Here is a 57272-nt window from a genome sequence, read left to right on the forward strand (position 1 = left end):
GCGTCGGGGAAGTTCGGTGAGGGGTACACGGAGCTGACGACGGGTCTGAAGACGGCGGTCGATGGCATCAATGACATGTCGGAGTCGCTGCTCGGGATGATGCGGGCGATCCAGGATCTGGATCAGCAGCTCGCCGGCAGCTGACACACAGCGCTACCCGCTGGCACAGCGGCGTTTGACGAAGAGGGTCGACCATGACGGTCGGCCCTCTTCGTCGCATGGGGGCGTTTACTCTGGGAGCATGAGTGCGTCTGAGGCTGTCGAGGAGTTCGAACGCGGTGTGCTGGAGGCGAACCCGCCCCTGGCCGCGCTGCATGAGGCGGCGGGAGTTTCGGGTGATGCGCGGATGCGGGAACTCGCGGCCCACATCGCGTTCCCGTCCTGGCCGGGAGCGACGTCGGCGACGGCGTTGAAGCGCGCGGCTCAGGAAGCGGAGATCACCGCGGTGTTGGACGAGTATGCGACCTCCGCCCGCCCGCTGATCCGGCCGGCTGATCAGGAGCGCTGGGAGCTGCTGGTCGCCGACATGCAGCGCAGAAGCGGCGAGGGGTTCCTGGCGGATGAGCTCGGGCGCAGCGCGGTGGGAGCCTCACTCCTGCGGGCGAAGCTCGGCGGACGTCCGCATCGGGCGCAGCAGCGCGGCGGTATCGACTGCGCATGCGGCTATGCGGTCGACGGTGTCATGCCGGAGAAGCTGTGTCCGGAGTGCGGGGAGGTGCTCCTGCGGCGCTGGGTCGCCGAGGAGCGGCGACTGCTGCGGGCGATGCCCGGTTATGCGGAGGAGGTGGCGCAGGTGATCGAGGCGACTGCGCAGCAGCAGACGAAAGTCTTCCAGACCCGCGGTGAGTACCTCGTCTCGGAAGCGTTCGGCAAGCGCAAGGCAGGCGGGCGCCGTATCGGTCGGCTGACGCGTCGGCACCGCGCCGATGTGGAGAAGCTCGACCTGAGTCGATGGAAGAGCTTCGTCGATCCTCTGACGCGCGTCGCGACGACCAGCGTGCGATCCACTGCGCAGAAGGTACACAAGCGCGGTCTCGGTGCGGCGGCGCTCACTGAACTCGGATTGCGAGCAGACGCGGAGGGCATCAAGGCTTTCGTCAAGGACTCCGAGAAGCGCAAGAACAGCAGCTGGAGGGTGTGAGGCGCGGGCGGATGGGGAGTACTCCCCATCGCGTCGTGCGGAGCTTCCCAGTAACGTCGTAGCGTCCGGGAACGAAGGAGGGGGCCATGGCAGGCGAACGCATGCTCGTGCCGATCAGTGATCTGCAGACGACCAGCGAGAAGCTCACGGCGATCGTGGCCGAATTGGAGTCCGCCGCGGCCAAGCAGGATGACGTCGAGGACGCCGTCGGCAGGCCCTACGGCGATGGACGGCTGAAGGACCGCTGCCACGACTTCGAGGGCAGCTGGAACGACAGTCGCGACAAGCTGCTCACCAAGCTCAAAGAGGTCGCCGATCGCGTCAAGGGAACGGTTGACGAGGTCACCAGCCTCGACACCGAGATGGCGACGTCGATGGAGCAGTCGGGTTCGGGTAGCGCGCCGGGCGCCGGACGTCAGCCGGCAGCGGTATAGGGGGAGAGAAGCAGATGCAGACGAACAAGGGGCGTGACGTCGAGGTCGTGGCCGGGGACGCCGCGGCAATCGCCGACCGGGGAACGAAGATCGTCGAACTCGGTGACAGCATGGTCAGTGCCGCCGCGACGCTCAAGGGGATCAAAGACGGCTCCATCGACGGCGAGGGCTATGCGATGGACAAGATCAAGGACGTCGTCGACGACGTCCACAAGGATCTCGACGAGGCGGGCCGCCGCTACAAGCCCGCAGGCACGACGCTGAGCAACTATGCCACGGCGCTCGAGACCGCGCAGAGCCGCATGCGCACCATCGTGGCCGACTGCCAGACCAGCCTCACCGAGCTGCAGACCGCGCAGTCGAACGCTGCCGACGCCGCCGACGCGCTTCAGGCGCACAACACCTCGACGCGGCTGAACCCGCCGGCGGAAGAGGACGCGGCGGCGAACACGACGGCCGGCACGAATCTCGCGAACGCCGCCTCCGGTGCGGCATCGACCCTGAGCACCGCGGAGACGACGCACAACGACAACCTCGATGCGTTCGACGGCGAGTATGACACCTGGCACACCGCTTATGAGACCGCTGTCTCGGGCCTGACCGATGCCAACAAGATCGGCGAGGACTCCACGTGGGAGAACATCGCCGGTGTCCTCGCGGTCGTGGCCGAATGGGTGAGCTGGATCGGGCTCGCGATCGCTGTTCTCGGACTCATCATCGGCGGGCCCTTCTTCGCGATCGCCGCACTCGTGGTCGGCGTCATCGCACTCGCTCTGACCGTGGCGCTGATGTTCGACGGACGCAAGGGCTGGGGCGATCTCGCGATGTCGATCATCGGGGTGCTTCCGATCGGGAAGCTCGGGCAGGGCTTCGGGAAGTTCTTCAAGGCGATTCCGAAGCAGCTCACCGGACCACTCGGCCAGATCCGCAACATCCGTGGGATCGCCGCGACTCCCAAGGGCAGCTGGGGAGTGATGAGCAAGGCGAACTTCGCGAACTTCGTGCAGAACGCCTCGCGGACACGCATGACCGGCCCGTTCACGCTCGCTGGACTCGGCCAGCGTTTCCTCGGCGGAACGAACAGGTCATTCACCGTCGCTTTCCAGGACGCGGTCGCGGCGGGCACAGGTTACGGCAACCGGCTGGTGAATCAGATGCCGGAGGCTCTCTCCAGCCTCGCGACGGGCAAAGCACCCGACCTGTTCGAGCAGGCCTACAACGTGTACAAGTGGGCGGACAAGGGCGTGGCTCTCGCGGGCGGCAGTCCTTCCGGTGGCCTGTCGCCGGCCAGCATGCTCAACGGTCTCACCCGATGACGTCGGTGCCGGTCGCCGACGGCACGTCGCGATGGGACTTCGCCTACGACGCGGAGTGGTTCATCCCGCTGCCCGCGGCTGATCTGGTGCGGCGAGAGCCGGGCATCGGGGAGCACTGGGTATCGGCTGCGGTCGAGCACTACGCCGAACGGTCCCCGCTCACGGACGGGGACCGCGAGGCGCTCGCCTTCACGGCCGAGGGCATGTTGGGCCTTGCCGGCAACGCCGCCGTGCAACTGTGGTTCGTCCCCCGCGGGGTGTACAGCGACGTCCTGATCGAGGTGACGGTCTCCGCCGCAGCCGACCTGGACATCCCTGCCATCCTGACCGAGATCGCCACCCTCCCTGACTCGACGGCATCCGAACTCACGGCTCTGGAGACCGACTCCCACGGCAAGGGCTTCCTCCTGCGGCGCACGTCCGCCGTGCTCCTCGACGACGGGGAGGCGCGCCCCATCGCGAACTGGACGGTGATGCTCAGCGACGGCGAGTCTGCGATCATGATCGAGGCGATGGGGTCCACGCTCGAGCCCTTCGCCCTCATGGAGGAGCAGATCCCGAAGATCATCGCCGGCATCACCCTGCCGAGCGGAGCGCCTGCGTGACTGCCGACCTCACGATCGACACGAGGAGTGCCACCCGATGAACAAGATGAACGACCTCGGCGTGGAGTTCCGCTTCGGCATCCCGGCCTTCCGGCTCGTGCTGCCCCCGGGGTGGAAGACGCACCTCCCGACGAACGCGGGACAGCAGGAGGACGTGCGCAAGGCGAGCGCGATCTTCATGCAGGCGGGGCGCCCCGACCTGGATGCGGAGTTCCGCACGATGATGGCCCAGGCCAACCAGGGCATGCGACGCACCAAGGTGTTCGCCATCTATCGGCAGGAGGACGTGCCGATGGAGGAGCTGCTGCCGCTGTCGATCACGGCATCCGCTCTCGACGCGCCCGATGGTGAGAACCTCGACGCCTGGGTGACGGAGGCGTTCCGCGCACGCGGGGCGGTGTTCCTCGACGAGAACCTCAAGCACATCGTCCGGTGGTCGGCCGAGACGAAGCGTCCGGCCGGCGCACAGGCGATCGACGGGGTGAGCGGGCGCACCCTGACCTACATCATCCCGGTGCCGGGAACGCTGCGTCGCAAGGCGCTCGTGTTCACGTCGACCATCGTGATCCCCGACGGCGACGTGATCCCCGCAGAGGTGCTCGACGGCATCGAGCTGCTCAGCGACGCCATGATCTCGACCTTCGCCTGGGAGCAGCTGGCCGAGGAGCCCGCGGTGCCTGCGACCGCTGAGGAGCAGGCAGACCGCGGCTGATCGAGCTCGTGGATGGGGAGTTGTCCCCATCGACGGGGGCGCGGGGGGTCTCGTAGGGTGGTGTTATTCGGGCCGGAGGGGTCCGGTTCTCTCGATTTGCGGAGGTGTGGACGATGGCCGATTTCGGTGCGTCTTATGCGGAGATGGAGCAGGTGGCGGGTTCGCTGTCGCAGGCTCGTGATGACATTCAGGGTCAGCTGGACACGCTGAAGGGTCAGGTCGACACTCTTCTGGGTGATGACTTCAAGACGCAGCACGCGTCGGGGAAGTTCGGTGAGGGGTACACGGAGCTGACGACGGGTCTGAAGACGGCGGTCGATGGCATCAACGACATGTCGGAGTCGCTGCTCGGGATGATGCGGGCGATCCAGGATCTGGATCAGCAGCTCGCCGGCAGCTGACACACGCTCTCGAGAAGGGGTCGACGGTTCGCCGTCGGCCCCTTCTTCGTGCCCGTGGGCCGGAGGTCACGGGCCGATGGGCAGTTCTCCCCATCGGCGCAGGGCCAGCGTCCGGCTATGGTGGATCACGGCGGAACCGGGGGGTGGCCATGTCAGACGTCGAGATCGACAAGCGCGCACTCGAAGGCGCCGTCCTGCAGATCAGCTTCTCGATCGGCGACTACGTCATGTACGCGAACGACATCGCCGCGCGCGACACGGGTGTCGGCAACCCCGCGGGGCGCACGGGCCTGCGGGTCATGCTCGAGAACGCGCTGGGGCAGGCGATGCTCGAGGCGCGGGCGCAGCATCTCGCGGGGATCGGCATCACCGATCGGCTGACGAGCATCAACGAGTCGTTCGAAGAGCTCGACGTCTCTCTGGGCAGCGGATGGGATGCCGACTATGTCGCTGATCTCTCCTAACCGCGGGTGGACGCTCGAGGAGATCGAGTACGACAGCGGGCAGCTCGAAGGGATCCACGCCGATCTCGGAAAGCTCGCAGACGCCGGAGGGAACGCGCAGATCGTGCTGCGCAACGTCGACGGCGGCCTCGAAGGGCGCGGCCAGAGCATCACTCTGGTGCAGCGTGAATCGGGGCTGCTCGCCGAACGGATGAACCCGACCATCGCCGCACTCGGACGCATCGCCGACGTCGTGCGGGCCTACGGTGAGGCTGTCGCGACGCACGCCAGAACCGCGAACGACCTGATCGACGACATCGAGACCGCGCATGCGGCGAACGAGGCGGCGGTCGCCGATCTCGAGAGTGCACAATCCCAGCAGCAGATGTGCACCCCCGATGACGACGCGAGCACGCGCTCGACCGCGGAACAGGACGTCACCGACGCGCAGAGCTCGCTCGCCACGACCCGTAGCGCCCTCGAGGGCCTCTGGGAGAGCTGGGAAGCCGCATACGCGCTCTGGGACGAGGCATATGGTGCAGCGATCGCCGGACTCGTGCGTTCGGATGGCTCGACCCTCAGCGACTCGACCCTCTCGGCGATCGACGCGCTGGCGAACGCCGATACCCCTGCCGAGGTCACGGAGATCTGGGACGGTCTCACCGATGCACAGCGCGACGCGCTCCGTCTCACGTATCCGGGCTTCATCGGAAACCTCGAAGGCGTGCCCTACCTCGACCGCATGCTCGCCAACAGGACGGCGTATGAACGAGTGATCGACGCCGGACCCTACGGCGAGCCGTTGGACACGCAGTTCGAGAACCTCGGACTAGAGCTGACAGACGGCCAGGGCCAGTTGCTGATGTTCAACCCGTTCGAGCACCCTCAGGCGACAGCGGCGGTGATGTATGGCGTGCGCATCACCGATGAGAACGGCAACCCGGTAGACCCTCTGATGGGGATCACGAACGTGAACGTGCTCGTGGGCGGCATGTTCTCGGGCCTCGGCGATCTCGAAGCCTGGGGGCAGAGCGCGCGCGACCTCAACCTCTTCGCTAATGCCTACGGCGAAGGGACGCAGTCGGCGACGATCGCCTGGTACGGGTACGACTCCCCGAACATGCTCACCGAGCACACGATGGGCAGTGCGACGGAGGGGGCCGCGACACTCAGCTCGACGCTGCGAGGTCTCGACAACGAGGTGTCATCGCGTGTGACCACATCGGTCATCGGTCACTCCTACGGAAGCACCACGGCCTTCCTGGCTGTCGGAGGGTCGGCAAACAATCTCGGAGTGGACAACCTCATCGCCGTCGGGTCAGCCGGAGTGCCGGACGGGTACCACCAGAACTGGACCGGCGACGCGGCCATGGACTACTCCGGCACACAGGTGTACGCCTCGCGAGCGCCCGGCGACTGGATCGCCCGCTACGGCGAGCACAGCTCGTTCGGGCACGGAACGAACCCCGAAGACCTGCCGGGCGCGGTGAGCTTCGAGAGCGATGGCGGAACCGTCCCGAGCCTGAACGGCGCTACCGAGGAAGGACATGGCACTCCCGGCCATGCCTCCCACGATGGCGGCAACACTGCCTGGGGATGGTGGGAGAAGGACAACGGGTATCTCGCACGAGACTCGGAATCGTTCCGTAACATTGCCAACATCGTGGCCAACGGCGAGCCGTTGCCGTGAGCAGGACGGACACGACAGGCAGGGGCAGACGGATGACGAAGCGCTGGCGGATGACCGCAGCGATTGCGGTGCTGGCGCTTGCCCTCACCGGGTGCACGACTGAAGGAGACGGTATGGCGACCCCGACCGGCGACGAACTCGTCGCCCAGGCGAAGGACCATTACTTCGACTACCGCGGCGTGACCAACGACGTGCAGGCGCTGATCTTCGACGGGCCGTGGGCCGTCGGGGACGGCGCGTACGGTATGGAACCCGCGGGCGCGGGCTGCCCCGATGGCTCATTCAAGTTCGACCTCGCCAGGACGACCGCGGTGCCCACGGAAAAGCATGAGGCGCTGAGCGCAGTGGTACAGAAGCACCTCGAGGATGCCGGATACGACATCGACGGACAGGAACTCGGATCGGGAGAGTCGGCGTCGACTGACGTGATCGTGCGGGAGCAGGGAGACTTCTCGCTGCTGATGGTGACGTTCATCGCCAGCGGCAAGGTGCTGGTCACGGCCACCACGAAGTGCTGGCCGGGTGACCGGGCCGAACTCAGCAAGCTCATCTTCGGCGGTGTCTATCTCTCCGAGGGTTACCTGCCGCGCGAGGAGTCGCCGAGCGATCCGCTCTTCTTCGGTGTGACACCGGGCGAGCCGGCCTTCGGGCCGACCCCCACACCGACGCCGTAGCGTCGGAGGGGTGGGCGGATGGTGAAGCGCTGGCGGATCACCGCGGCAATGGCCATGCTGGTCATCGCGCTCACCGGGTGTACGAATCAACGAGACGGCATGGCGACCCCGACTGGCGACGAGCTCGTCGCCCAGGCGAAGCAGCAATACCTCGACTATCGCGAGGTCACGAACGGCGTCCAGGCGCTGATCTTCGAAGGCCCGTGGGAGGCTCCGGGGGGTTCATTCGGCATGGAGCCTTCGGGTGTGGGGTGCCCGGACGGTTCTTACAAGTTCTCTCTCGCCCGATCGACTGAGGTGGACCCTGCGCAGCATGCCGAGCGATCCGTCGCTGTGCAGAAGTACCTCACGGATGCGGGCTACGAGCTCGACGGTATGGACCTGGGGTCGGGCGAGACTCAGTCGAGTGATGTGATCGTGCGCGAGCAGGGTGACTTCTCGTTGTTGACGGTGACGTTCATCACGAACGGCAACGTGCTCGTGACGGCGACGACCAAGTGCTGGCCCGGCGACCGTTACGAGCTCGGGGACCTGCTCTTCGGTGATGCGAACCTCTCCGAGGGTTACCTGCCGCGCGAGGAGTCGCCGAGCGATCCGCTCTTCTTCGGTGTGACACCGGGGGAGCCGGCCTTCGGCCCGACGGCCAAGCCCACGCCGTAGGAATCGTCGCGCGTCAGTGGGCGGCGGCAGCGTCGGCGAGGTGCCGGGCGTCGTGGTTCAGCACCTTGACGATGATGCCGTGCTTGCGAAGTTCGGCGACGGTGCGGGCGCCCTCGTCGGCGTCGAGACCGAGCGCCTTGATGTTCGCGACCACGACGACATCGCCCGTGCGCAGCGTCGAGATGAGGCGGGCGAGGCGGTCGTTCCAGCTCTCCAGGATGTCGGGCGCCGGGTGGCGGAAGCCCTCGATCGGCACGCCGAAGCGGGTGAGGTCGTCGCGCTGCTCCACGACAGACGGCATGCCCTCTCGCGACACGACGAGGCCCACCAGGCGTGAACCGTCGGGCCGTGCCGTCCAGAAGTTGCGGTTCTGCTGCAACTCGGTGAAGCACTTCGGGCACGCTGCGGCGTCGTGCGGCAGATGCAGGGGGCTCGTGAGAGCCGCATCGACCGATGCCGTGGTCTTCGTGGGATCAATCGTCTCGCTCATCGCGCACCTCCGGCATCCATTCTGCCCTGTCGTCGTGCGTCGCGGTGACCGGGTTCACAAGAGGCCGAGCGCCTGAACGGCCTCACGCTCCTCGACCAGCTCCGCGACGGAGGCATCGATCCTGGCACGTGCCCAGTCCGTCGGTTCCAACCCTTCGACGACCTGCCACTCGCCGTCGACCGAACGCACCGGGAACGACGAGATCAGGCCTTCGGGAACCCCGTACTCACCGTGGGAGACGACGCCGGCCGAGGTCCAGTCGTCGGTGCCGCGCACCCAGTCGCGCACGTGGTCGATCGTCGCGTTCGCCGCCGACGCCACGGACGAGGACCCCCGCACCTGGATGATCTCGGCTCCGCGCTTGGCGACGCGAGGGATGAACGTCTCGTCGAGCCAGGTCGGCACGTCGCCCACGATCTGCTCGAGCGGTTCGCGCACGGGGCGCCCGCCCACCGTCGCATGCGAGATGTCGGGGAACTGCGTCGCCGAGTGGTTGCCCCAGATGGGAACCCGCCGAACCGTGTCCACCGGCACGCCGAGGGTCAGCGCGAGCTGGGCCCGCGCGCGGTTCTCGTCGAGGCGCGTCAGAGCCGTGAACCGCTCGGCGGGCACACCGTCGGCGGAGGCTGCGGCGATCAGGGCGTTGGTGTTGGCGGGGTTGCCGACCACCGTGACCCGGACACCGGAGGCCGCGTTCGCGGCGATGGCTGCACCCTGGGGGCCGAAGATGCCGCCATTGGCGGCGAGCAGATCGGCGCGCTCCATGCCGGGACCGCGCGGACGTGCGCCGACGAGCAGCGCGATGTCGGCGCCATCGAAGCCCACCGCCGCGTCATCCGTCACCTCGACGTGCTCGAGCAGCCCGAACGCACCGTCCTGCAACTCCAACGCAGCACCCTCGGCGGCACCGAGTCCCTGCGGGATCTCCAGCAGTCGCAGTCGCACCTTCTCGTCCGGCCCGAGCAGGTCTCCGGCCGCGATGCGGAAGAGGAGTGCGTAGCCGATCTGTCCGCCCGCGCCGGTGATGGTGATCGTGGTCGTCATGCCCCGAGCCTACGTCCGTTCGACATGCTTCTGCTCGGAGTAATCTCGACGCATGACCTTCAATCCCGATGCCGACATCTCGGGCAACACCACGCGCCGACGCGGACGCACGGCGGCCATCGCCGGCGGTTCCGGAGTGGGAGTGCTCGCGCTCATCGCGCTCATCGCCGGGCCTCTGCTCGGCATCGACCTCAGCGGGTTGGTCGGCGGCGGCGCTCCGAGCGGAGGCAGCGAGCCGGCCGGCGGATCGGCCATCGAGAACTGCGACACGGGGGCCGATGCCAACGCGAACGTCGACTGCCGCATGGCGGGGGCGCAGGTCGCCCTCGATGCGTTCTGGAGCGACAACGTCGAGGGCTACCGCGCGCCGGAGATGATCGTCGTCGACGGGGCGACCTCGACGCAGTGCGGCACCGCCTCCAACGCCGTCGGGCCGTTCTACTGCCCGCCGGAGGAGAAGGTGTACGTCGACCCCACGTTCTTCCAGCTCATGCAGCAGCAGTTCGGAGCTTCGGCCGGTGACCTCGCCCAGCTCTACATCGTGGGCCACGAGTGGGGGCACCACATCCAGAACATCACGGGCGACATGGACCGCTACCCGAACAACGGGACCGGTCCCGGCAGCAACGGAGTGCGCATCGAGCTGCAGGCAGACTGCTATGCCGGCGGGTGGCTGGGGCGGATGACGGAGCAGACCGACGCCGACGGCGACCCCTACCTGGAGAAGCCGACGGAGCAGCAGATCGAGGACGCGCTGAACGCGGCGGAGGCCGTGGGCGACGACCACATCCAGGAGCAGTCCGGCTTCTCGAATCCGGAGACCTGGACGCACGGCTCCAGCGATCAGAGAAAGCGCTGGTTCGCCGAGGGCTACCAGAACGGTCTGGGTGTGTGCGCGCAGGTGCTGACCCTGCCCGCCGATCAGCTGGATCCGTGATACCGGACAGGTGCGGAAACGTCCGCTACCGTTGACGATGTAGTCAGCACGACCGGCCGGGGGACCGATGATGAAGAAGACGGATGCTCTGTATCCACCGATCGAACCGTACGAGACCGGGGAGCTGCTCGTCGGCGACGGCCACCGTGTCTACTGGGAGGTCAGCGGCAACCCTGACGGCAAGCCCGTGGTCTTCCTCCACGGCGGCCCCGGCAGCGGGACATCTCCCTGGCAACGCCGGTTCTTCGACCCGAAGCGCTACCGCATCGTGCTGTTCGACCAGCGCGGCTGCGGACGCAGCACCCCGCATGCGAGCGCGCCCGACGCCGACTTCCGCTACATCACGACGGCCCATCTGATCGCCGACATCGAGCTGCTGCGCAAGAACCTCGGCATCGAGAAGTGGCAGGTGTTCGGCGGATCGTGGGGAAGCGCTCTGGCCCTCGCCTACGCGCAGGCGCACCCCGAAGCCGTGACCGAGTTGGTGCTCCGGGGCCTCTTCACGCTGCGTCGCGTCGAGCTCGAGTGGTTCTACGAGGGCGGAGCGGCGGCGCTGTTCCCCGATCTCTGGGAGCAGTTCATCGCGCCCATCCCGGTGCTGGAGCGCTCGCACATGATCGAGGCCTACCACCGCCGTCTGTTCGATCCCGACCCCGCCGTGCACGTCCCGGCGGCGATCGCCTGGTCCACCTGGGAGGCGGCGACCGTCACCCTTGTTCCGAACGAGGCGCAGATCGAGGCGATGGCCGACCCGGAGAAGGCCACGGCGTTCGCCCGCATCGAGAACCACTTCTTCATCCACCGGGGCTGGTGGGAAGAGGGCCAGCTAATCGCCGGTGTGGACGCCATCCGGCACATCCCGACCGTGATCGTGCAGGGGCGCCATGACGTCGCGACACCGATGATGACCGCGTGGGATCTGCACCGTGCCTGGCCGGAGGCGGAGTTCGTCGTGGTCGACGACGCCGGCCACGCGGCCACGGAACCCGGCACGCAGAAGGCGCTCCGGGCGGCGACGGACCGGTTCGCCCGCGCCGAGCACTGAGGGTCAGGCCCGCAGCGCCTTCGTCAGGGTCTTCACGAGTCCGCTGATGCGGCCGTCCACCCGGTAGCGGGTCAGCCCCTCGCTCACGGCCGCGCCGGTTCGCGAGGAGACGAACCACGGCGGCTTCGGCAGGATGGTGAGGCGTCCGCCTCCGTTGGCGATCGGGAGCGACCGCGGGAACGGACGGAAGGGGCCACGCAGCACGGAGCGCTCGACCCCGTCGAGCAGGAGGGCGTTGTGCACCACGCCGATGCCGCTGCCCACGTCGTCGATCGTTCCGCCGGGGAACGCGCCCCAGGTGAGGGTCGGGGTGATGAACCCGAATGCGGTCCAGCTGTTGATCGCGATGGAGCCGTAGTGGAGCGCGGCGACGGCCCGTTCGAAGCCGGTGCCGAGCGACTTCTCGGTCGCGGGATCGATCAGCAGGTTCGCGCCGAGGGTCCCCTGCAGTCTGTCGTTCGCATGGGCGACAGCGGCGTCGAGGAATGCCTGTCCTGTGCCGGGGATGCTGACGACACCCAGCACCGGTGCGAAGTACTCGGTGTTCTCCAGGGCGGTCGGGTCGTCGTCTGCATCGATCTCGACGAGCAGTCTGTCGCCGAGCACGAGGGCGTCGGGGTAGGCATCGGTCGCGAGCTCCATCCGCGACGGCGATCCCGGATACCAGATCGGGCGCTCAGGGGCGTTCGCATACGCTCGTCGCAGGGCGGCGCGGAACGCGTCGGCCTGGTCCCAGTCGGACGACATGATCACGACCTGGCCCGCGATGCAGTTGTGACCGCAGTTCTGCAGGCGCATCGTCACGATGTGCTCGGCCTGGTAGGTGAGGTCGGCGTCGGTCCACGCGCCAGGCACCACGATGATCGGCGAGACTCCGCCCAGCTCTGCCGTGATCGGCTTCTTCAGCAGCGGACGGTTCTCGCGTCGACGTCGTTTCGTCGCCGATGCGCCGTCACCCTTCGACGGGCCCCAGACGATGGTGTCGAACGTCGCCGCCGAGCCGGTGATGTGCACATGCACGAGGCCTGGATGGCCGGTGAGATAGGAGCCGGTGGCGGGCCCGCCACGGACGATGCGCAGGAAGCCGGGTTCGATGAGCGGCGCGAGCGCACGCTTGTACACGGGCACCAGCGCATCTTGCGTGGGGTTCACCTTGAGCAGCGCCGTGCGGTTGTGGGCGAGCAGTTCGTACAGCACGTCGAGCACGGGGATCGAGGTGACGTTCCCCGCGCCGAGCACGAGGCCGACGCCGCCCGACTCGGTGGGCGTGCGCTGCGCGAGACCCGCCGATGCGCGCGCGGCTCCGGGGGTGATGCCCGGTTCCAGCCAGACCTCGCCCGTGAATCCGGACAGCAGGAACCTGTCGATGCCGGTGAGGGGGAAGGCGTGCACGCGGGTGCGCCCGCCCGGCGCGCGATCGATGGAGATCCCGTCGAGGGGATTGGAGCCGTTCGCGAGACGGGACAGCGTCTCGATGTAGGCGTCGAGAGCGCCGAGCACGCTGTAGGGACCGCTCAGCCACTCCTCGCCGCGGAGGGGATGGCGCGCGTCCAGGCCCTTCGATGCCGCAGCCGTGTTCGCCCAGTCCTCCGCCGTCGAGGCCACGCTCGTCCGAACCGCCCGCAGCAGTGTCACCCGCTGGGCGACCGTGAGCGCCGACCAGGTGCGCGCTCCGACCTGGAGGGCTTCGACAGCGGTGTCGAGCCGCTCCCGTTCGCCGTCGCCCAGTCCCGGCGCTTCGTTCTTCGGCGCACTCTTCGACGTGGCAGCGGCGGCTACGGGAGAGGTGGCGGTTGTGCTCGCAGAAGTCATCGATGTCTCCTTCGGACGGGATCCCAGCTTAGGCGTCGGAGCCCTCGAGGGCATCGATGTCCGCGCGGCGCAGTCGGTAGCGGCGGAGCGTCACCAGGCTGCCGGCCATCAGCACGGCGGGCAGGATGCTGAAGCTGAGGACGATGCCCGTCACCGCGGCCGCCGGTTGCTCGACGGTGGTGCCGGCGACCGTCGAGACGTAGCCGGTCGCTGCGAGGGTCAGGGACACCGCCGTCGCGCCCAGGGCGAACCCCACCGTCTCCCCGGCGGTCCAGATACCGGTGAACGTGCCGGCCTGCCCTGCCCCGCTCGTACGCTCGTCGTGCGAGATCACATCGGGAAGCATCGCCATCGGCAGCGACTGGAGCCCCGCGTACGCGATGCCGGCCACGGCGACGGAGGCGTAGATCCAGGGGCCGGGCGACCACACTGCCACGACGAGCGATGCGGCAGCAGCCGTGAACAGCGCGCTCGCCATCGCGAAGGCCCGCTCCTTGCCCACGCGTCGGGCGATGACGGTCCACCCCGGGGTCGCGAGCAGAGCCGGACCCACGAGCGCGACGAACACGAACGTCACCGCGTCCTCCGAGCGCAGCACCCACGTGGCGACGTACTGCGCGCCGGCGAGCATCGTGCCGGTCGCGAGGGCCTGCAGGACGAAGGTGCCGAGCAGCGCGCGGAAGGGCTGGCTGCGTCCGAGTGCCCGGAAGCCCGACATGTACTGATCACGCCAGGTGGATGCGGCGATGGCCGCGCCGGGTGTGACGGCGCCGCGTTCGGCGGCGACGCCCGCGGTGCGGGAGGCGATGATCATCCCGATGCCGATCACGAGCCCGGAGGCGATGCCCATCAGGAGGTACCCCATGACGGGGTCGTCACCGGCGTTGCGCAACGCGGGGCCGCCGGCGCCGAACAGCAGGATGGCCGCCGTGAGCACGACCACGCGCCACCCGAGCAGCCGGGTGCGCTCGTCGTAGTCGCCGGTCAGTTCAGCCGGGAGGGCGACGTACGGCACCTGGAAGAGACTGAAGGCCGTCGCGGTCGCGAGGAAGGCCAGCAGCACGCTGATCGCTCCGGCGATCGGACCCCACGACGGCGGTACGGCGAACGTGAGGGCGAAGAAGAGGGGGAGTGCGAGCGCGCCGGTGACCATGAAACCGCGACGGGAGCCGGTGCGGGCGAGCTGACGATCGGATGCGGCGCCGATCAGCGGATCGATCAGCACGTCCCAGATCTTCGCGGCCGTCACGATCATCCCCGCAGCGAGCGCGGCGACGCCGAGGTTGTCCGTGAGGAAGTAGGTCAGCACCAGCCCGGGCAGCGTGGCATAGCCGCCGGTGCCGAGCGAGCCGATCGCGTACAGCACGATCGTGCGGGGAGACAGGCGGACGGATGCTCGTTCGGGCCGAGCCTCGGTGCTCATCGCGCCAGTGTAGCGGCGCGACGCGCCCGGATCAGATCAGCGAGAGTTCGCGCAGCTTCGACTCGACGTCGGCGTTCGACGGCTCCACATGGTGCGAGGCATCGGGGTACACCACGACGGGGATGTTGGTGCGGCCCGAGATCTCCTTCGCGACGTCTGCGGCCGCGGGTTCGGCGACGAGATCGACGTAGGTGTACTCCACACCGAGCGCGTCGAGCTGCTTCTTGGTGCGGATGCAGTCGCGGCACCAGTCGGCGCCGAACATCGTGATGGTGTCGGAGGCAGGAGAAGTCATGCACCCAGCCTACGGCCGCCCGGAGGGGCTGGCGCTGAGTGGCGGCTGGGCGTTCATCAGCAGTGTTCCTGCAGGTCAGGAGAAGAACCCCGCGAGGGCGTCGGCGACGTCCGGCGCGGCCTCCTCGGCCATGTGGTGACCGCTGTCGATGCCGAAACCCGTCACCTCTCTCGCCCAGCTGCGCCAGATCTCCCGCGGATCGCCGTGGAGTGCTCGCAGATCGTCGCGTTCCGACCACAACACGAGGGCAGGCGCCTCGACCCTTCGGCCGGCTGCCCGATCCGCCTCCTCGTGCTCGCGATCCACTCCCAATCCGGCACGATAGTCCTCCAACATGGCCCGCACGACGTGGGGGTTCCGCACCGCACGCTGCAGTTCGGCATGGTTGGCTGCGCCCATGGTCACCGGGTCGGCCTTCGGGGCATACCAGGCCAGCGGATCAGCGCCGATGACCCGCTCGGGTATCTCCGGCTGAGCGAAGAAGAACCAGTGCCACCAACTGGCGGCAAATCGCGCGTCGGCCCGCCGCAGGTGCTCGCTGAGCGGGATGCTGTCCATGAAGGCGACACGGTCGACGCGTTCCGGGTGATCCAACGCGAGCCGCAGGGCCACGTAGCTTCCGCGGTCATGGCCCGCGAGGTGGAACCGGCCGTGGCCGAGCTGCGTCGCGATCTCGACGATGTCCCCAGCTACCGCCCGTTTGCAATGCGCCCGGTGATCGGGCGTGGGCGCAGGTCCGCGAGAGCGCCCGTAGCCGCGAAGGTCGGGGCAGACGACCGAGAATCCACGCTCCACGAGGAGCGGCGCCACACGATGCCACGTCGCGGAGGTGCGCGGGTGGCCGTGCAGCAGGACGACCGCCGGGCCCTCGCCACCCCACCGCACGAAGATCTGTGCCTCACTCGTGGAGATCGTGCGGGTGTTGAATCCCGGGAACAGGGCATCGTCGTCGTTCATCGACCGGTGTCCGCTTCGTCGGGCAGTTTCTCCACCGGCACCACCACGACGTCCTGCATCTTCCAGTCGATGTCGGTGATCCCCTCGGCGGCCGCGGTCAGATCGTGCAGCGCGACCTTGTGCCGGTGCGGCACGACGAAGGCCTCGATGTGGAAGACCTGTCCCTGATCGCGCATGCGCACCCCTGCCTCGGCGACCCACGGGCGACCGCGCAGATACGACACGATGTCCGCGGCGAGGGGGTGCGGGTGCTTGCTGTCGTAGGTGCGTGCGCGCTGATCCATGAGATCGACCACGGCCGTCCTCGTGTTGCGGAAGCCGTCCCAGATGATTCCGAGCGAGATGAAGAGCGCCGCCACACCGTCCAGCCACCAGAGCCCGACGCCCACGCCGAGCACGCCGACGATCGATGCCACCGTCGTCTGCCAGTCGGCCTTCGCCATGTCGGCGTCGGCGAAGAGGAGTTTGTTGTGCAGCACGGGGGCGAGCTTCGACTTGGCCGGACCGTACATGAACACGGGGCCGATGATGACGACGACCATCACCGCGACCATGAGCCACCCCAGCCAGACGGTCTGCCCGAACAGCTGCACCGTGCCGATGGTCGGGTGCTCGGCGGCGATCAGCCCGGTGACGGCCTCGATGGCGAGGTTGAGCCCGACGGCCAGGAGCGCGACACCCGCGACGAGATGGCCGACGCCCATGGCGCGATGCAGGCCGTACGGGTGTTTCCTGGTCGGTCGCCGCCGCACGAGGAGCAGAGCCGTGAGGAATGCGATCTGCGGGATCAGCGACAGCATGTCCTCGATCCAGGCCGTCCGCATCGCCTGCGACTCCCCGACCACGAGAGCGATGACGGCGATGGTGATCGAGGTGTAGACGATCGTGAAGATCTCCCACTTCACGGCGCTGCGGATCGCGCGCTGCTGCTTCGGCGGCAGGGTGGTGCGCCCGAACTGTCCGGTCTCGGTCATCCGCCGACCTCCTCGTCGAGGAAGGTCTCGAGCTTCGCCAGGAACGCGTTCTCGCCGAGCGGGACGAGCATGACGATCTCGCGACCGTTCGCCCCCTGGATGTCCGTGTATCCCCGGCTCACGCCGGCCTTGTCCACCCACGGGGTGTCCGAGGTGATGCCCCCGGCGATGAGGTCGAGCTCGCCGCCCTCGAGCATCGACACCAGCGTCTCCTCCGAGGCGACCGTCCAGTCGGTCTCGGCGTCGATGCGGGAGGCGAACTCGTCCACCAGGTCGACGATGCTCCCGCTCGGCTCACCGCCGTCGACATGGACGAGGTCGCCGTCCGGTGCGGTTCCGACGCGCAGTTCGCCGCCCGACACGGTGCTCAGTGTTCCATCCGGGTCGGTGGGCACGGTGACGCCGCAGCCGCTGAGCGAGGCTGCCAGGAGCAGGGCGCCGAGGATCGAGGCCGCCCGCTGGTGGAGGCGATCGCGGCGTGACGATGGTCTGTTCACGGCAGCAGAATGCTCCCGTGGAGCGTCACGGCACAGGTGGTTGACGAGGTGAGGGAGAGCGCGCTAGCGGCGAGACGGAGCGCGACATCCGATCCATCTCTTGTAAGTAAGGGTGCCCTTACTTACACTGGGGGCATGAGCGCATGCGAGCACCTGGAAGATCCCGACTGGGACGACATCGAGGGTGCCGTGCTCATCGCCGGCGATGCGGCCGATGCAGGGTTCATCGCGAGCATCGCCGCGCGGCTGCCGTGGGACGCGCAGGGGGTCGTCATCCTCGAGGCGGCGGCGCGCATCCAGTTCCGACACATCGACGTCCCCGACGGGGTGTCGGTGCGATGGCTGGTTCGCGGAGACGGGACCAGGGCGCACACGCGAGGAGAGAGGCTCGCCAACGCCGTGCATGCCTGGTGTGTCGAGTGGGCCTGCAGCGAGCCGCCTTCGCAGTGGACGGTCTGGCTCGGGCCGCACACGCCGCCGCACGTGGCACGTATGGCGCGGAGCCTCCTCGGCGTCGCCAACTGAGCTGCGCGAGGGCCGACCAGGCTGATCGACCGCGTGACCCCGGGGACCGCTCAGGCGCTCAGCGCACCGAGGCGATGGCAGGAGCGTTCGCCCCGGCGGTGATCGCGTCGAGGGCGCGGCGCAGCGAGGAACTCGACGTGTGCGCCGTGTACGGGAAGTACACGACCTCGACCCCGACCTCGGCGAACTCGCGCTCCAAGCGCAGCCCCTTGTCGGTGCCGCGCCAGTCGTCGCCCTTGAAGAAGTGCGTGAACTGCACGTCGCGCCACGAGTCCATCTTCGACGGCGTCGTCTCGACGTACACGTCGTCGACGAACGAGATGTGCTTCACGATCTCCGCACGCTCTGCCGTCGGGATGACGGGCTCGATGCCCTTCACCTGACGCAGCATCTCGTCGCTGACGACGCCGGCGATCAGGATGTCGCAGTGCTGCTTGGCGTGACGAAGTAGATTCAGATGCCCGACGTGAAACAGGTCGAAAGCACCAACGGCATAGCCGATACGCGTCCCCATGATCTCCCCAGATCAGTAATTCCCCAGTAAGCGGATCCCCATCCGCTCCGCGACTCCCACAGCCGCGGTTCGAGAGTCTAGCAGGTTCCGGTTTCCTTCCGCATAGGAACCCATGGAACGATGGAGGCCGCACGCGATGCGCGTGAGGGACAGGGGGCGGACGTGGGGGCACGGGTCACGGTCATCGTGCCGACGTTCAACGAGCGCGACAACGTCGCCGAGCTCGTGGCGCGCACGGCCGCAGCGCTCGACGGGTGGGACGCGGAGATCCTGTTCGTCGACGACAGCACGGACGACACGGCAGCCGAGATCGCCAGGGTCGCGGCGGACGCGCCGATCCTCGTTCGCGTGCTCCACCGCTCCGAGAACACCGGAGGTCTGGGCGGCGCGGTCGTCGTCGGGCTCGGGGCTGCAGCGGCCGACGTCTGCATCGTGATGGACGGCGACCTTCAGCATCCGCCCGAGCTCCTCCCCGCGCTCCTCGCCCGGTATGCGCAGGGGGACGCCGATGTCGTGGCCGCGTCGCGCTACATCGGCGGAGGAGATACGAGCGGTCTCGGCACGGCGGTGCGCTTCGGCGTCTCCCGCGTGGCGACCTGGCTCACCAGGGCTATGTTCCCGATCCGCCTCGCCCACAGCACGGACCCGATGACCGGCTTCTTCCTCGTCGATCGCGGGCGTCTCGACCTCTCCACGCTCCAGCCTCGGGGTTTCAAGATCCTCCTGGAGATCCTGGCCCGCAACGACATGCGCATCGCCGAGGTGCCGATGGAGTTCGCCGAGCGTCGGCACGGCACCTCGAAGGCGAGCCTGCGTCAGGGCGCGATGTTCCTCGAGCACCTCGCGCGACTGCGTTTCGGCAAGATGTCGCTGTTCGCACTGATCGGCGTGATCGGAGCAGCAGCGAACCTCGGCATCATGTGGGTGCTGACGGCCGCGGGCGTGCCGTACATCTGGGCCGCGATCATCGGAGCCGAGGTCACGATCATCGGCAACTTCCTGCTCCAGGAGCGGTTCGTGTTCGCCGACATGCGCACGGATGCCCGCGGTCTCGGCATCCGCTTCGCCAGCTCCTTCGCCTTCAACAACGTCGAGGCGGCTCTGCGCATCCCGGTGATGGCGCTGATGGTCGAGTCGTGGCACATCTCGAGTGTCGTCGCGACGGGCCTCTCGCTCATCGTGGCGTTCTTCGCCCGGTTCCTGTTCCACTCGCTCGTCGTGTACGCGCCGAAGCGTCGGAGCAAGGACCATGCGGTCGGCGCCGAGCCGCCAACCGACACCGCGGCGCAGCGCGTGATCAGGGCGATCGACGTCGAGGTGATGAAGCCCGGCGAGCTCTAGCGCCGGAGCTCGACGGCGGGGCTCGAAGGTGGAGGTCGGAGCGGGAGCGAAGCGATCTCCGGAACTTCTCTCTTGTCAGGATCCGCGGCGAGGTCCATAGTTGGCTCGTGGAATCCGAGGGCGGTCCCTCCCTGACTCTCACCTGGGCGCATCGAGCCGAACAGTCGGCGCGCGCCTGGGAGCAGAGCCACGCCAGGGGAGAGGTGCCCAGTGTCTGGCCGTACGGCTTCGATGCGCTACGCGACCACGCGGTCGTCGAGGTGGTCGATCTCGCCCCGCCGAGCAGACTCGCGCGGGCTCGCTCGCGACTCTCCCTGGGGCCGCGTCCCGCCGGTGGTCTGGCGCTCACCTGGGATGAGAACACGGCCTATCGGATGCAGACCTCGCACCCGCGGGATCGCTTCGCCACCGGCGTGATCTGGCTCACCGACATGGCTGAGAGCGGCGGAGCACCGGAGCGGTTGCTGGCGATGCTGCGCAGGGCGGAGGCCGCCTGGGTGCTCAGCGAGGCGCAGGTCGAGCCGCTGCGCGCGATGCTGGGAGGAGCGGAGACGCGCGTGTTCGCGGTGCCCTTCGGTATCGACAGCTCCTTCTTCGTCGCGAGGCCCTACCCGGCGAGGCCGTGCATCGTCAGCGCAGGCAACGACAGAGACCGCGACCCGGCGACTCTCTTCGCGGCGCTCGCGCGTGTGCTCGCCATCCGTCCGGAGACGGACGTGGTCGTGCAGACCCGCTCGGACCTCGATCCGCCGGAGGGGGTGCGGGTCGTCCGCCATCTGCCGCACGCCGAGCTGCGTGACCTCTACGCGACGGCGAGCGTCGTGGTCGTTCCGACCAGGGAGAACCTCCACGCGTCCGGGATGACTGTCGCGCTCGAAGCCCTCGCGACGGCTCGTCCGGTCGTGGTCTCCGATACCGCGGGGATGCGCCAGTATGTCAGCGAGGGGCGCACGGGTCACCTCGTTCCCGTTGAGGATCCCGCCGAGCTCGCCCTCGCGCTGCTCCGTCTTCTCGATCACCCGGAGCGCGCCGCCGAGCTCGGGCGGAACGGGCGCATCGAGGTCGAGCGGCAGTTCACCACGCAGGTGATGGTCGCCGCCCTGGTGCGGGGGCTGCTGACCCCGAGGTGACCGCGTCGCCGCCCACCGTCACCTAACGCTTCGCGCCGCGTCGCTTCACTCGCACGGCCGCGCGGAACGCGTCGGCGTGGGCGCGGCCGGCATCGGCCCAGTCGCGTCGGGAGAGGTCGGGCGAGCCCGTCAGCGTGGTCGCCGCCCGCCACGCCTCCACCACGGTCGGAGCATCGAGGTCTCCGTCGTACATGAGCACCCACTCCTGACCGACTTCGCGTCCGAGAGCCTCGTTCGCCTCGTTGCGGGGCACGAGCACGGGGCGGTCCATCGACAGAGCGGCGAGCACGCTGCCCGAGTTGTGCATGAAACGGTAGGCCAGCACGATGAGGTCGGAGGACGTCGCGAGCTGCACGAGCTCGGCGTCGCTCAGGAAGTCGAGGTGCAGGCTCACTCCGGGGAGGTCTGCCGTCCGCGCACGGAGGTCGTCGCCGAGCTCGGGGGTGGACGGGCGTCCGCCGATCCGCAGGCTCAACGCCGGCTCCGCCGTGACGGCCTCCGCATAGGCGTCGATGAACCCCTCGAGCCCCTTGTAGCGGCGGATCCCGCCGAAGGAGCCGAGCTGCCCCCGCACCTTCTCCGCAGCGGGGAACTTCGCGTACCAGCCGCGGTAGTCGCCGTGCAGGATCAGGCTGTGCGGCGTGCCGGGCGCGAGCGGCGTGGTCTCGTTGATGACGATCCGGTAGTCGGTGTGGCGGTCGATGAAACGCAGGAGCCACAGGCGCGGCGCGTTGTCGTCCGGCAGCTCGATGTTGTGCACCGTGCGCACCACGGCGATCCGACGCGACAGGCGGTGACGGAAGACGAGCGCGGCGGTGAGCAGATACTTGCCCGTGGACTTCCACCAGGTGGATCCGTGCAGCTTCGCCTCCGGCCAGTGCCAGTGGAAGGCGTCGTAGCGTCCGAACAGCGCCGTGCGCCACGAGAACCGCAGACGCGTGAGACCCTCGGTCGAGCCCAGCGCTTCGTCGAGCATCTTGTTGTACGGGTTCGTCGTCGGACGGGGAGCGCCCAGCGACTGCATCACGCGGATGGTCGATCCGGGAACGGTCATGGTGGTGTCATCCTCCGATGGACGTCGGTATTCGTCGTAGCGTCGACCGAGGGCGGCGGCGATCGTGCCCCGCCCGCGGTGCATGAGTCGGGTCCCCCTGGCGTGATGGGTGATGTTCGAGGTCAGGGCGCCGAAGGCTCTCCGCAGGGCGCCGACGACGATACGGGCCACGCCGCCCACCAGAGCCCGCAGCCGCAGCACCCCGCGACGGATCTTCCCGTCGGTGAGCTGGAGCTGGATGCGGGTGCCCGCGTTCGCCGAGCTGAAGGCACGCTGTGCCGCCCAGGCCCGGCTCAGGCGCGCGGCGACGACGAGGTCTTCCGTCTCTGACTCGTTGCACCACACGATCAAGCCGCCTCGGCGGGCGAGCTGCCGGGAGAAGAGCGTGTCCTCGCCGCCGCCGAGGCCGAGCGAAGGGTCGAACCGCAGACCGAGCCGCCGGATGGAGCGGAGGTCCAGCAGCAGGTTGCCCGCCGCTGCCACCTGGAGCACGGTGCCCGTCTGCCTGGGTGGCCGTCGGAAGGTGCCGGATGCGAGGAGCCACGGGTCGACGTCTTCATCGAAGACCGAGATCACGCGCCCCATCACGGCATCGGCGCCGTGTTCGCGCCACACCTCGATGAGCGCGGAGAGCCACCGCTCTCGCGGGACCTCGTCGTCGTCGATGAAGGCCAGCAGGTCGCGGTCGGCGCACTCGTCCAGGAGGCGGTTGCGAGCGGCGACGATCCCCGGCTCGGGTTCGACGACGTAGCGGACCGGGACGCTCGCACCGGCGGCCACCTCCCTGGCGGAGCCGGCGGGGTCGTTGTCGACCACCAGCACGTCCACCGCGACCCCGAGGTCGGCGCACTCGGCGATGCGCTCGGGAAGCGTGCGCAGCAGCGCTCGGAGCAGCTCCGGCCTCCGGTACGTGGGTACGCCGATCGTCACCCTGATCATGTCGTTCGATTCCGGTCCCCTGGTCATCCGCCCCATCCCCATGGCAGTATCGCGCCTCGACTCCGACGCCGGCTCATCGTATCGTGAACCTCTGAAGCCGCTCGTCGACGATGCTCTCGCGTATAGTCGTTCACCTGGGAGTCGACGTCGGTCGCGACTCTGGGGAATTCGACCGGCGACCCGAGGCGATCCGTGATCCGGATCCGGGGGGAGGATCGCGTGTCAATCGAGCACGGACGGCTTGCCGTGGTCGTGGTCAACTACGCCTCGGCGGGGTTGCTCGAGCGCAACCTGGTGACGGTGGAGCGCGAAGCGCGCGCGATCGATCAGCATGCGCTCGTCATCGTCGTCGACAACTGGTCGAACGCCGGAGAACGGCGCGCTGCCGCGAAGATCGCCGATGCGCAGGGCTGGCTCCTGATCGAACCGCGATCCAACACGGGCTTCGGCGGCGGAGTCAACATCGGGGTGGCGCGCGCGCTCGCCGAGGGTGCCACCGACGTCCTCGTGATCAATCCGGACGCGCACATCGATCGCGCATCGCTGCGCCGGCTGGCCGCAGTCACCGACGGCGAGCGCACGACCCTCGCCTCGCCGGTCATCACCGACTCGGACGGCAAGACCTGGTTCGCCGGGATCGATCTCCTGCTCACCGACGGCACCATGCGCGCACGCCGCAAGCGCGACGCCGAGGACACCCAGCCGTTCGAACCGTGGTTGAGCGGGGCCTGCCTGTGGATCACGCGCGAGGTCTGGGATCTCGCGGGTGGGTTCGACGACGACTACTTCCTCTACTGGGAGGACGTCGACTTCTCGCGTCGTGTCGTGTCGGCCGGCGGGTCACTGGCCCTCGTCGAGGAGGCCACGGCCGTGCACGACGAGGGAGGCACGCAGCGCGCGGAGCCAGAGACCTCACGCGCCAAGTCCGAGGGCTACTACTACTACAACATCCGCAATCGGATGCTCTACGCCGTGCGCCATCTCGATGACGAGGCCGTGCAGCGCTGGCGCCGGTCCATCCCGCGCACCGCCAGGGAGGTCATCCTCCGCGGTGGCCGACGACAGCTGATCCAGTCGGCCGCTCCGATCCGGGCCTATCTTCGCGGTGTGCGCGATGCCCGACGGATCGCGCGGACGCACACCTCGGTCCAGAAGGGCAGGAAATGGTCGTAGACGCCTATCATCGTCTCGCGCGCGCGCAGAAGGGGCACGCTCGTGGGGCGCCCGCCTACTCGGTGTACGTCAATCGGCGCATCGGTCGGGTGCTCGCCGCTGTCGCGTATCGGATCGGTCTCACCCCGAACCAGGTGTCGATCATCAGCGCGGTGCACTCCTTCATCGCGATCGGCCTCATCGCGTTCGGCCCTGTGAACGTGCCCATGGGCCTCCTGATCGCTCTGCTGCTGGTGCTCGGCTACGCCTGGGACTCCGCCGACGGTCAGGTGGCGCGTCTGCGCGGCGGGGGAAGCCCCCAGGGCGAGTGGCTCGATCACTTCATCGACACGCTCAAGATCGCCTCCCTCCACCTCGCCGTGCTGATCGGGCTCTATCGGGTGCTTCCCGATACGCCTCTTCTCCTGCTGATCCCGATCGTGTTCAGCATCGTCGCCACGACCACGTTCTCGGGCATGCTCCTGAACGATCTGCTCAAGGGCAAGCACGCGGTGGCGTCGACCCACGAGCGAGGAGGCGGGACCCTGCTGCGCTCGCTCATCCTGTTGCCGACGGACTTCGGGCTGGTGTGCCTCGTGTTCGTGCTGTGGGGGTGGACGCCGGCATTCCTCGTCGGCTACGGCGCTCTGTGCCTGGCCGCTGTCCTGTTCCTCGCGCTCGCCGCGGTGAAGTGGTTCCGTGAGATCGGAAGGCTCGGTGCCTCCGCATGACGGACGAGAAGATCCTGGTCGTGTGCGCGGCGAACGTGTGCCGGTCGCCGTTGGCGGAGCTGGCTCTTCGTCGCGGGCTCGGCGCGGATTCCCCCATCACCGTGAGCAGTGCCGGTGTGCGGGCGAACGACGGCGACCCGATCTGCTCGGCGGTGGCCTCGGTCCATGCAGACGAGGAATGGCAGGCCTGGGCGCAGGAGCATCGGGCGCAGCCGGTGACGATCGAGCAGATCGAGCAGGCGAGCATCGTGCTGACGGCCTCGCGCGACATCCGTGGCGAGCTGGTGAGGATGGCACCGCGTTCGCGTGACTGGATGTTCACGATCAAGGAAGCCGCCCATCTGGGGGAGGGCTTCTCGTCCTCCGCTTCCGATCGCGTGGTGGAGTACGTGGCGCACCTCGACCGTGCACGTTCCCGCGCCGTCCCGCTGACACCGCCCGCGGGTGTCGGAGCGCGCCTGCGTCAGCTGTTCCAGGCGCGGGGGACCGTGGATCCGACGAGCATCGCCGATCGGCACGGGAGTCGCGGTCACCTGGAGACGATCAACGAGGTCGATGCCGCCATCGCGACGGTCCTCGCGCAGCTCTCGGGCCATCGCCGACACGCGTCCTGACCGGTCACTTGCGGTTTTCCAGACCTCACACTAGGATTAGCCGACGCCGCGTTCCGCGCGGTTGAAGGGGACCTGAAGCCGAGGGGGCTTCGGGATTGGGGAATCTGGGTTCTGGGGAGCTGCAGTGTTCAACGTTTCATCATGCCGTTCTGGGGACGGCACTTCGCGCTCACGACGCGCGATCTTCATCGCGCCTTTGGTGGCGCTGGCACTCGTGACGGCCGGTTGTACCGCTGCCGCGCCCAGCGCATCGGAATCGCCGGCGCCGGAAGGCACCAGCACCACCGACTGGACGCCGCCCGCCGACACCGAGGCCCAAGGGCCCACGGAGGGCCCGGCGCTCACCGAGGAGAACGGAGCGCTCGACGCGCCGATCTCCCTCTCCACCGACATGGTCGTCACGATCGACAAGATCTCGACCACGACGATCAAGCCCGAGACACCCGGCGAATACGCCGGTTCCGCGGTGGTCGTCACGCTGACCGTGGCCAACGACTCGAAGCGTGCGCAGAGCGTCGACTCCGCGGTCGTCAGCCTCGTCACGGACGACGGCGACATCGGGGTCTCCACGACCGCCGGCCCGAACGAACCCCTGCAGGGCGAGGTCGCCGCGGGGGCGAAGACCACCGGCACCTACGTCTTCATGCTCGATCCGACGCAGGGGCGCTCGGTGAAGATCAGCGTCAACTACGCCGCGGGCGAGCCGGTGGCCACCTTCGCCGGCCAGCTGTCCTGACGCGCGCGTAATCACTCGCATCACTTTCGTTTTTCATTTGCACTAACTCATTTTCGAAGAAGAAAACTGGCGGCTGGGGAGTCACTATGGGGAACACAACGACCACGAGGCGAGCGCTGAGCGCACTCGCGTCTGTCGTGACGGCGGCGTTGCTCGTCGCAGGCATGACGACACTGGGAGCGCAGGCGGCGTCAGCAGACGTTCCCTCGACTCCGCCGCCTCTGCTGCAGCGTGACGACAATGTCGTCACCTCGGATCCGATTCCGACGGTGCAGATCGACAACGGCTACGTCTGGGCGCAGACGATGATCGGGTCGACCGTCTATGCGGTCGGCAAGTTCGACAACGCCAGGGCCCCGCTCGCCACGCCGGGAACGAGCCTGACGGCCCGCTCCAACGTGCTCGCCTACGACATCAACACGGGTCAGCTGCTCTCGTTCGCGCCGCAGGTGAACGGTGTGATCAAGGCCGTCGCCGCGTCGCCGGACGGCAGCCGCATCTACATCGGCGGATCGTTCAACTCCGTCAACGGTCAGGCCCGCTGGAACTTCGCCGCCCTCGACGCCGTGACCGGCCAGCTCGTGGCCGGCTTCAACCCGTCGATCGGCGGCAGCGGTGTCTACGCCCTCGCAACGTCCGGGACCAGCGTCTACGTGGGCGGGCTGTTCACGCAGGGCAACGGCACCGCCCGCAAGAACCTCGCCGGCTTCAATGCCGCCAACGGCGCCCTGCTGAGCTGGGCGCCGCAGACCGACCTCCAGGTCGACGCCATGGTCATGGACCCCGCGGGTCAGAACGTCATCGCCGCCGGGCGCTTCTCGCAGGTCAACGGCGACGTGACGATGCGCGGAACCGTGGCACTGGACAAGGCGACCGGCGCGGTCGACACGTCCTGGGCACTCCCGCAGACGGTCAAGAACGGCTCGAACACGGGCTCGAACTCCGGCAAGGCCGGCATCTTCGGTCTCGCCGCCGACGACAAGGCCGTGTACGGCACGGGCTGGGTCTACGCCGACGCCGCCACGGGAAACCTGGAGGGGACCTTCGCGGCAGAAGCCGGGACGGGCCAGGTCCGCTGGATCGCCGACTGCCTCGGCGACCACTACGGCGTGTACTCCACCGGCAAGGTCGTCTACACGACCAGCCACACTCACGCGTGCGGCACGATGAGCCTGCACCCGGAGCAGAACCCGCGCACGCACCGCTACTCGGAGGCGTACACGGCGGACGCTCGCGGCTCGCTGGGCAACCAGCCCGCAGCCGGCGGCACCTACAAGAACTGGGCGGGCACTCCCGCTCCGTCGCCCTACGCCTGGACGCCCGACTGGGCCGTCGGTGTGACGACGGGCATGGGACAGGCCGGTCTGTCGATCACGGGCGCGGGCAACATGATCTCGATCGGCGGTGAGTTCCGGTCCGTGAACAACGGCCGCTTCGAGGGACTCGTGCGCTTCTCGACGAACCCCCCTGGCGGAGCCAAGGACGGCCCCCGTCTCGCGGCGGCGAACTGGACCGGCACGGCGCAGTCGTTCATCCCCGGTCGCGTCCGCGTGTCGATCCCGGCCAACTGGGACCGCGATGACCTGACGCTCACGTACGAGCTCCGTCGCACCGGCACGGCCACTCCGGTCGCCACGACCACAGCCAACGGCACCTGGTGGAACCGGCCGTCCGTCACTCTCGAAGACAAGACGGCGGCACCGGGATCGCAGCAGGAGTACACGGTCAGCGCCAAGGACAGCGCGGGCAACACCGTCAGCAGCCAGGCCATGAGCGTCACGGTCGCGTCGGGGACGGTCTCGAGCTACACGAACGCGATCTCGGCCGACAACCCGCAGCTCTACTACCCGCTGGGCACCGCGCCGCAGGACTGGGCGGGCGCGAACCCTCCCGTGTTCGGCTCCGGCGTGACGTCGTCGGCTTCGGGCGTGGAGAACACCGCGACCGGCGCATCGACGTTCACCGGGACCTCCTCGGGGCGAGCCTCGTCGACCGACAAGATCGCCGCACCGGCGGAGTTCTCCACGGAGCTGTGGTTCAAGACCAACACCACCACCGGTGGCAAGCTGCTCGGCTACGGGTCAGCGGCCTCGGGCGACTCCACGAGCTACGACCGTCATCTCTACATGACGAACAACGGGCGTCTGGTGTTCGGCACCTACAACGGCAGCACGCAGACGATCCAGAACACCACGGCGCTGAACAACAACGCCTGGCACCATGCGGTGGCCACCCAGAGCGCAGACGGCATGAAGCTGTACGTCGACGGTGTGCTCGTCTCGTCCGCGGCCGGCGCGACCACCGCCGAGAACTACGTCGGGTACTGGCGTGTCGGCGGGGACAACCTCAACAGCTGGCCCTCGGCACCGAGCTCGAGCAACTTCAAGGGTGCTCTCGACGAGGTCGCGGTCTACCCGTACGCGCTCACCCCCGCGCAGGTGCAGACCCACTACGGCATCGGCAAGGGCTTCCAGCCGCCGACCGCGGCCTTCACCTCGACGCCGACGGATCTCGCCGTGGCGTTCGACGCCAGCACGTCCGCACCGACAGGCTCCGCCACGATCAGCGGCTACCGCTGGGACTTTGGGGACGACTCGGCCACCGCGACGGGCAAGACGGTGTCGCACACCTACACGGCCGCGGGTACCTACACCGTCAAGCTCACGGTGACCGACAGCAACGGCCTGGCCACCACGACGGAGAACCCCGTCACGGTGCAGGCGGCGAACGTCCTTCCGACCGCGTCCTTCGAGCTGTCGGGCACCGGGCTCTCGGTCTCGGCCGACGCCTCGGCATCGACCGACTCGGACGGCACGATCGCGTCCTACGACTGGAACTGGGGCGACGGTTCGACGTCCTCCGGGCAGGTGGCCAGCCACGTGTACGCCTCGGCGGGTACGCGCACGGTCACTCTGACGGTCACCGACAACCGCGGCGGCACGGCCACGACCACGCGGGAGTCCGTCACGACCCACGCGAATCCGGTCGCGACCTTCACCGCGACGGCGTCGGGGATGAACGTCGACGTCTCGGCCGCGGGCTCGAGCGCCTCCGACGGCGCGACGCTGTCGTACTCCTGGAACTGGGGTGACGGCACGGCCGCGGGCAGCGGTGCGACCGCCGGTCACACCTACGCCCAGCCGGGTGCGCACGACATCACGCTCACGGTGACCGACAGCCTCGGGGGATCGGCCAGCGTCACGAAGTCCGTGACCGTGCAGGCTCAGGTGTTCGCCGCGTCCGACTCCTTCGGTCGTGTCGTGTCGAGCGGCTGGGGCGCGGCCGACGTCGGCGGCACCTGGGCGCCGATGAGCGGTTCGGCCGCCGTCACCTCCGTCGGAGACGGCGTCGGCAAGGTGAACCTCACGCCGGGTGAGACGCGCGAGATGCTGCTGCAGGGGACCTCTCTCCTCGACACGTCCGCGCGCATCACCTACACGCTGGCCTCCGGTCCGTCGACGGGTGTGGCCTACGAAGGACTCGGTGCACGTCGCTCCGGCTCCAACGGGTACCGCGCACTCGCGTGGCACCGGGCGGACGGGACCACCTGGCTCGTGATCCACCGCAACGGAACCGCGATCGCCAGCACCGCCGTCGCCGGTCTCACGTGGACCGCGGGAAGCACGTTCAACCTCGCCATGGACACGACGGGGTCCGGGACGACGACCATCCGCGCGAAGCTGTGGGCTGCCGGAGCTGCGGAGCCCGCCAACTGGCAGCTCTCCACGACGGACGCGACGCCGGCCCTGCAGGTCGCGGGAGCGCCGACGGTCTTCTCCTACCGGGCGGGCAGCGCGACCGGCACCAACCTGGCGAGCTTCGACGACTTCACGCTGAAGAACCTCGGCGCGGCGACACCGCAGCCCGAGCCGCAGCCGGAGCCGCAGCCGCAGCCGCAGCCGAACGTGCCGCCGACCGCGGCCTTCACGGCGACGACCACGGGGCTGACCGTGAACGTCAACGGTGGGGCATCGACCGACTCGGACGGCACCATCGCGTCCTACGCCTGGAACTTCGGGGACGGATCGACGGGCACGGGGGCGACCAGCTCGCGGGCGTACACCACGGCGGGCACCTACACGGTGACCCTCACGGTGACCGACGACAAGGGCGCCACCCACACCGCGACGCAGCAGGTCACGGTCACGGCCCCTCCGGTCGACCCGCAGCCTCAGCCCAACCCGGCAGCGCTCGCGAGCGATGAGTTCGACCGGACGGCGGGTCCCGGCTGGGGCACCGCGGTCACAGGTGGCGCGTGGTCGATCGCCGGCGGTTCGCAGGCGGCGGCGACCGTCGCCGACGGCCAGGGCAAGCTGAGTCTGGTCGCGGGGGACACCCGCCACGCCACGCTCAACTCGACCTCGATCGGCGACGCGATCCTCGAGACGCAGTTCCGCGTCGACCAGGCTCCCGCCGCGGGCGGCGCCTACGTCGGCGTGATCGCGAGGCAGACCGCTGCCGGGAAGTACTTCGCCCGTGCGTGGCTCCGTCCCGACGGAACCGTGTGGCTCGTGGTGCACCGCGAAGGGACGGTGCTGCTGACGCAGGCCGTGCCCGGACTCGTGTGGGCGGCGAACACGTCGTACAGCCTGAAGGTGTCCGTCACCGGATCGGCTTCCACGGCGATGTCGGCGAAGATCTGGGCGACCGGCACGACGGAGCCCGCGAACTGGCAGATCAACGCGACGGACGCGACTCCGCTCGCTGCGGGTTCCGTCGGTCTCAGCGGCAACCGGTCGGGCAGCTCCACGGCGCCTCTGAACGTCTCGTTCGATTCGTTCCGCGTCACCGCGCCCCAGTAAGATCCTGACGCATGGCCACTGCTGTTCCGATCGCGCTCCTCGCCGTCGGAGGAATCGCAGCAGTGGCCATCGTCGTGTTCGTGCTCCGGCTGCTGCCGCGCACGGCATTCGTGGGCTGGGCCTGCGTCCTCTTCTTCGTGCCGCTGTGGGTCGGCGTCAACATCGGTTTCTACTGGGCTGCGATCACTCTGCTGACCGCCTTGATGATCATCGTCAACTGGTCGGTCGTCCCGCTCCGCGCCGCAGACGCCTGGGTCGTGGCCTTCGTCATCGTGATCGTCGGGCTGTACGGCTTCGGCACGGTCGATCTCCCGTCGCTCGTCGCCGCTCTGCTCGAGTGGGTCATCCCGTATCTCTGGGGACGCGTGGTGCTCGCCCGGGTCGCGCCGGAATGGGTCACGTCGACGATCGCGGTCGTCGCCATCGTCGCAGCCGTCCTCGGCATCATCGAGTTCTTCACCTCCTTCAATCCTTTCGTCCTGATCCCCGGATCCGGCGTCGTCTACGACACCTGGAGCCCTCTCCAGGAACGAGGCGGGGTGCTGAGGGTCGAGGGCGCGTTCGGCCACTCGATCGCCCTGGGAGCGGCGCTGGCGATGTCGTCGGCGTTCATCGTGGCGACGAAGTGGCGGCTGATCCCGAAGATCGGCGGCGTGGTGATCGTCGCGGTGGCGACGGTCCTGACGTTCAGCCGCGCCGGACAGCTCACCCTCGTGCTCACGCTGGTGCTGTCCACGTTCCTCATCGTCGGGGTGTCCACGCGGTTCCGGGTCGCCGTCGTCACGGCCGGTGTCATCGGCACCGCCATCGCCATCCCGATCATCGACTCGGTCTTCGGGGCCGCGGGCGACGAGGCAGGCGGCAGCGCCGACTATCGGACCGATCTCCTGGTGCTCCTCCAGCAGGTGCAGCTCTTCGGCAACCCGGGGGACTGGCACTCGCTCGTGTCGGGGGACTACTACCTCGGCTACTTCGCACGTTCGGTCGACAACGCCCTCGTCCTCACCCTGCTCCGGTACGGCTACGTCCCCACACTGCTGATCATGGCCGCGCTGGTCTGCGCGGCGATCATGACCGTGCGACGCTCGACCAGGAGCCCGGCGTCGATCGCCGTCGTGGGGCAGCTGCCGAGTCTCGTGGTGGTGGCGTTGATCACGCAGTACAGCATGTTCCTCTGGTTCTGCGTGGGCCTCGCGATCACATGGGCGCGCGACGCGGACGTGATCGGCAGAGGGCGGCAGCAGTCGGAGGAAGCACTCCGAGACGGGCTCGGACCCGTGCAACGGCAGCGCATCGTCGGGAAGCCCCCTGCGCAATCATGAGGTCACAGGAACGAACACCTCTAGAATCGAAGTCTCAGGGGGAATGGGGAGTCATGGGCGAGAGCCGGGTGAGTCTGCGCGTGATCGCCGGCTCGTTGCGCAAGTTCTGGTGGGCGATCGTGCTCTGCGCCGTCGTCGGGGCTGCAGGATCCTTCGGGTACGCCTCGTTGCAGACACCCCTGTTCCAGGCGACGACCTCGTTGTACTTCGCCCTCAATCAGGGAACCAGCGCCTCTGACCTCAACCAGGGCTCTGTGTACACACAGAGCCAGATGCTGTCGTTCGCCCAGTTGGCGACCAGCTCGCGGGTGCTCGACCCCGTCATCGAGGAACTGGGGCTCGACACGACTCCGCGAGCGCTCGCGAGGGACATCGAGGTCACGATCCCCCAGAGCACGGTCACGTTGCGGATCACGGGGATCACGGACGACCCGAAGGCAGCGGCCGAGCTGGCCGATGCCGTGGCGGACCAGCTCATCATCGTGGTCAAGGACGTGGCGCCCAAGGACCCGCAGGGCGAATCCACGATCACGGCGCAGGTCATCGACGACGCGGTCGTACCCGAGTTCCAGTTCACGCCGAGCAAGCCGCGTGACGCCCTCCTCGGAGGCTTCCTCGGGGGTGTCCTCGGCCTCGCCATCGCGGTGCTCATCGGAGTGCTCGACACCCGTATGCGCAACGAGGAGACGCTGACGGAGGCAGGTGGCGACCCTGTTCTGGGCGTCGTCTCGAAGTCGCCTCTCCTGGCCATGCGGGGCATCGCCGTCGCGCAGGAGCCGCTCGGCCACACCTCGGAGGAGTTCCGCCGTATCCGTTCGGCTCTGGCCTACGCGAACGTGTCCTCGCGGGTGAAGGTGCTGCTGGTGACGTCGGGCATGCCGGCGGAGGGCAAGTCGACGATCTCGGTCAACCTGGCCATGACTCTCGCCGGTCTGCGCAACTCGGTGCTGCTGATCGACGCCGACATGCGGCGGCCGCGGGCGCACGAGCACGCAGGCATCGACGGCTCGATCGGTCTGACCAGCGTGCTGCTGGACGAAGTCGAGTTCGAGGTCGCCAAGCACAGTGTCGCCGACAGCACGCTCGACATCCTGCCCGCAGGTACCATCCCGCCGAATCCGGCGGAGCTCCTGACATCGGCGCGCATGAACCAGCTCCTCGACTTCGCCGCAGCGGAGTACGACTACGTGGTCATCGATTCGCCGCCGATCCTCAGCGTGGCCGACGCCAACCTCTTCGCCACCCAGACCGACGGTGTGATCCTCGTGGTCGACGCGACGAAGACGCGCCGCGCCGCGCTCGCCAAGAGCATCAAGTCGCTCGAGTCGGGCGGTGCCCGCATCCTCGGCACGGTTCTGAACCGCGCGCGGCCGGAACGTCACCGCAGCGAGTACTACAGCGACTGACGGGATATCCGACGCCGCATCGTGCCACGATGCGGCGGAGTATATCGGTGCGTCGCCGTTTCCGTTTGTCTTCGCCGGGATGGCCGGGGTATTCTTCATGAGTTGCGAGGGGGACTCGCACTTTGCTGCCCGGGGTTGAAACTGCGGCGGAGCTGCGGGGTGATCATGAATCTGCCCCAGAAGACGGTGACACCGTGCCCACTCCGCTCCTCGACCGCACCTCACACGAGACTTCGAGTCCGCCCCGGCGACGCACCCGCAAGATGCTCGCAGGAGCGCTGACCGCTGCCGTCGCGCTCACGACCGCGCTGACGGCCGCGCTGACGGCCGTTCCTGCGTCGGCACTGGCCGATGACGCTCCGCTCGTCGCACGGTCGGCCGATGCCACGGACGCTCCCGTCATCGCTGACGACATGGACCGCACGGTCGATTCGGGGTGGGGGACCTCGCCCGACGGCCCATGGCGTGTCGTGGAAGCGACGGCGAGCGTCACCGGCGAGCAGGCGCTGCTCGCGAGTCGCAAGCCGGGTATCACCGCCAGGGCCACCATCGACGGTGTGGTCCCCGCTGACGTGGACAGCCGGTTCTCACTGACCGTTCCCGAGCTGCCCGTGGGAGGGCCGCTCTACCTCTCCCAGGCGGTCCGGGTGTCCGGCGCCGACTCGTACGGAGCGCGCGTGCGCGTCCACCCCGACGGCTCGGCCTACGTATCGGTCGTGCGGCTCACCGACCTCATGCGCGTGCAGCATCTGGCCGAGCGTCGGCTTCCCCTCACCGTGACGAGCGGTGACACGCTGACGGTGGCGTTCAGAGTCACGGGCACGAGTCCGGTGGCGCTGGCGGCCAAGGCCTGGGAGTCGAACGCCGTGGAGCCGGCGGACTGGCAGGTGACGTACTCCGACGACTCGAACGCGCGGATTCAGTCCGCAGGCGGGTACGGCTTCGCGCTCTACACGTCCTCCGGGGCGAGGGCCGCTGTTCCGGTCGGAATCGACGACATCTCGGTCACCGCCCCCGTGCCGTCCCCGGAGCCCACTCCTGAGCCCACTCCTGAGCCCACTCCTGAGCCCACGCCGGCCCCCGAGCCCACGCCCGCTCCTGAGCCCACGCCCGCTCCTGAGCCCACTCCGGCTCCTGAGCCCACTCCGGCTCCTGAGCCCACTCCGGCTCCTGAGCCCACCCCGGCTCCTGAGCCCACGCCGGCCCCTGAGCCCACGCCGGCCCCCGAACCCGAGCCGGTGCCGCCCGTGACGCCCGAGGGCGTGCGCGGCGAACCCGGGGCCAAGGCCCCAGGGACTCTCGTGTACGAAGCTCCGGCCACGGCGGTCTACGTCTCACCCGCAGGGTTCGACGGAGCCTCCGGCACCAGGAACGCGCCGGTCAAGTCGGTCGCTGCCGCGCTCCGCATCGTCCCGAACGGGGGGACGATCGTCCTGCGTGGCGGCTCGTATCACGAAGAGGTCGTGGTGCCTGCGCAGAAGCGGGTCACCATCCAGCCGGCACCCAACGAGTCGGTGTGGTTCGACGGCGCCGAGCCCGTCACCGGCTGGAAGGCCTCGGGAAGCACCTGGTTCGTCGACGGCTGGAACACGGCACTCGATGCGAGCCCGACCTACACGAAGGGCGCCCCCGACAACACTGCGGCGGAGTGGCGATTCGTCGATCCGGCTCACCCGATGGCCGCGCACCCGGATCAGGTCTGGGTGGCAGGAGTCCAGCTGCGAGAGGTCGCATCCGTCTCCCAGGTCGCAGAAGGCACCTTCTTCGTCGACGATTCCGCCAAGCGCCTGGTGATCGGAACGAACCCGTCGGGCAAGTCGGTCGAGGCGAGCGTGCTCACTCAGGCGCTCTCCATCCGCTCCGCAGGGACCGAGGTGCGCGGAATCGGAGTGCGCCGATACGCCACCAGCGTCCCGCAGATGGGCACGGTCATCGCCGCTGCACCGCACGTGTCGCTCACCGATGTGACGATCCGCGACAACTCGACCACCGGCTTCTACTCGTGGGCGCCGTCGACCACGTTGACCCGTGTCTCCCTGATCGGCAACGGTCTGCTGGGCGGAGGCGCATCGCAGGCCGACGGACTGACCGTGACGCAGATGTTGTCCGTGGGCAACAACATGGAGCACTTCAACGACGCACCGGTGTCCGGTGCGTTCAAGGTCACCCGCACCAGGGGAGTGACCGTCGAGGACAGCGCGTTCCTCGGGAACGACGGCCGCGGTCCGTGGTTCGACGAGTCCGTCCTCGATATCGCGTTCACCGGGAACGATGTGATCGGCAACACCGGGCACGGCGTGCTGGTGGAGCTGTCCGAACGTGCGGTCGTCGCCGACAACGTCATCGCTCGCAACGGGGAATTCGGTCTCTGGGTGCTCAACTCCGGCAACGTCAAGATCTGGAACAACACGCTGGTAGGCAACGGGAACCGGAACATCAGCATCGCGATGGACGCCCGCCGCGCCTCCGACCCGAACACGCCGGGGCACGACCCGCGGACGCGATACGCACCCGAGGCGTCCTGGATCACACGGAACATCGTGGCATCGAACAACATCGTGGCCGAGAGCGCGGGCAACTGCCTGGTCTGCGTCCAGGACTACTCCTTGCAGTACACGGGTTCGCAGATGATGTCGAGCGTCAACGGGAACCTCTACCACCGCACGTCGCCGGGCACCCCCCGCTGGTTCTCCGCGTGGTCGAAGGGCTCCGTCTCGAGAGACCCCGCGGTGACGGATACGCTGGCCGCGTTCACCGCTGCCACGGGGCAGGATCGACGGTCGCAGTTCGTCGAGGGAGCGCCGGTGGTCGACGCCGGCTTCGCCCTGCTGCCGCAGTTCGCCGCGATTCAGGGTGCTGTGGCGGTGCCGGTGCCGTCTGACATCGCCTCAGTATCGCGACTCCCCGGCAGCAGCACGACGCTGGGAGCCCTGCCCCGGTGACGATGTAAGCATGGGCTCTCTTCTCGCTGTCGGCGCGCGTGCGCTGACGATGGTCATCGCGCTGGTCTGCGGCGTCATCACGACCCGGATGATCATCGGCGGCGCCGGCGTCGACAGCTTCGCCCTGTACACGTTGTTGACGACCATCCCCTCGCTGCTGACCTTCACGGACCTCGGCAGCGGCGCGGTCCTCGTCAACGCTGTCGCGACCAGCACGAACGTGCGCACCGACGAGAAGCTGAGGTATCAGCTCACCTCCGTCGGCCGAGTGCTTCTCACCTTCGCCGCCACGGCGATGGCGATCAACACGGTCCTCGTGCTCACGGGTGCCTGGGAGCTGGTGTTCGGTGAAGCCGGGGGGCGACCGGGCGCCTCGTTGGCCGCTTTCTACTGCGTCACGATCTTCTGCCTCGGCATCCCGCTCGGGGTGTGGGCGCGGATCATGCTGGGCCAGCGTCGCAACCACATCGTGATCCTCCTCCAGGGGCTGATCTCGCCGCTCACGATGACGGGCGTCTGGCTGATGCTCACCTTCGGCGGCGACAACCTCCATTCCTTCGTGGCGATCTCCTCCTTCGGTGCGTCGTTCCTCGTGTCGGTGCTCGGCATCCTCATCACGGCGCGCACGACTTCGCCGCTGATCCCCTCGGCCGCCCGGATGGTCCTGCGCCCTCGCCGCTACCCCGGCGTGCGGGTGATGGACGTCGGGTGGCCGATGCTCGCGCAGATGGTGACGTATCCGATCGCCGTCGGCTCGCAGCGCTACGTGATCGCTCAGCTGGGCGGACCCACCGACGTCGCCGAGTACGGCGTTGCGGGCCAGGTTTTCTTCGCCCTCAACGGACTCGTGATGGCCGGTGGGCTCGCGCTCTGGCCGCATTTCGCGAAGAGCCGCCACGACGGTGACCTCCGGCGTGGGCCGTTCCTGCTGTCGGTGCTGTTCGCTGCGGCGATCGGCGTCGCGACCGTCATGGTGTGGCTCGTAGGCCCGTGGCTGTTCGGGTTCATCACCCAGGGCGAGTTGACGGTGCGCACGAGCACGATCTTCGCCTTCGGTCTGATGATCATGATGACGGCGGCTGTGTACCCCCTGGGGATGTTCATCATGGACAAGCCGGGAATCCGGTTCCAGGTGATCCCCACGCTCAGCATGGCGGCCGTGGGCATCACCCTCTCATTCGTGCTCACTCCCGTGCTGGGCATCGCAGGCCCCCTGATCGGCGTCGCCTTCGCCCTCGTCGTGTGCCAGCTGATCCCGTTCTCGATCTACATCGTCCGGAACAAGAAGCGGCTCACCGTGGGCGAGCTGGAGCAGGTGTAGCGGGAGCGCTGACCCCCGGGCAGGCGTGGCAGCCCGTGGGTCAGCCCAGGAGATGCGTCGAGATGCTGGAGCGGTAGACCGACGGCGCGTGCCTGCGCAGGGCCTCGGCACGGCTGTCTGCGACGGTCGAGACGATCTCATCCCACCGCGCGTCGATGTCGGTCAGCGCGGAAGCGATCGCCTCCGCATCGCCGGCCGCGACGAGCGCCGCAGTGCCGTACCCGCCTGCTGCCTCCCGGAGACCGCTGCTGTCGCTCGCGATCACCGGTCGCAGGGCGAGGACGCCTTCCACGGCGGTGTTCCCGAAGGGCTCGTCGACGCGCGACGGCACGAGCAGCACATCGGCCTTCTCGAGGAACGGCCAGATGTCGGTGTGGAATCCGGCGAAGTCGACGGTGATCCCGGCCTCGGCCGCCTGGGAACGAAGGTCGCGTTCGAACCATTCGTAGCCTTCGAAAACCGCGCCGAGGAGGGTGACCTCCACTGCGCGCCCGGCGGAGTGGAGGCGCGAGGCCGCCGCGATCACGAGGTCGGGCCCCTTGCGGGGGGAGAGACGCCCGATGTAGAGCACGCGGAGGGGGCCCTCGGTGCGGGGACGGGGAGAGATCGGGTGCGGGGGAGAAGCGACGCCGTTGTACACCACGTGGGAGCGCCGGGCCAGGGCGGGGAGTGCGGCGCGGATGGTGTCCAGGCTGAACCGGCTGTTCACGAGGCTCTGATGGGAGGCCAGATGGGGGGAGTAGAGGAGGGCATTGACGATCTTGTTGCCCGAGGCCTCGGCTTCATGCACGTGGCTCACGGTGCGGACTCCGCGCAGCCGGGCGATCAGCGGCCACTCGGGGATGATGATCGTCGAGACGTACACGACGTCGGGACGCAGCCGGCCGATCAGCCGCCAGGCAGCGCCCAGACCTCGGAACGTGTCTCGGAACAGCCTCGGCAGTCCGCGCGGGGTGAGCAGCACTTTGCGGAGCACGAGCATCGGCAGGATGACGACCTCTGCGCCGGCCGCGCGCAGCTCGTTCACGAGAAGGCCGGAACTCGGCAGAGCGACGACGACACGCGCCCCCGATTCGACGAGGCCGATCGCACTCTCCAGGAGCATGCGATCGGACCCGAACATCTCGGCGCCGGGGTGGACGAGAAGGACGGTCGGCCGCTTCGACTCGCTGCTCACGGCGTGCTCGATTCGGCGCGGACGGGTGCCCAGTCCGCCGACCGTCGGCGTGCCCGCCTGGCCGAGGGGTGAATGGTCGCACCCTCGGAGATCCGCTGTGCGAGTGCTTCGTACTCGTCCGCGACATCATCCCAGCGGAAGCGGGTGCGGGCGATCTCCTGCACGGCGCTGCCCTTGGTCGCGGTCGCTGCCGGATCGGACTCGGCGGCCATCACCTGCTCGGCGACCTGGGCGGCATCGGCGAAGAACCAGCCGTTGCCGTCGAGCACCTCGCGGTTGAAGGGGACATCGAAGCCGATGACAGCGGTCCCGGCCCCCATGGCGCGCAGGAGCGAGGGGTTGGTTCCCCCCACCGAATGGCCGTGCAGATACGTGAGCGCATTCGCGTAGAGCGCATCGAGCAGCTCCTGGTCGTAGACACCACCCACGAGACGGATGCGGTCGTCGCCATCCGCCACTCGCTGGATCTCCTGGGTGTACCCCGCACTGTAGGGCGCCGAGCCGACGACGACGAGCGGCAGCTTCGCGTCGCTGTCGCGGTAGCCCCGGACGATCTCGAGCACATGGTTCTCGGGTTCGAACCGTGCCACGACGAGGTGATACCCCTCAGGGGTGAGGTCCATCTCGGCGACGCCGCGTTCCGGGAGCTGGTCGAGGATCGGGGCGCCGTAGCGGATGAGCTCGGTCGGAACGTCGAACTGGTGCCGGTAGTAGTCGGCGATTCCGGGTGCATCCGCGATCAGCGCATCGGCCGTCCGCACCCCGAACTGCTCAGCCCAGCGGTAGTACGCCTTCCCGCGCGGACCCCACTTCGAGCGTCGCCATTCCAGCCCGTCCATGTGCAGGGCGACCGGCGCACGGCGCAATCGCAGCAGGGGCAGGAACGGGGAGTTCGCCGCGTTGAAGACGAAGGTCGCGTCCGGTCGCCGCCGGAACACGAGGTGCAGGGCCGACAGGCCCGTGTGGCTCAGCGTCTCGATCTGCTTCACGGGGATCGCGGGAAGGTGCACGACCCTCATGCCGAGGTACTCCTTCTCGCGCCGCTCGGAACCGCGGGTGTACACGACGACGTCGTGTCCGCGGTCCGCGAGCCGGCGTCCGACCTCTTCTATGGCGGTCTCGAAGCCGCCGTACGCTGCGGGCACTCCTCTGGTCCCCACCATCGCGATGGTGAGGCGGTTCGAATTGCTCATCCGATCAGTATGCCCCGCTGGGCTGCACCATGACCTTGGCGGTGCGCCACATGATCTGCAGGTCGTTCATCACGGACCAGTTCTCGACGTAGCGCAGGTCGAGCCGCACGCTCTCGTCCCAGGAGAGGTCGCTCCGACCGGAGACCTGCCACAGCCCCGTGATCCCCGGCTTGATGTACAGGCGACGGAAGACGGTGCCGTCGTAGGCGGTGACCTCGCTGGGCAGCGGCGGCCGAGGCCCCACCACGCTCATGTCGCCGATGAGGACGTTCCAGAACTGCGGCAGCTCATCGAGGGAGAGCTTGCGCAGCACTCGGCCGACCCGGGTGACGCGCGGGTCGTCCTTCATCTTGAACAGGAGTCCGGCGCCCTCGTTCTGCTCCTTGAGCAGGGCGAGCTGCTGCTCGGCGTCCGTCTTCATCGACCGGAATTTGACCATCTTGAACCGTCGACCGTCGCGACCGACCCGCTCCTGGAAGAAGAAGACCGGACCGGGGGAGTCCAGCTTGATCAGCAGCGCCAGCACGGGAGCCAGCAGCGCGATGGGAATCAGTGCCATCGTGGCCACGGCGATGTCCAGCGCGCGCTTGAGCAGGTGCTGGCCGCCTTCATACGTGGGGATCTGCACCTGGATCAGCGGCAGTCCCTCCACCGGCGCGAAGGAGATCCGCGGACCCGCGACGTCGGTGAGACGACTCGAGAGCACGAGCTCGGCGGCGGTCCCTTCCAGCTGCCAGCTGAGCTGCTTCACGAATTCGGGCTCGCCCTCGGGACGGCTCGCGACGATGATCGTGTCGGCGCCGACCTCGGCCGCGACCGACGACACGGAGTTCACGTTCCCCAGGACCGGGAACCGCGTGTCGTCGATCACGATGTCGCGCGCGTTGCCGTCGAGCAGCGTCGCGCCGACCACCTGGTAGCCGGATGCGCCGATCGGGTGCAGCGTCCGGACCACATACTCCACGTCGTCCCTGTTGCCGACGACGAGAGTGCGGGAGGCGAACCTCCCCTGGGATCGCTGCTTCTGCAGCCAGTGACGCCACAGCCACCTGGTCACCAGGAGAGTCAGCACTCCGACGGGCAGCCCCAGCAGCAGCGTCAGTTGCATCGTCTTCCAGGCGAGCAGCACCGCCACGATGGCGATGATCCCGAAAGCGAGCCCCGTGGCGTGCACGACGCCGCGGTACTCGGTGGCGCTGGCGCGGAACAACGCGGCGTCCCGCGTGTGCAGCGCGCTCAGCAGGAGGTACCACAGCGCGGCGAGCGGAATGCCGTCGCGGAGGACCTCAGGTCCGGAGACGCCGTTCGCCAGTTGGATCGCTGCCGTCAGACCGAGTGCGAACAGGATGACGGCCGCATCCGTGATCCGCAACCGCATCCGATAGCGACGCTCCCACTGACGGCGCCGTTCCAGAGTCGCCGAAGCGCGCGGCGTGACCACCGTGCGCGTCACCGACTTCGTGGCTCGCGGAGCCGCGACCGGCACGAAGCCCGTACGAGCGATGCTCAGGGCATCCTCGACGGAAGTCATGCCGAGGCCCCATGAGCCGTGAATGTACGCAGAAATCCCCAGTGCGACATGTGTTTCCCCAGTTTCCCCAGACCATGAACCCCACGTTCACGGCTTTCGTCTGCGTCCCGACCCCTCGGGTCCTGCTGAAACTCTCCATGATTCCCACATCACGGAGTGCGTTCTCACCGTCCCACACGGTGATCGCTGACAGCAGGCACTGCAGACTCGAGCCAGTGTAGCGGAACACGGGCTCCACCGAAAGGTAATTCTGTTGATTGGATGAACGGCGGCTGCGGGAAGCGGCCGCCGGAGGGCTATCCTGTCGCGGTGACCGCGAACATCGACCGTCCACGCTTCCAGCTCCGAACCATGCTGCCGCGCGACCCGGCGCAGCCGCATCGCACCGCGAGTCCGCTCGAGCTCTTCTTCGACCTCGTCTTCGTGGTGGCGGTGAGCATCGCCTCCGCTCAGCTGCACCACGCCCTCAGCGAAGGAGAGTTCCTGCACGGCATCACCTCCTACGCGATGCTGTTCTTCGCGATCTGGTGGGCCTGGATGAACTTCACCTGGTTCGCCACGTCGTTCGACACGGACGATTGGCTCTACCGCGTCACGACCTTCGTGCAGATGGGCGGCGTCCTCGTCTTCGCCGCCGGCATCCCCCGAGCGTTCAACGAGGGGGACTTCACCGTTCCCGTGCTCGGGTACGTCGTGATGCGCGTGGCGATGGTGGCGCAGTGGCTGCGGGCATCGCGGTCGGCCGGTCCGCTGCGGTCGGTGACGCGCCGATACGCGTTCGGCATCGCCGGCGTCCAGGTGCTGTGGATCCTGTTCCTCCTCATACCCACCGGCCCCCTGCAGCTCGCCGCGTTCGTGCTCTTCGCCCTGATCGAGATCAGCGTCCCGGTGTTCGCCGAGTTCCGTAAACAGAATCCGTGGCATCCGCATCACATCACCGAGCGCTACGGACTCTTCACGCTCATCGTGCTCGGCGAGAGCCTGCTGGCCTCGGCGAATGCGATCATCGACGCGCTCGACAAGGTCGAGAGTCTCGGGCCGCTGATCGCGATCTCGGTGTTGACGCTCGTCGTCACGGCGTCGCTCTGGTGGATCTACTTCTGGCCGCCGCATCACCGCGCCATCTCGAGCTTCGCGCGCTCGCTGCGCTACGGGTACACGCACTACTTCGTCTTCGCAGCGGCGGCCGCCTTCTCGGCGGGCATCGAGGTGGAGCTCGACGTCCTGACCGGGAAGAGCCATCTGTCGAACATCGCCGCATCGTTCACGGTCACCATCCCGATCGCGATCTTCCTGGTGGGCATCTGGTGGATCGCCATCCGCGAGAACGCGGATCGTGTCGTGAACACGGTCGTCCCGGTCGCGGCGGTGCTGGTGCTGCTCGACCCCGTGCTGCCGGTCCCGGTGACGCTCACCGCCCTCATCCTCGTCGGTGTCGTGGTGGTGCTGGTGCTGCGTCCGCCGGTCGATTCCTCACACATAGAAAAGGCATAGCGGGCGCAGGCGCGCCTGATCGGAAGCTCCGCGACGCTGGTGGACATCACCAACAGCCCGTCGAGGAGGAGAGCATCATGAGCATTCCGGAACCCACCCAGACCCCCGATGGTCCTGCGTACGAGGGGAGGCTGCTCGATCGTGTCGACGAGGAGGTCGTCGACCAGGGCGCAGCCTTCGACATCCGCACCCTGCTGAGCCGGCGCGGTGTGCTCGGCCTCGCGGGTCTCGGTATCGGAGCCGTGGTCCTCGCGGCCTGCACGCCGTCCGACTCGGGCGGAGCTGCGACGTCGACACCGACACCGAGCACGACGACGACATCGGATGGCGACTCCGTGAGCGTCGATGAGATCCCCGACGAGACGGCGGGGCCGTATCCGGGGGACGGGTCGAACGGGCCCGATGTGCTCGAGGACGCCGGCATCGTGCGTCAGGACATCCGGTCCTCGATCGACGGCGGAGCGACGGCGGAGGGCGTGCCCCTCACCTTCGAGCTGCGGGTGATCGATCTGGCGAACGGAGGCGTGCCTTTCGCCGGTGTCGCCGTCTACGCGTGGCACTGCACCGCCCAGGGAGAGTATTCGATGTACTCCTCGGGGCTGGAGGACGTCACCTACCTGCGGGGTGTGCAGGTGGCGGACGCCGACGGCAGGGTCTCGTTCACCTCGGTGTTCCCCGGGTGCTACTCGGGCCGCTGGCCGCACATCCACTTCGAGGTGTATCCGGACGTCGGCTCGATCACCGACTCGACGGCAGCCATCGCCACCTCGCAGCTGGCACTTCCGGAAGCGGCATGCGCGGCCGTCTACACCGAGTCGGCCTACGACGGATCCGCGAGGAATCTGTCGCAGATCACGCTGGCGAGCGACAACGTCTTCGGCGACGATTCCGGAGCTCTGCAACTGGCCACGGTCACGGGCAGCGTGCAGGGCGGATATGCGGCGACGCTCGTGGTCGGCGTCGATACCGGGACAGCGCCCGCCGCGGGCGGAAGTCAGGGTGGGCCCGGCGGCGGCCGGCCGTCGAGCTGAGCCGAATCGGGGCTTCGGAGGCCGAGAGGGGAGATCTGCTATGCTTATCGAGCAACGTGTGTGCATCGCCCCTCTCGGCCGCCACGTCGCCACTGATCAGGGCCATCACGGACCGCGCACATCGATGCGTGCGGAATCCGCCCTCGGTCTCACATCTTGCGGAGCGCCACGCGTGTCCGCCACACAGCAATGAGTATGACCATGAGCAGTACCACACTTCCCCCTTCCGACCCGTTGACCTGGAAACAGGCCGACGTCGATGTGCACGTCGCGACGCGCGGCGGCGAGTTCGCAGGCTTCGTCGAGTTCGACGGCAGCGCGCACCTCGTGCGCGACAATCACGGCACCGAACTCGGAGTCTTCGATTCGCTCGATGCCGCCTTCCGCGCCCTCGAAGACGCGAACCGGCCCTCCCGGTCGACCCCCGACTTCCCCTCGATCCTTCCGCGAGCGTGGCGACGCCGGACCCGACGCGCGCGGGCCTGAGCCCCCTCGGACATCCGCAGCCGGGCTCGACTGAAGGGTCGGCGAGAGGTTCCGATGTATTCCCTGACGTGCATGGACCCCGGGCTACTGTGAGGTAAGCGTTGGGCGTCTGCCTTGGGCTTCCACAGCTCGAGGGCTCCGAATGTCAGGAGAAGATCATCTCCATCACACAGATCGAACCGACCGCGGCAACGCTGGGCCCGATTCGTCAGACGTATTCCGGCAATGCGGACTTCCCGCCCATGGCCCAGGCGTACAAGCAGGTGTCGCAGGTGGTCAAGGAGACCGGCCTGCTCCAGCGCACCCAGTGGTTCTACGTCTTCGTGGCCGCAGGGCTCGCCGTGGCCCTCGGTGGCCTCATCACCGGTTTCATCCTGCTCGGCGACAGCTGGTTCCAGCTGCTCATCGCCGCAGGACTCGGCATCGTCCTGACGCAGATCGCGTTCCTCGGGCATGAGGCCGCGCACCGCCAGATCCTGAGCACGGGGCCCGCGAACTTCAAGCTCGCGCGCATCGTGATCGCCAGCATCGGCATGAGCTACTCGTGGTGGGATTCGAAGCACACCAAGCACCATGGAAACCCGAACCAGGTCGGCAAGGACCCCGACATCGAGGTCGACACGATCTCGTTCCTCGAGGAGGACGCCGCCAAGGCGAAGGGCCTGATCAAGCTGATCACCCGCAAGCAGGGTTGGCTCTTCTTCCCGCTCCTCACCCTCGAGGGGCTGAACCTCCACTTCCTCGGCCTGAAGTACCTCATGACGACGAAGAACGTCAAGGGACGCTGGACCGAGCTGAGCATCATCGCGCTGCGGTTCGCCCTCATCCTGGTGCCGGTGTTCATGATGCTCCCGCTCGGTATGGCTTTCGCCTTCATGGGGGTGCAGTTCGCGGTCTTCGGCGTCTACATGGGGGCCGCGTTCGCGCCGAACCACAAGGGGATGCCGATCATCGAGCCCGGCGCCCGTCTCGACTTCTTCACCAAGCAGGTGCGCACCTCCCGCAACATCAGCGGTGGATGGTGGACGACGTGGCTCATGGGCGGACTCAACTACCAGGTGGAGCACCACCTCTTCCCGAGCATGCCGCGACCGCACCTCGCGAAGGCGCGGGAGATCGTGCGCGACTACTGCGCGGCGAACGACGTGCCCTACACGGAGACCAGCCTCGGTCGGTCCTACATGATCGTCATCGAGTACCTGAACCGGGTCGGACTCTCCGCCGGAGCGGATCCCTTCGACTGCCCGGCAGTGGCGCAGTTCGGCCGGGGGTAGCCCCCAGACATCACCGGGCCTGATCAGTCCGGGAACGACAGAGGCGCGAGCAGGAATCCCTGCTCGCGCCTCTGTCGTTCGTGCGTTACTTTGAGGACTTCTTCTTGGTCTCCACCACGTCGATCGTGATCTTCTCGAGCGGACGGTCGTCGTCGAGCTCGTCCTCGAGCACCTCGTCGCCGAGGAAGGTCTCCTCCGGCGCCTCGTCGGCGACTGCGGCGGCGGGAGCCGGAGCGGCAGGCGCGTCCGCTCCGGTGATCTCCGTCGGCAGCGACTCGTCGGAGAAGATGCCATCGGGGCGGATGAGCTCGCGCACCTCCGCCATGAAGCTCGACAGCTGCTGCTGCTGCCACCGCAACTGGCGGGTGCGGTCCTCCGCGTCGTGCAGCACGGCAGTGGTGTGGCCGGTGACCGAGTCGACGATCTTCTGGGCCTTGGCGCGTGCGCGCTCCAGGGTCTCACGTGCGCGGACCTGAGCCTCGGCCTCGATAGCCTGCGCCTGCGAGCGGGTCAGACGCTCGTAGTCCTCGGCGCGTGCCGAGATGCGCTGGGCGTGCTCGAGCGATGCCGTGACCTGCTCGTTCGCGTCGTTGGTGATCCGCTCCGCGTGGGCGACGGCCTGGTTGTGCAGTACGAGGAACTCCTGCTGCGCATCGTCCTGGCGGCGGGTGAGGGTCTCCTCGAACTCCAGCACACGGGCGTTCATGTCGCGCACATCGCGCTCGGCATCGGCGCGCAGCTGGGTCGTCTCGCGGGTGACGAGGGAGCGCAGCGCTGCCGCGCCCTTCTCGGCCTCGGTGCGGATCGCCGTGGCCTCCTGTGCGGCCTGGTTCACCTTCTCCGCGGCGTGCGCGGCTTCGCGCTCGATGCGTGCCTCGTGCGCCGTGTACTCGGTGTCCATCTTCAGGCGCACCTGATCGGCGTCACGCTGCGCCTGGGCGGTGATCCGCTCGGCGTCGGCCTCGGCCTCGGCGCGCTGCGCGGCCACTTCCTCGCGGGCGGAGGTCATCAGACGGTCGGCCTGCACTGCCGCGTTCTGGATGAGCACGTTCGCCTGCTCCTCGGCGACCCGGAGGATCGCTTCGAACTGCTGGCGCGACGGAGCTTCCTCGCCGTCGGGCTGCGGGGCGTCGACGAGCTCGGAGGTGAGCGTGGCGACCTGCTGCTCGGCGTCGGAGGCCTTGGCGTTCGCGGCCGTGAGTTCGCTCTCGAGCGCTTCGCGAGCCTTGCGCTCCTCTTCCCGCACTGCCTCGACGGCTTCTTCTTCGCGGGCCTGAGCCTCGGCCACGTCTGCGGCGGCCTGCTTGAGCTGGTTGCGGAGCGCGGAGAGCGCGGCGTCGACCTCGCCCTTGTCGTATCCGCGGAAGCCGATGGTGAACGCGCCCTGCTGGTCGCGGGGCGAGGTCTCGATCAGCTGGTCGAAGAAGTCCGGCGAGCGCTCGCCGTCACGGTCTGCGGTTCCGGGGGATTCGCTCATGGGTACTTGCCTTTCTGGCGTGGCCACACCGGGAGCGGCGGCTCCGTCCCGTGAGTCGGGACCGTGTGGACCGGAGGAGGTCGTCAGGGCGCACGCCACCACCGTGACCCGGCGGAGGCCCGGCGGGCGGGGCGCGCCCTCCAGCCTAGTTGCGTCTGCGGATTGTTGTGCGTCCGTGTTTCGCCTGCATCGGCTGAAGGCGCGTGTCCCAGGTCAGGGGGTCTGCACCCAGCGGGCGTTCCGGTCGTCGATCGCCTCGCCGCGGACGTAGCGGATGGGCTTGCCCTCCGCGACCGTGACCTCGTGGGCCTCCGCCGCGGCTGTGACCCGCGCACGCAGCTCCGTCCAGAACTGAACGGTCTGGGGAAAACCGAAGTAGTCGCGGAAGGTCTCGATCTGCATCCGGGTGCCCTCGGTGACGGGAACGAGTCGGACGAGCGTGTCATCGGGTTCGACGAAGCGGATGCCGTAACCGCCGTCGCTGCGGATCACGTACTCCCGTTCCTTCCCCGCCATCGCGGAGGCGATGATCTCTCTCGCGCGCGGCTCTGGTGCGTGGATCACCAGGGTGGTGCCGAGCTCGCCGAGCGTCGTCTCGAGCTTCTCGTCCGCGAACTTCCTCCCCGCCTTGTCTGCGGTCGCGGAGGCGCGGCGACCCATACGACTCCTGAGGATCGGGCCGCCGATGATCAGCGCGAGGATCGGCAGACCGAGCAGGAGATAGGGGGCGGCATCCACGGGCACAGCGTAGCCGGACCCGGAGCGGATCCTGCTGAGGCCTTCAGGCTCGGGCGGGGGAGATCAGATGATCGAGCACCAGTTCGCCCGACGCGTTGAGCGCCTGCATCATGTCGGCGATCAGTCGCGGATCGATCGCCGGAGGTTCGGCGGCGTCGTAACCGAACTGCAGCGGGATCGCCGGATGGATCCATACGGTGGCGCGCTTGTCGACTCCGTCGTTGACCGGAAGCCACGTCATCATGAAGCTCTCCTGGCGGCGGAGCTTGGTCGAGATGACGATCTTGAGGTGCGCCAGAGTCGCGTCTTCGATGAGGATCGGATCCGAGGTCCCGTCGTAGCGGAGTCTGCCCATGTGATCAAGGTACACCGGCGCACTGCCTCTTCTGCGGCCCATGCGCAACCCCCTCTGCGAGCCCGGATGCACTCGTTACCGTCTCAGCATGACGACAACGGAATGACAACGAGCGGAGGACAAGGTGCAGACGATGGCGCGCACGCGGATTGCGCTCAATGAATCAGAGTTCTTCCTGGCGCAAGGGGAGGATGCCGTCGAGCTGAGAGGTCGGATTGAGGAGGCGATCCAGACCGGAGGCGGGTTCGTCGAATTCACGGTGGTGGGCAATCGTTCGGTCAGCGTGTTGATCTCCTCGGTCACACACGTCGTGATCTCGGTCGAGACGGTGGAATTCGACGCTCGGGACACCGGCGACAGTGCGGTGCCGTACGGCGGGGAGTACGACTTGCTGTGATCGCGGGCCGGATCTCGGTGCGGGCGACCGGGATCGGCGTAGGGTGGCGGCATGGTCGGTCCCACGTTCGAGGAGATCGCGGCCGTGCTGTACTCCGATGCCCCGGAATCGTTCGTGGCGTCGCGCAAGGCCCGCGCGGGGGAGGCTGAACCGGAGCTCGCTTCCCGGATCCTCGCCCTGAGGAAGCCGTCGATCGCGGCCTGGGTGGTGAACGTGTTCGCGCGCGAGCGGGCGGCGCAGCTCGGGGAGGCGCTGGAGCTCGCGCGAGAGCTTCGCGAAGCCCAGGACGACCTGGACGCCCCGGCGCTGGCGAAGCTGGGACGGGAACGCCGTGCCCTCACCCGGCGGCTCGCTCAAGCGGCGGGAGAACTGGCCGCAGCGCGCGGGGAGCGCGTGACGCCGTCGACGCTCGAGGCGGTCGAGCAGACCATCTCGGCGGCGTTCTTCGATCAGGAGGCGGCCGCAGCCGTCGCCTCGAGCCGATTGCTGCGCGCTCTCGATCCCTCGGCCACGGCGAGCGAGATCCGCGAGGCGGTGGCAGGCGCGGTGCCCGACCTCGAGCCGGTGCCGCGACCTCCGACGGATGAGCTGCAGGAGCGACGCGCACGCCGGGACGCCGAGCGGGCGGTCGCGGCGGCGGAGAAGGAGCATGCGGTCGCGGAGCGCGAGCTCGCACGACGGGATGCGGCGCTGCAGAGGGTGCGAGCGCACATCTCGGAACTCGCGGACCGGACCGCCGACCTCGAAGCCCAGCTCACCCGTGCCCGCGCCGATGCCGAGCGCGCCGAGGTCGAGGTGTCGCACGCTGAGGAGGAGCGCGCCGCCGCGGCTCAGCGAACGGAAGCGGCGGTGCGCGATCTGGAGCGGGCGCGGGAGGCCGCGGAATCGCTGTGACGACGACGGGACTCGGTCAGAGGTCCAGCGGCCATCCCGTGTACGCCTCCGCGAGGTACGCGCGCCCTGCCTCGGATTCGACCACCGATCGCAGTTCGCCGATCTGGCGACGTCGATCGAAGCCGTCCCCGTGAGGTGGGGTGTGGAGCATGCTGGTCATCCACCACGAGAAGTGCTGCGCCTTCCAGATGCGCCGCAGTGCACGCTCGGTGAAGCCGTCGATGAGGCGAGAGTCGTTCTCCTGCAGCAGCGCGCACAGCGCCCGCGCGAGGAGGACGACATCGGCGACGGCCAGGTTCATGCCCTTCGCGCCGGTGGGTGGCACCGTGTGCGCCGCGTCGCCGACGAGAGCGAGCCGCCCGCGGCGAAGCTCGCCGGCGACGAAGCTGCGGAACCTCAGCACGTCGCGCTGGAAGATGGGCCCTTGCTTCAGCGTCGTGCCGGGCACCCTGGCCTGCAGCGTCGACCAGATCTCGCCCTCGCTCGGTCCCTGTGGATCCGTGCCGGGATCGCACTGGAAGTACATGCGCTGCACCTTCGGGCTGCGCTGACTGATGAGGGCGAAGCCGTCGTCCGAGTTGCTGTAGATGAGCTCGTCGGAGCTGGGAGGCGCGTCGCAGAGGATGCCGAACCAGGCGAAGGGGTACTCCCGGAAGGCTCCCGTCGCCGAGTCGCCCGCGAGGGCGGAGCGCACCACGGAGCGTGAGCCGTCGGCGCCGACCACGAAGTCCGCATCGATCACGAGATCGTCGCCGAGCGGATCCGTGGCGATCACGCGCGGCCGATCCGGGTCGGTGTCGTCGATATGCGTCGCCGTGACGCCGAAGCGGAGATCCTGCCCGGCCCCGACGCGCAGCGCCAGCAGATCGGTGAGCACCTCGTGCTGAGGGTAGAGCCAGACGCTGCGGCCGACGAAGGCCCGGAAGTCGATGCGGTGCCCCTCACCCTGGAACCGCAGCTCGATGCCGTCATGACGTTCGCCGACGGTCTGCACACGGGTTCCGGGATCGATGCGGGTGAGCAGCTCGACCGTGGCCTGCTCGAGGATGCCGGCGCGGATGGTCGACTGGATCTCGGCGCGGGTGCGCCGGTCGATCACGACCGATTCGATGCCGTCCACCGCGAGGAGATGGGACAGGATCAGACCGGCCGGGCCGGCTCCGACGATCGCCACGCGGGTGCGGATCGACAGCGTCATCGTGTCTCCTTCGACAGGCGGCGCCGGTGCATCCGCTCTGCCGATCAGTGTGGAGTACTCCGCCGCAGCGCTCCCTTCGATTCCCGTTGAACGGGAAGGCTAATGCTGCAGCAGGGCGTTCTCGATGGCGGTCGATGCCTTCCTCAGCGCGTGCACTGCGGGCACTGTCAGCATCTCGCGTGGCAGTACCGCGGACAGCGCCGCGACGACGACACCGCGGTCGCGAACCGGCACGGCCACCCCCGTCGAGACGGCATCGACCGACCCGGGGGCGATGACGAAGCCCTGACGGCGGATACCGGCGAGGGCGGCGCGGAGGGCGATCGGAGCGGTGATGGTCTCGGGGGCCACTGCGGGAAGCGGTCCGTCCAGCACCCGGTCGCGCACCTCCGGATCGGCGAAGGCGAGGAGCACGAGTCCGGACGACGACGCATGCAGCGGCAGGCGTCCGGCCACTCTGGTGATGTTCGCGCCGGCGTCCGGGTGGGAGAGGCGTTCGAGGAACAGCGCCTCGCCCTGGTCGAGCACGGCCAACTGCGTGTGCTGACGGATCCTCGTCTGCACCTGCTCCATGTGCGGGAGGGCGGCCTGACGCAGCCGCAGGGCGCTCGATCCGCGCAGCGCGAGTTCCCACAGCCGCATGCCGAGGCGCACGCGCCTGTCCTCGTCGCGCTCGAGCAGGCCGGAGCGGATCAGGTCGCCGACGATCCGATGCGCGGTCGACGGGGCGAGCCCCGCACGCTGGGCGATCTCGCTCGTGGTCTGCATCGTCCGGTCAGCGCTGAACGTGTCGAGCACACGCACGATGCGCTCCGTCATCGACTCGCCGGACGGGGAATTGGCCATGCCCGCAGTCTTCCACGGGCGTGCGCTCGACGACCGAAGCGGGAGGTACCCTCGGTGCATGACCACGCCCATGCCCGGTTCCGCGACCCCCTGGCAGCCGATCGACGTCAGCGGCGCGATGGCGCTGCTCGACGGCTCGGCCGTCCGGTGGTGGGTGTCGGGCGGCGTCGCGCTCGATCGCTGGCTCGGCCGCGAGATCAGGACCAGGCCGAACATCGATGTCAGCGTGATCGCCCCGGACCTGCCCGCGTTCGTCGACGGTCTCCCCGATGGCTTCACGGCATGGGCGCCGGCCGAGACCGAAGGCTATGTCGTTCCGTTCGACGAGGCTCCCGTCGACAGCGACAGGCAGCCGGTGCTGCTGCGGGACGAGTCGCGCCGGGCGTGGGTGCTCCAGGTGAACGTCGAGGACGGCACGGGGGATGTCTGGGTCTACAAGCGCGATCCGCGTCTGACTCTGCCGTGGGAGCGCGCGGTCATCGACGTCGACGGCGCACCGGTCGGGGCACCGGCGGTGCAGCTGGTCTGGAAGGCGCTGCGCCCGCGCCCTGAGGACGACCTCGACAAGGACGCCGTCGTGGCCGCGCTCGACGACGAGGCGCGCGGGTGGTACGAGCGGGCGATCCTCTCGATCCACCCCCATTCGACGTGGTCGATCCACGTGCGCAGCCCGTTCGCCCCGGCGAAGGCCAGTTGGAACCGCAGACCCCGCCGCTAGTCGACCTCTCCGGCGGGGCGGAGGTACTCCTCGGTGCTCACCGCATCCCGCACCAGACGACGGAACCAGCGCTGCGCGGGGGAGAGAGCGGCATCGCGTCGGGTGTACAGGGAGACCGGGGTGCTCTGCGCCGGCCACGGCAGATCGCTGATGCGGAGCCCGTCGAACCAGCCACTGAACACCTCGGCCACATGTCGGGGCAGCAGAGCCACCAGATCGGTGGTCTGCACCACGGTCGGCACGGTCGCGTATTCCTGGACCGTGAGGGACACCTGCGACATCAGACCGTTCTCGATCAACGCCTGCAGGGGGAACACGTGTCCACCGCGCGCGGACACCCGCACGAAGTGACGACCCTCGAACATGTCAGGCGCCGTCGCGGGCAGCGGTGCCAGCTCCGACGAGAGCGCGACGTACTCGACCGCTCGCACGCGTGAGCGCCACAGGCGCGGCCCCTCGATCACCGACACGGTCATCGCCAGGTCGATGGATCCCCGGATGAGGCCCTCCTCGACGTGGTCGGCGTCGAGCCGCTCGACCTTCAGATGCGGTCGGGCGTGCTGGCGGGCGAGCTCCGCCATGACCGGAGGGAGGAAGGTCTGCTCGCCGATCGAGGTGAGGCCGAGGGTCAGCTCCCCGGTGAAGCGGGCCGGGTCGAAGGCATCGGGGTCGCTCACCGTGGCGTCGATCTGTGCGAGAGCCTCGTGCAGTGGCACGAAGAGGGCGGTCGCCTTCGCGGTCGGCACCATCTCGTGCCCTTCGCGGCGGAACAGTTCGTCTCGGAACCGATCACGGAGGCGGCGCAGCGTGTAGCTGACGGTCGGCTGGGTCACGTGGAGGTGCTCGGCGGCCGCCGTGACGCTCCGCAGCTCGTAGAGCACGACGAACGTGCGCAGCTGGTTCAGATCGGTGATCGACATGCATAGATCATCTCTATTCTTTGCCGGTTACGCATCTATTGGACTAGTGGAAAGTCCGCGACCTAATGTCGACGTCATCACCCTCCGAGTGGCAAGGACGACACGCGTTGATCATCGACATCCACGGTCACTACACGACCGCACCCGCACCGCTCGGCGCGTGGCGTGACCTGCAGATCGCGTTCGCGGGGGGCGGCGGTTCGGCCCCTGACCCCGATGCCCTGCACATCACCGACGACGAGATCCGCGAGACGATCGAGGCGAACCAGCTGCGGCTCATGGACGAGCGCGGCAGCGACATCACGGTCTTCAGCCCGCGTGCGTCGTTCATGGCGCATCACATCGGAGACCTCGCGGTGAGCGAGACCTGGGCGCGCATCTGCAACGACCTCGTCGCCCGTGTCAGTCGGCTCTTCCCCGACAGGTTCCTGATGGGGGCGATGCTGCCGCAGTCGCCGGAGGCGAGCCCCGCGACGACGATCTCCGAGCTGACCCGTGCGGTCGAAGAGCTCGGCGCCGTCACGGTGAACATCAATCCCGACCCGTCCGGCGGTCGGTGGTCGGCTCCTGCGTTGACCGACCGATCCTGGTACCCGATCTACGAGAAGCTCGTGGAGTATGGCATCCCCGCGATGATCCACGTCAGCACCACGTGTCGGCCCGACGTGTTCCACACGACCGGCGACCACTACCTCGGCGCGGACACCACCGCGGTGATGCAGCTCATCAAGGGCGATCTGTTCCGCGACTTCCCCGACCTCGCGCTGGTGATCCCGCACGGCGGCGGTGCGGTGCCGTACCACTGGGGCCGCTTCCGGGGCCTCGCGATGGCCCTGGGCAGGCCCGACCTCGACGAGCATCTGCTCGGCAACGTGTACTTCGACACCTGCGTGTACCACCAGGCGGGCATCGACCTGCTGACCGAGGTGATCCCCACGGAGAACATCCTCTTCGCCAGCGAGATGATCGGTGCCGTGCGCGACATCGATCCGCGCACGGGCCATCACTTCGACGACACCAGGCGCTACATCGACGCCACGCCCAACCTCGGCCCAGCCCAGCGGGAGCAGATCTTCGAGGGCAATGCCCGACGTGTCTACCCGCGCCTCGACCGTGCTCTGACCCTGCGCGGACTGTGAGATCGGAGAAGAAGAGATGCGTCTGAACGACCTCGGCATCGTCCGCACCCGCATCGAGCGGCCCGACCCCGGCGACGTGGCTCGCTTGTCGGAGTTCGGCGTGGCGACCGTCCACGAGGCCATGGGACGCGTGGGGCTGATGCGGCCGTACATCCGACCCGTGGTCCGCGACGCTCGCCTGTGCGGCCCTGCCGTGACGGTGCTGCTGCAGCCGGGCGACAACTGGATGCTGCACGTCGCCGCGGAGCAGGTGCAGGAGGGCGATGTCGTCGTCGCGGGCTGCACGACCGAGAGCGAGGACGGGTTCTTCGGAGAGCTGCTGGCGACTTCACTGGCGGCTCGCGGATGCCGGGGCCTCGTGATCGACGGGGGCGTCCGTGACGTCGCCGACCTGGAGCGGATGCGGTTCCCGGTCTTCTCCCGTGCGGTCAACGCCAAGGGCACGGTCAAGGCGACGCTCGGCTCGGTCAACGTCCCGGTGGTCGTGGCGAACGCGCTCGTGAATCCCGGCGATGTGGTCGTGGCGGATGTCGATGGTGTCGTCGTCGTGCCCAGAGGGATCGTCGGCGCAGTGGCGGAAGCCTGTCGGAGGCGTGAGGACGACGAGGAGTCCAAACGGCAGCGGTTCCGAGACGGCGTTCTCGGCCTCGACCTGTACGGCATGCGCGAGCGCCTTGCCGACGCCGGACTCGAGTATGTGGAGGACTGAGATGGCTCACGGTGACACCTCGGGCGACTTCGAGAAGACTCCCGGCTGGCTGGACTGGTACGAGGCCCCATCGGCGCCGACGTTCACGCTCCCCGAGGGAGCGGTCGATGCGCACTGCCACGTCTTCGGTCCCGGGGCGCAGTTCCCCTACGCCCCGGAGCGCAAGTACACCCCCTGTGATGCTTCGGCCGCACAGCTCTTCGCGTTGCGCGACGGTCTCGGCTTCGACCGCAATGTCGTCGTGCAGGCCACGTGCCACGGCTCCGACAACAGTGCCCTCGTCGATGCGCTCCGCCGCGGGGCGGGTCGGGCCAGGGGCGTCGCCACCGTGCGGCGGGACATCACCGAGGAGGAGCTCGCAGAGCTGCACGAGGCAGGGGTGCGCGGAGTGCGGTTCAACTTCGTCACGCGTCTCGTCGACCGGGTGCCCACGGACTCCCTCGAGGAGATCGTGGCGAAGATCGCCCCGCTCGGCTGGCACGTCGTCATCTACTTCGAGGCCGAGGACCTGCCGGAGCTGTACGACTTCTTCTCGGCGATCCCGGTGACGGTGGTCGTCGACCACATGGGGCGACCCGACGTGACGAAAGACCCGGACGGTGAAGAGTTCGCTCTGTTCCTGCGCTTCCTGCGCGAGAACGACAACGTGTGGACGAAGGTGTCATGCCCCGAGCGGCTGAGCGTCACGGGACCGGCCGCGCTCGACGGTGAGCAGCACGCCTATGCCGATGTCGTGCCCTTCGCCCGACGTGTGATCGAGGAATTCCCTGACCGTGTGCTCTGGGGCACGGACTGGCCTCACCCGAACCTCAAGGACCACATGCCCGATGACGGCCTGCTGGTCGACCACATCCCGCAGATCGCGACGACCGCCGAACTGCAGCACAAGCTGCTCGTCGACAATCCCCGGCGCCTCTACTGGAACGAAGAAGGAGACTGACCATGGCACTCGACAAGCCGTACAAGGACATTCCCGGCACGACGATCTACGACGCCGAGCAGGCCCGCAAGGGGTATCACCTCAATCAGTTCTCGATGTCCCTCATGCAGCCGGAGAACCGTACGCGGTTCCTCGCGGACCAGGAGGCCTACCTCGACGAGTGGCCGCTGACTCCCGTGCAGCGCCAGGCGGTGCTCGACCTGGATCTGAACACCATGATCGCCGAGGGCGGCAACATCTACTTCCTGAGCAAGATCGGGGCGACGCATGGATTGAGCTTCCAGCAGATGGCCGGGTCGATGACCGGGATGAGCGAGGCCGCCTACCGCGACATGATGATCGGCGGCGGACGCAATCCCGAGGGCAATCGTCTGAAGGACCTGGACGGCTGGACCCCACCGCAGCCGGGGGAGAAGGGCGAGACCTTCCGGCCGGACGCACCGGCGCACTACACGTCGGCGCTGTTCACCTCGCACGTGCCGGCTATCGGTGCGGCCATGGATCTCGGCAAGACGGAGGAGCCGTACTGGAAGAAGGTCTTCGACGGCTACCGGTGGACACGGGAGTGGGCGAAGGAGAACACCCCAGACGTGGTCATCCTCGTCTACAACGACCACGCCACCGCATTCGACGCCTCGATCATCCCCACTTTCGTGCTCGGCACCGGAGCGCATTA

General features: G+C 68.3%; 54 protein-coding genes (1 of these 54 running past the window's edge). 35 read left to right on the plus strand and 19 right to left on the minus strand.

Going from position 1 to position 57272, the window contains the following annotated elements:
- Nucleotides 1-241: 241 nt before the first annotated feature.
- The 10 genes from AB4070_RS15550 (at nt 242) to AB4070_RS15595 (ending at nt 8076) form a co-directional block, all read left to right on the plus strand.
- Nucleotides 242-1141: a hypothetical protein gene (locus AB4070_RS15550; protein WP_441980896.1), complete on the plus strand. Its 900-nt coding sequence runs from the start codon at nt 242-244 to the stop codon at nt 1139-1141.
- A gap of 86 nt (nt 1142-1227) precedes the next feature.
- Nucleotides 1228-1575 (plus strand): hypothetical protein, encoded by a 348-nt coding sequence (locus tag AB4070_RS15555; protein ID WP_441980897.1) that lies wholly within the window; start codon nt 1228-1230, stop codon nt 1573-1575.
- A 14-nt stretch (nt 1576-1589) separates the two neighbouring features.
- The gene (locus tag AB4070_RS15560; RefSeq protein ID WP_441980898.1) at nt 1590-2891 is read left to right on the plus strand and encodes a hypothetical protein; all 1302 of its coding nucleotides are present in this window, start codon (nt 1590-1592) and stop codon (nt 2889-2891) included.
- Nucleotides 2888-3496 (plus strand): hypothetical protein, encoded by a 609-nt coding sequence (locus tag AB4070_RS15565; protein ID WP_441980899.1) that lies wholly within the window; start codon nt 2888-2890, stop codon nt 3494-3496. The genes AB4070_RS15560 and AB4070_RS15565 overlap by 4 nt, the downstream gene beginning before the upstream one ends.
- 37 nt (nt 3497-3533) lie before the next feature.
- Nucleotides 3534-4208, plus strand: coding sequence for a hypothetical protein (locus AB4070_RS15570; protein WP_441980900.1), 675 nt, complete (start codon nt 3534-3536; stop codon nt 4206-4208).
- 113 nt (nt 4209-4321) lie between these two features.
- Nucleotides 4322-4609: a WXG100 family type VII secretion target gene (locus AB4070_RS15575; protein WP_052748607.1), complete on the plus strand. Its 288-nt coding sequence runs from the start codon at nt 4322-4324 to the stop codon at nt 4607-4609.
- A 149-nt stretch (nt 4610-4758) separates the two neighbouring features.
- A complete protein-coding gene (locus AB4070_RS15580; protein WP_441980901.1) occupies nt 4759-5073 on the plus strand; it encodes a hypothetical protein in 315 nt (104 codons plus the stop codon).
- Nucleotides 5054-6742 carry an alpha/beta hydrolase gene (locus tag AB4070_RS15585; RefSeq protein WP_441980902.1) on the plus strand — a complete coding sequence of 563 codons (1689 nt, stop codon included), beginning with the start codon at nt 5054-5056 and terminating at the stop codon, nt 6740-6742. Before AB4070_RS15580 ends, AB4070_RS15585 begins: the two co-directional genes overlap by 20 nt.
- Before the next feature lie 113 nt (nt 6743-6855).
- Nucleotides 6856-7416, plus strand: a complete 561-nt coding sequence (locus tag AB4070_RS15590) for a hypothetical protein (protein ID WP_441980903.1) — start codon at nt 6856-6858, stop codon at nt 7414-7416.
- A 99-nt stretch (nt 7417-7515) separates the two neighbouring features.
- Entirely contained in the window at nt 7516-8076 is a 561-nt protein-coding gene (locus AB4070_RS15595) for a hypothetical protein (RefSeq protein WP_441980904.1), read from the plus strand.
- Nucleotides 8077-8089: 13 nt separating this feature from the next.
- Here the strand turns inward: AB4070_RS15595 and AB4070_RS15600 are convergent, their stop codons facing one another.
- Nucleotides 8090-8566 (minus strand): dehydrogenase, encoded by a 477-nt coding sequence (locus tag AB4070_RS15600; RefSeq protein ID WP_441980905.1) that lies wholly within the window; start codon nt 8564-8566, stop codon nt 8090-8092.
- A gap of 54 nt (nt 8567-8620) precedes the next feature.
- Nucleotides 8621-9610: a malate dehydrogenase gene (locus AB4070_RS15605; protein ID WP_441980906.1), complete on the minus strand. Its 990-nt coding sequence runs from the start codon at nt 9608-9610 to the stop codon at nt 8621-8623.
- Nucleotides 9611-9662: 52 nt separating this feature from the next.
- Between AB4070_RS15605 and ypfJ the strand changes: the two genes are divergently transcribed.
- Complete coding sequence (ypfJ, locus tag AB4070_RS15610) at nt 9663-10547, plus strand: KPN_02809 family neutral zinc metallopeptidase (RefSeq protein WP_441980907.1); 885 nt, start codon at nt 9663-9665, stop codon at nt 10545-10547.
- A 67-nt stretch (nt 10548-10614) separates the two neighbouring features.
- On the plus strand, nt 10615-11592 hold the full coding sequence (gene pip, locus AB4070_RS15615) for a prolyl aminopeptidase (RefSeq protein ID WP_441980908.1): 978 nt from the start codon (nt 10615-10617) through the stop codon (nt 11590-11592).
- 3 nt (nt 11593-11595) lie between these two features.
- Here pip and AB4070_RS15620 read toward each other — a convergent pair whose 3' ends face one another.
- From AB4070_RS15620 to AB4070_RS15645, 6 genes are all read right to left on the minus strand, one after another.
- Entirely contained in the window at nt 11596-13404 is a 1809-nt protein-coding gene (locus tag AB4070_RS15620; RefSeq protein WP_441980909.1) for an aldehyde dehydrogenase family protein, read from the minus strand.
- Nucleotides 13405-13432: 28 nt separating this feature from the next.
- Complete coding sequence (locus AB4070_RS15625; RefSeq protein WP_441980910.1) at nt 13433-14827, minus strand: MFS transporter; 1395 nt, start codon at nt 14825-14827, stop codon at nt 13433-13435.
- Nucleotides 14828-14858: 31 nt separating this feature from the next.
- Nucleotides 14859-15122, minus strand: coding sequence for a glutaredoxin family protein (locus AB4070_RS15630; RefSeq protein WP_017831447.1), 264 nt, complete (start codon nt 15120-15122; stop codon nt 14859-14861).
- A gap of 75 nt (nt 15123-15197) precedes the next feature.
- A complete protein-coding gene (locus AB4070_RS15635) occupies nt 15198-16079 on the minus strand; it encodes an alpha/beta fold hydrolase (RefSeq protein ID WP_441980911.1) in 882 nt (293 codons plus the stop codon).
- The gene (locus AB4070_RS15640; protein ID WP_441980912.1) at nt 16076-17053 is read right to left on the minus strand and encodes a cation transporter; all 978 of its coding nucleotides are present in this window, start codon (nt 17051-17053) and stop codon (nt 16076-16078) included. Before AB4070_RS15640 ends, AB4070_RS15635 begins: the two co-directional genes overlap by 4 nt.
- Nucleotides 17050-17550 carry a transporter substrate-binding domain-containing protein gene (locus tag AB4070_RS15645; RefSeq protein WP_441980913.1) on the minus strand — a complete coding sequence of 167 codons (501 nt, stop codon included), beginning with the start codon at nt 17548-17550 and terminating at the stop codon, nt 17050-17052. Before AB4070_RS15645 ends, AB4070_RS15640 begins: the two co-directional genes overlap by 4 nt.
- A 135-nt stretch (nt 17551-17685) precedes the next feature.
- Between AB4070_RS15645 and AB4070_RS15650 the strand changes: the two genes are divergently transcribed.
- Nucleotides 17686-18075 carry an SIP domain-containing protein gene (locus AB4070_RS15650; protein WP_058631559.1) on the plus strand — a complete coding sequence of 130 codons (390 nt, stop codon included), beginning with the start codon at nt 17686-17688 and terminating at the stop codon, nt 18073-18075.
- 58 nt (nt 18076-18133) lie between these two features.
- On the opposite strand, the gene AB4070_RS15655 is transcribed toward AB4070_RS15650, so the two are convergent.
- Entirely contained in the window at nt 18134-18589 is a 456-nt protein-coding gene (locus AB4070_RS15655) for an adenylyltransferase/cytidyltransferase family protein (RefSeq protein WP_441980914.1), read from the minus strand.
- A 120-nt stretch (nt 18590-18709) separates the two neighbouring features.
- On the opposite strand from AB4070_RS15655, the gene AB4070_RS15660 reads away from it, so the two are divergent.
- Complete coding sequence (locus AB4070_RS15660) at nt 18710-19930, plus strand: glycosyltransferase (protein ID WP_441980915.1); 1221 nt, start codon at nt 18710-18712, stop codon at nt 19928-19930.
- 107 nt (nt 19931-20037) lie between these two features.
- Entirely contained in the window at nt 20038-21060 is a 1023-nt protein-coding gene (locus AB4070_RS15665) for a glycosyltransferase family 4 protein (RefSeq protein WP_441980916.1), read from the plus strand.
- A 22-nt stretch (nt 21061-21082) separates the two neighbouring features.
- On the opposite strand, the gene AB4070_RS15670 is transcribed toward AB4070_RS15665, so the two are convergent.
- Nucleotides 21083-23080 carry a glycosyltransferase gene (locus AB4070_RS15670; RefSeq protein ID WP_441980917.1) on the minus strand — a complete coding sequence of 666 codons (1998 nt, stop codon included), beginning with the start codon at nt 23078-23080 and terminating at the stop codon, nt 21083-21085.
- A 192-nt stretch (nt 23081-23272) separates the two neighbouring features.
- Between AB4070_RS15670 and AB4070_RS15675 the strand changes: the two genes are divergently transcribed.
- The 9 genes from AB4070_RS15675 to AB4070_RS15715 all read left to right on the plus strand — a co-directional run bounded on the left by AB4070_RS15675 (nt 23273) and on the right by AB4070_RS15715 (nt 38079).
- Complete coding sequence (locus AB4070_RS15675; RefSeq protein WP_441980918.1) at nt 23273-24226, plus strand: glycosyltransferase family 2 protein; 954 nt, start codon at nt 23273-23275, stop codon at nt 24224-24226.
- Complete coding sequence (locus tag AB4070_RS15680; RefSeq protein ID WP_046746653.1) at nt 24217-24936, plus strand: CDP-alcohol phosphatidyltransferase family protein; 720 nt, start codon at nt 24217-24219, stop codon at nt 24934-24936. Before AB4070_RS15675 ends, AB4070_RS15680 begins: the two co-directional genes overlap by 10 nt.
- Complete coding sequence (locus tag AB4070_RS15685; protein WP_441980919.1) at nt 24933-25550, plus strand: arsenate reductase/protein-tyrosine-phosphatase family protein; 618 nt, start codon at nt 24933-24935, stop codon at nt 25548-25550. Before AB4070_RS15680 ends, AB4070_RS15685 begins: the two co-directional genes overlap by 4 nt.
- A 199-nt stretch (nt 25551-25749) precedes the next feature.
- The gene (locus AB4070_RS15690; protein ID WP_441980920.1) at nt 25750-26286 is read left to right on the plus strand and encodes a DUF4352 domain-containing protein; all 537 of its coding nucleotides are present in this window, start codon (nt 25750-25752) and stop codon (nt 26284-26286) included.
- An 86-nt stretch (nt 26287-26372) separates the two neighbouring features.
- Nucleotides 26373-31088, plus strand: coding sequence for a PKD domain-containing protein (locus tag AB4070_RS15695; RefSeq protein ID WP_441980921.1), 4716 nt, complete (start codon nt 26373-26375; stop codon nt 31086-31088).
- An 11-nt stretch (nt 31089-31099) separates the two neighbouring features.
- Nucleotides 31100-32410 carry a hypothetical protein gene (locus AB4070_RS15700; RefSeq protein ID WP_441980922.1) on the plus strand — a complete coding sequence of 437 codons (1311 nt, stop codon included), beginning with the start codon at nt 31100-31102 and terminating at the stop codon, nt 32408-32410.
- Between the two features lie 53 nt (nt 32411-32463).
- Complete coding sequence (locus AB4070_RS15705) at nt 32464-33816, plus strand: polysaccharide biosynthesis tyrosine autokinase (RefSeq protein WP_441980923.1); 1353 nt, start codon at nt 32464-32466, stop codon at nt 33814-33816.
- Nucleotides 33817-34010: 194 nt separating this feature from the next.
- The gene (locus tag AB4070_RS15710) at nt 34011-36758 is read left to right on the plus strand and encodes a right-handed parallel beta-helix repeat-containing protein (protein ID WP_441980924.1); all 2748 of its coding nucleotides are present in this window, start codon (nt 34011-34013) and stop codon (nt 36756-36758) included.
- A gap of 10 nt (nt 36759-36768) precedes the next feature.
- Nucleotides 36769-38079 (plus strand): lipopolysaccharide biosynthesis protein, encoded by a 1311-nt coding sequence (locus AB4070_RS15715; protein ID WP_441980925.1) that lies wholly within the window; start codon nt 36769-36771, stop codon nt 38077-38079.
- Nucleotides 38080-38119: 40 nt separating this feature from the next.
- On the opposite strand, the gene AB4070_RS15720 is transcribed toward AB4070_RS15715, so the two are convergent.
- Genes AB4070_RS15720 through AB4070_RS15730 form a run of 3 tightly spaced genes read right to left on the minus strand, consistent with a single transcriptional unit; the run spans nt 38120 to nt 41980 of the window.
- Nucleotides 38120-39256, minus strand: a complete 1137-nt coding sequence (locus AB4070_RS15720; protein WP_441980926.1) for a glycosyltransferase — start codon at nt 39254-39256, stop codon at nt 38120-38122.
- Complete coding sequence (locus AB4070_RS15725) at nt 39253-40449, minus strand: glycosyltransferase (RefSeq protein ID WP_441980927.1); 1197 nt, start codon at nt 40447-40449, stop codon at nt 39253-39255. Before AB4070_RS15725 ends, AB4070_RS15720 begins: the two co-directional genes overlap by 4 nt.
- Nucleotides 40450-40453: 4 nt before the next feature.
- The gene (locus AB4070_RS15730) at nt 40454-41980 is read right to left on the minus strand and encodes a sugar transferase (protein ID WP_441980928.1); all 1527 of its coding nucleotides are present in this window, start codon (nt 41978-41980) and stop codon (nt 40454-40456) included.
- Nucleotides 41981-42331: 351 nt separating this feature from the next.
- Between AB4070_RS15730 and AB4070_RS15735 the strand changes: the two genes are divergently transcribed.
- From AB4070_RS15735 to AB4070_RS15750, 4 genes are all read left to right on the plus strand, one after another.
- Complete coding sequence (locus tag AB4070_RS15735) at nt 42332-43474, plus strand: low temperature requirement protein A (RefSeq protein ID WP_441981121.1); 1143 nt, start codon at nt 42332-42334, stop codon at nt 43472-43474.
- A 77-nt stretch (nt 43475-43551) separates the two neighbouring features.
- Nucleotides 43552-44505 carry an intradiol ring-cleavage dioxygenase gene (locus AB4070_RS15740; protein WP_441980929.1) on the plus strand — a complete coding sequence of 318 codons (954 nt, stop codon included), beginning with the start codon at nt 43552-43554 and terminating at the stop codon, nt 44503-44505.
- A gap of 201 nt (nt 44506-44706) precedes the next feature.
- Entirely contained in the window at nt 44707-44991 is a 285-nt protein-coding gene (locus AB4070_RS15745) for a hypothetical protein (RefSeq protein ID WP_127011755.1), read from the plus strand.
- A 155-nt stretch (nt 44992-45146) separates the two neighbouring features.
- Nucleotides 45147-46265 (plus strand): fatty acid desaturase family protein, encoded by a 1119-nt coding sequence (locus AB4070_RS15750; protein WP_441981122.1) that lies wholly within the window; start codon nt 45147-45149, stop codon nt 46263-46265.
- Between the two features lie 85 nt (nt 46266-46350).
- Here the strand turns inward: AB4070_RS15750 and AB4070_RS15755 are convergent, their stop codons facing one another.
- The 3 genes from AB4070_RS15755 to AB4070_RS15765 all read right to left on the minus strand — a co-directional run bounded on the left by AB4070_RS15755 (nt 46351) and on the right by AB4070_RS15765 (nt 48835).
- The gene (locus AB4070_RS15755) at nt 46351-47742 is read right to left on the minus strand and encodes a cell division initiation protein (protein WP_441980930.1); all 1392 of its coding nucleotides are present in this window, start codon (nt 47740-47742) and stop codon (nt 46351-46353) included.
- Nucleotides 47743-47955: 213 nt separating this feature from the next.
- On the minus strand, nt 47956-48480 hold the full coding sequence (locus tag AB4070_RS15760; RefSeq protein WP_441980931.1) for a hypothetical protein: 525 nt from the start codon (nt 48478-48480) through the stop codon (nt 47956-47958).
- Between the two features lie 43 nt (nt 48481-48523).
- The gene (locus tag AB4070_RS15765; RefSeq protein ID WP_441980932.1) at nt 48524-48835 is read right to left on the minus strand and encodes a DUF7882 family protein; all 312 of its coding nucleotides are present in this window, start codon (nt 48833-48835) and stop codon (nt 48524-48526) included.
- Nucleotides 48836-48968: 133 nt separating this feature from the next.
- Between AB4070_RS15765 and AB4070_RS15770 the strand changes: the two genes are divergently transcribed.
- Nucleotides 48969-49232: a hypothetical protein gene (locus AB4070_RS15770; RefSeq protein WP_378875602.1), complete on the plus strand. Its 264-nt coding sequence runs from the start codon at nt 48969-48971 to the stop codon at nt 49230-49232.
- A 51-nt stretch (nt 49233-49283) separates the two neighbouring features.
- A complete protein-coding gene (locus tag AB4070_RS15775; RefSeq protein WP_441980933.1) occupies nt 49284-50126 on the plus strand; it encodes a transposase in 843 nt (280 codons plus the stop codon).
- 16 nt (nt 50127-50142) lie between these two features.
- On the opposite strand, the gene AB4070_RS15780 is transcribed toward AB4070_RS15775, so the two are convergent.
- Nucleotides 50143-51324 carry a 4-hydroxybenzoate 3-monooxygenase gene (locus AB4070_RS15780; protein WP_441980934.1) on the minus strand — a complete coding sequence of 394 codons (1182 nt, stop codon included), beginning with the start codon at nt 51322-51324 and terminating at the stop codon, nt 50143-50145.
- A gap of 99 nt (nt 51325-51423) precedes the next feature.
- Nucleotides 51424-52170: an IclR family transcriptional regulator gene (locus tag AB4070_RS15785; RefSeq protein WP_441980935.1), complete on the minus strand. Its 747-nt coding sequence runs from the start codon at nt 52168-52170 to the stop codon at nt 51424-51426.
- A 58-nt stretch (nt 52171-52228) separates the two neighbouring features.
- On the opposite strand from AB4070_RS15785, the gene AB4070_RS15790 reads away from it, so the two are divergent.
- Nucleotides 52229-52888: a hypothetical protein gene (locus AB4070_RS15790; RefSeq protein WP_441980936.1), complete on the plus strand. Its 660-nt coding sequence runs from the start codon at nt 52229-52231 to the stop codon at nt 52886-52888.
- Here AB4070_RS15790 and AB4070_RS15795 read toward each other — a convergent pair.
- Nucleotides 52885-53808 (minus strand): LysR substrate-binding domain-containing protein, encoded by a 924-nt coding sequence (locus AB4070_RS15795; RefSeq protein ID WP_441980937.1) that lies wholly within the window; start codon nt 53806-53808, stop codon nt 52885-52887. The genes AB4070_RS15790 and AB4070_RS15795 overlap by 4 nt on opposite strands.
- 107 nt (nt 53809-53915) lie before the next feature.
- Here AB4070_RS15795 and AB4070_RS15800 point away from each other — a divergent pair, with 107 nt between their 5' ends.
- The 4 genes in view from AB4070_RS15800 to AB4070_RS15815 are tightly spaced (at most 16 nt apart) and all read left to right on the plus strand, a layout consistent with a single transcriptional unit that may run on beyond the window.
- Nucleotides 53916-54947, plus strand: coding sequence for an amidohydrolase family protein (locus AB4070_RS15800; protein ID WP_441980938.1), 1032 nt, complete (start codon nt 53916-53918; stop codon nt 54945-54947).
- A 16-nt stretch (nt 54948-54963) separates the two neighbouring features.
- Nucleotides 54964-55656, plus strand: a complete 693-nt coding sequence (gene ligK / locus AB4070_RS15805) for a 4-carboxy-4-hydroxy-2-oxoadipate aldolase/oxaloacetate decarboxylase (RefSeq protein WP_441980939.1) — start codon at nt 54964-54966, stop codon at nt 55654-55656.
- 1 nt (nt 55657) lies between these two features.
- Nucleotides 55658-56596, plus strand: a complete 939-nt coding sequence (locus AB4070_RS15810) for an amidohydrolase family protein (RefSeq protein ID WP_441980940.1) — start codon at nt 55658-55660, stop codon at nt 56594-56596.
- A gap of 2 nt (nt 56597-56598) precedes the next feature.
- Nucleotides 56599-57272: the 5' portion of a protocatechuate 4,5-dioxygenase subunit alpha/beta gene (locus AB4070_RS15815; RefSeq protein ID WP_441980941.1), read on the plus strand. It continues 640 nt past the right edge of the window; 674 of the gene's 1314 nt are visible here — the first part of the coding sequence; the start codon lies at nt 56599-56601; its stop codon lies off the right edge, out of view.

It is taken from the genome of Microbacterium sp. 2RAF4, assembly GCF_052115285.1.
In the GTDB taxonomy this organism is placed as follows: Bacteria; Actinomycetota; Actinomycetes; order Actinomycetales; family Microbacteriaceae; genus Microbacterium; species Microbacterium oxydans.

Bases quoted from the DNA above. Each gene is read 5' to 3' on its own strand.
- AB4070_RS15740 (WP_441980929.1), top strand. From the start codon at position 43,552: ATGAGCATTCCGGAACCCACCCAGACCCCCGATGGTCCTGCGTACGAG.
- AB4070_RS15635 (WP_441980911.1), bottom strand. From the start codon at position 16,079: ATGAACGACGACGATGCCCTGTTCCCGGGATTCAACACCCGCACGATC.
- AB4070_RS15695 (WP_441980921.1), top strand. From the start codon at position 26,373: ATGGGGAACACAACGACCACGAGGCGAGCGCTGAGCGCACTCGCGTCT.
- AB4070_RS15650 (WP_058631559.1), top strand. From the start codon at position 17,686: ATGAGCGCATGCGAGCACCTGGAAGATCCCGACTGGGACGACATCGAG.
- pip (WP_441980908.1), top strand. From the start codon at position 10,615: ATGATGAAGAAGACGGATGCTCTGTATCCACCGATCGAACCGTACGAG.
- AB4070_RS15625 (WP_441980910.1), bottom strand. From the start codon at position 14,827: ATGAGCACCGAGGCTCGGCCCGAACGAGCATCCGTCCGCCTGTCTCCC.
- AB4070_RS15640 (WP_441980912.1), bottom strand. From the start codon at position 17,053: ATGACCGAGACCGGACAGTTCGGGCGCACCACCCTGCCGCCGAAGCAG.
- AB4070_RS15700 (WP_441980922.1), top strand. From the start codon at position 31,100: ATGGCCACTGCTGTTCCGATCGCGCTCCTCGCCGTCGGAGGAATCGCA.
- AB4070_RS15745 (WP_127011755.1), top strand. From the start codon at position 44,707: ATGAGCAGTACCACACTTCCCCCTTCCGACCCGTTGACCTGGAAACAG.
- AB4070_RS15630 (WP_017831447.1), bottom strand. From the start codon at position 15,122: ATGACTTCTCCTGCCTCCGACACCATCACGATGTTCGGCGCCGACTGG.
- AB4070_RS15550 (WP_441980896.1), top strand. From the start codon at position 242: ATGAGTGCGTCTGAGGCTGTCGAGGAGTTCGAACGCGGTGTGCTGGAG.
- AB4070_RS15590 (WP_441980903.1), top strand. From the start codon at position 6,856: ATGGCGACCCCGACCGGCGACGAACTCGTCGCCCAGGCGAAGGACCAT.
- AB4070_RS15660 (WP_441980915.1), top strand. From the start codon at position 18,710: ATGGAGGCCGCACGCGATGCGCGTGAGGGACAGGGGGCGGACGTGGGG.
- AB4070_RS15575 (WP_052748607.1), top strand. From the start codon at position 4,322: ATGGCCGATTTCGGTGCGTCTTATGCGGAGATGGAGCAGGTGGCGGGT.
- ligK (WP_441980939.1), top strand. From the start codon at position 54,964: ATGCGTCTGAACGACCTCGGCATCGTCCGCACCCGCATCGAGCGGCCC.
- AB4070_RS15680 (WP_046746653.1), top strand. From the start codon at position 24,217: ATGGTCGTAGACGCCTATCATCGTCTCGCGCGCGCGCAGAAGGGGCAC.
- AB4070_RS15605 (WP_441980906.1), bottom strand. From the start codon at position 9,610: ATGACGACCACGATCACCATCACCGGCGCGGGCGGACAGATCGGCTAC.
- AB4070_RS15725 (WP_441980927.1), bottom strand. From the start codon at position 40,449: ATGAGCAATTCGAACCGCCTCACCATCGCGATGGTGGGGACCAGAGGA.
- AB4070_RS15730 (WP_441980928.1), bottom strand. From the start codon at position 41,980: ATGACTTCCGTCGAGGATGCCCTGAGCATCGCTCGTACGGGCTTCGTG.
- ypfJ (WP_441980907.1), top strand. From the start codon at position 9,663: ATGACCTTCAATCCCGATGCCGACATCTCGGGCAACACCACGCGCCGA.
- AB4070_RS15670 (WP_441980917.1), bottom strand. From the start codon at position 23,080: ATGACCAGGGGACCGGAATCGAACGACATGATCAGGGTGACGATCGGC.
- AB4070_RS15755 (WP_441980930.1), bottom strand. From the start codon at position 47,742: ATGAGCGAATCCCCCGGAACCGCAGACCGTGACGGCGAGCGCTCGCCG.
- AB4070_RS15810 (WP_441980940.1), top strand. From the start codon at position 55,658: ATGGCTCACGGTGACACCTCGGGCGACTTCGAGAAGACTCCCGGCTGG.
- AB4070_RS15600 (WP_441980905.1), bottom strand. From the start codon at position 8,566: ATGAGCGAGACGATTGATCCCACGAAGACCACGGCATCGGTCGATGCG.
- AB4070_RS15555 (WP_441980897.1), top strand. From the start codon at position 1,228: ATGGCAGGCGAACGCATGCTCGTGCCGATCAGTGATCTGCAGACGACC.
- AB4070_RS15775 (WP_441980933.1), top strand. From the start codon at position 49,284: ATGGTCGGTCCCACGTTCGAGGAGATCGCGGCCGTGCTGTACTCCGAT.
- AB4070_RS15585 (WP_441980902.1), top strand. From the start codon at position 5,054: ATGTCGCTGATCTCTCCTAACCGCGGGTGGACGCTCGAGGAGATCGAG.
- AB4070_RS15770 (WP_378875602.1), top strand. From the start codon at position 48,969: ATGGCGCGCACGCGGATTGCGCTCAATGAATCAGAGTTCTTCCTGGCG.
- AB4070_RS15715 (WP_441980925.1), top strand. From the start codon at position 36,769: ATGGGCTCTCTTCTCGCTGTCGGCGCGCGTGCGCTGACGATGGTCATC.
- AB4070_RS15790 (WP_441980936.1), top strand. From the start codon at position 52,229: ATGACCACGCCCATGCCCGGTTCCGCGACCCCCTGGCAGCCGATCGAC.
- AB4070_RS15685 (WP_441980919.1), top strand. From the start codon at position 24,933: ATGACGGACGAGAAGATCCTGGTCGTGTGCGCGGCGAACGTGTGCCGG.
- AB4070_RS15705 (WP_441980923.1), top strand. From the start codon at position 32,464: ATGGGCGAGAGCCGGGTGAGTCTGCGCGTGATCGCCGGCTCGTTGCGC.
- AB4070_RS15655 (WP_441980914.1), bottom strand. From the start codon at position 18,589: ATGGGGACGCGTATCGGCTATGCCGTTGGTGCTTTCGACCTGTTTCAC.
- AB4070_RS15765 (WP_441980932.1), bottom strand. From the start codon at position 48,835: ATGGGCAGACTCCGCTACGACGGGACCTCGGATCCGATCCTCATCGAA.
- AB4070_RS15780 (WP_441980934.1), bottom strand. From the start codon at position 51,324: ATGACGCTGTCGATCCGCACCCGCGTGGCGATCGTCGGAGCCGGCCCG.
- AB4070_RS15595 (WP_441980904.1), top strand. From the start codon at position 7,516: ATGGCGACCCCGACTGGCGACGAGCTCGTCGCCCAGGCGAAGCAGCAA.
- AB4070_RS15560 (WP_441980898.1), top strand. From the start codon at position 1,590: ATGCAGACGAACAAGGGGCGTGACGTCGAGGTCGTGGCCGGGGACGCC.
- AB4070_RS15620 (WP_441980909.1), bottom strand. From the start codon at position 13,404: ATGACTTCTGCGAGCACAACCGCCACCTCTCCCGTAGCCGCCGCTGCC.
- AB4070_RS15795 (WP_441980937.1), bottom strand. From the start codon at position 53,808: ATGTCGATCACCGATCTGAACCAGCTGCGCACGTTCGTCGTGCTCTAC.
- AB4070_RS15570 (WP_441980900.1), top strand. From the start codon at position 3,534: ATGAACAAGATGAACGACCTCGGCGTGGAGTTCCGCTTCGGCATCCCG.
- AB4070_RS15735 (WP_441981121.1), top strand. From the start codon at position 42,332: ATGCTGCCGCGCGACCCGGCGCAGCCGCATCGCACCGCGAGTCCGCTC.
- AB4070_RS15785 (WP_441980935.1), bottom strand. From the start codon at position 52,170: ATGGCCAATTCCCCGTCCGGCGAGTCGATGACGGAGCGCATCGTGCGT.
- AB4070_RS15580 (WP_441980901.1), top strand. From the start codon at position 4,759: ATGTCAGACGTCGAGATCGACAAGCGCGCACTCGAAGGCGCCGTCCTG.
- AB4070_RS15565 (WP_441980899.1), top strand. From the start codon at position 2,888: ATGACGTCGGTGCCGGTCGCCGACGGCACGTCGCGATGGGACTTCGCC.